This window comes from Xylanibacter brevis P6B11 (assembly GCF_000621825.1).
Classification (GTDB): Bacteria; Bacteroidota; Bacteroidia; order Bacteroidales; family Bacteroidaceae; genus Prevotella; species Prevotella brevis.
This window is the reverse complement of sequence record NZ_JHXG01000009.1, coordinates 184,263-240,215: the sequence shown is the minus strand read 5'-3', so window position 1 is coordinate 240,215 and position 55,953 is coordinate 184,263. Positions and strand designations below refer to the sequence as shown.

The following is a 55,953-nucleotide window of genomic DNA, read 5'->3' as shown; positions in this document are numbered from 1 at the left end:
TCAATCATCATCCGATATGAAGGAGCAAGCACTTAGAGGCTTGCTCTTTTTTTTGTTGTTTCGGCCTCACCCCCAGCCCCTCTCTGAAAGACGAATAGACCAGTGAGAGCAGTACAAGCTCCGTAGAAAGGCCGAAACGACTGCCCATTACTTCCCTTTTGAAGGTCAAGAGTGGCACTCTCACGTGCTCATAGTGGCACTCTCACGTTCCAATAGTTACGCTTTTACGTGCCAATAGTGGCACTTTTGCATCCATTCTAGAGTCTAGAAACACCATTTCTAGAGTCTAGAATGGGTTGTTTTAAAGTCTAGAAGTGGCAGTTCTAGAGTCTAGAAACGACCGTTCTAAAGTCTAGAACCAAAGCAATAGTTTTTGTTCTAGCCCCTGGAACTGCCACTTCTAGCCCCTGAATCAACCACATCCAGGGGCTGAAACGACCGCATCTAGCCCCTGGAATGGCGCTGGCCAGGGGCTAGATGCGGAGCAAAACTTACCGAATTGCATCGCAAAACTTACCGAATTGCAACGCAAAACAAAAGGTATTGCATCGTCAAACTGCCACTTTTCCGCTAGAAAGGTGCCAGTTTTCTATTAAGTTGTAGCTGGAGCATGCAGGTATCAAAGTGATTAATTTCAGAGAAAAAATTAGGGAGTAATGTACCATGGTTCGGGAAAATAATGTATCTTTGCAGGTGAACTATTATACCTATTATTTAAAGAATAACATGATCATGAACAAAAAATTATTGAAGCTGACTGCCGGTTTACTGTTCCTGTGCACCATAGCAGTTGTTATTGTGAGCTGTCGGTCGGAAGCTAAAAATGAAGAAGAGGTCGTTTCTCAAGAGTTGATCCGCACCAGTCAGAGTTGGGACGGCGTGGAACTGCCCGACTATCTGCAGGGACGCCCCGAACTGGTGGCTGTGAAATATGTGTTTCCTGCCGGTAAGAAGCTGGGCTGGCACCATCATCCCGTGATGAACTACGGCATTCTGGTGCAGGGCGAACTGACCATTATCGGGCTGGACGGCACCGAAAAGACGGTGCACGAGGGTGAGGCCGTTGTAGAGATGGTGAATACCATACACCATGGCGAGAACCGCGGGTCGAAACCCGTCATCCTCTATATGTTCTACCTCTCGCAGAAAGAGCTGCCGCTAGCGGTGCAGCATCCAGAGATACCACTTTAAGCGAGAACACCTTATATAATATATATGAAAGAAGCTCCGACCTGCATCTGCAGCAGGTCGGAGCTTTAGTGTTATGTAAGCCAGTGGCTCTTACCACGCCTGACTGAGCATCATCAGTGGGCCGCAAGTATGACGAGGGACTGTCCCCTGTCATGCGTGTCGTGCGACTGCCCCTTTTCATGCGTCAAACCGCCACTTTTTCTAAGGCTCTGTGGGCTTTTTAGAATCCCTTGTTGGGAAAACAAAAACCGTGAAAACCCGCTGATATTGTTGTCGATGAGCAGTGAGCTCATCTGTTCGTTGTTTGTACTCCATCAAAGGCAAGCAAGCTTCCCTTTTCTGTAGCACAACCATCAAACAGCCTGACGGCTACAACAACATCATCGAAAAACCAAGAAAACCGCCTACGGCCATGTAAATATATACTGTGGAGTAAGAGGCTTTAGAATCCAGATAGGAAAGAGCAGAATGTCTCCCTCCCTCGGGAGGGTTGGGGTGGGGTTTCCCTTTCTGAGGAGGGTCGGGGAGGGGTTCTTATACATTTTATCCCCCTAAATGATACACTTTACCAGAAATAATTGTATCTTTGCAGTCAGACAAACTATTATTAATCTTAACCAGAAACAAGATGCGAAACCCTGCCCAATGACTATTTTCGACTTTTTTACGCCTTACCATTATAGACTAGAATCGCATGAATAAACGACTTTTCCTTCTGTTGTTGCATCTGTTGATGGTGTCAGTGTTGACAGCACAGACATCGTCTGAGAACTGTGTCCATATTCGGAAGTACCTTTCTTCGGACAGCAGCCGGAGGTATCTGACGCTGGACTGTGGTGAGGTGTCTTTGTGGGGCAGCACGAGTGCTTCGTCCTACTATTTCGACCTGAAGGACTATCAAGGAAATGTGCGCATGGCTGTGAGGTCGGATACTTCCTCACCATTCGTGACAGATTACTATCCTTATGGTGGTGTGATACGCAAAGGCAAGACAGGCACTCACCACCGCCTGTTTATAGGCAAGGAGTTGGACAAGATGCATGCGCTGAACTGGTATGACTTCGGGGCGCGTATGTATGACCCCTCACTTGGGCGTTTCACGACCATGGATCCCCTCTGTGAGAAATACTACAGCATCAGTCCCTATGCTTATTGTGCGAATAATCCGGTGAACGCGGTGGATCCGGATGGGAAGAGGGTAATTGTACAATATAAAAATGATATAAATAAGTATGATTATTATATATTTAGTGGCTTCAATAATACAATGAGTAGCATACCTAATAATTCGTTTGTGAAAGATTTTATTTTGGCTTATTTGTATAATACAAAAAACGGAGGTGGAGATTGTATGAAAAGTGCAGTTTATGACTCAAATAATGATTATTACGTAATTGATGCAATGGATTCCAATCTTTCAGATTCTCCTTCGACTTCTTTTCATTCTCAAGATGGTAAAGCAATCATAACATGGGAATCAAGACGTGGACTAGAGACAACTGATGGCGGACGCCAATCGGCAGCAACTCGTTTGGAACATGAATTTGATCATGCTGTTGATAATGCGAAAAATGGAACAAAACACCGCGAACGAAGAAATACATATAATGAGGATTATTCCAATGAGGAAGAGAAAAGGGTTATTCTTGGAGCCGAGAAGAAAACAGCAGAGAATAATAATGAATCAATAAGAACTAATCATGGTGGATTCGTTTTTGATACCCGTAATTCCATATCAATAAAACCATTATAACAATAATGACGATGAAATACAAAGAGAATATTTTGTTTAGTTTTTTATTTATATATACTATTATGTGTCTTACCTCTTGCTCCGTTATGTACAAGAAGGAAATGAAGGACAATGACACCATATTTGTATCGTACTATCCTTACGTTTACGAAACGAATGTAAAGACAACATGTAAATCTATGGCAAAAATTGCGGAAAACCTTGGCGTGTATGAAACGTTGGAGTGTTCTGCCGAGGAATTTGATAGCATTAGCTCGTTTTTATGTTCCATTACAAGACAGATGCCTAAGAATCAGACTTGTGAAGCTCGTATGTATGTAGAGTGGAAGGATGAAGGATTATGTATTGGTGATTTGAATTGTCTTTGTGACATGGAAGATTACAATTTGGAAAACTTGCCAGAGGTTTTGTATTTATTGCGATGCAGGTCTGGTTATTACAATTGTCTTGATAGTATGGAATTAGCTTCTGATGCATTAATAAAAATCTATGGAATACCTTCAGATTATAAATATTCTTTTGATAATAAATCTTTTGGAAACGAAATAGGCTTAGATATGAATCGGTTAAAGATGAGAAAAGTAGCCTTGGTGAGACTTAATGAAAAATAGTACATCTAACACTCCTGTTGAGAAAGAACTTGAAATTATAATTTATCCTAAGAGAACAAAATGAATAAAAGATATTTTACTTTTTTTTTATTGATGAACGTAATTATACTTCATGTCTACAGTGTAAATACTTTTAAAATAGATAGTATAGTGGTTAAACATGCTCCTTGGCATTTAGAAACTCCAGCGAACGTGACATGTAGAGATTTTGAAAATGAAATTTCTTATGAGGAATACCATATTTCTGATAGTGCTGTAATTTCAGACATCGTTAAAGAATTCTATAGTCTAAAAGAGTCCCATGCGAAGACGTTAGATGTGAGATGCAAATTATACTTGTATTCGCAAGGAGTTGTCTTAATGTCTGCTTGCATGGATCCTTATCATATTTTATATGATGGGGTTTTATATAATTTGCCTCCGTCATTGAAAAACAAGATTGATCGAATGCATAAAAATAGTACGCCAAAGATATCTATGAAGAAAGATTTATCTAGCGAAAGAGGTTTTCCTTTTCCAAATGGGCGTGATAGCTTATTCTCTTATTTATCATCGGAATTAAACGGAATAACCAGGATGATAGAGAAAACGGTTTCGTTGACAGTAAACTGCCAAATAGATAGTCATGGTAATACAATAAAGGTCGTCGTAAGAAACAATGACCATAATAATTGTGATAATGTAAAGAAGTTAGTGACGAAATTAAAAGAAATCTTCGTGAATGATATTAAGTGGATTCCCGACAAAGAAAGATTCCCATTTGAAGTTGTAAATATTCCTTTAAAGTTTATAGCGGATGATTAGCCAGAATCGCGGTGACAGAGAAAAAGAATGTAGCACGGAATAATGATAGGCGGTTTTACCAGGCTCTAAATGCTGTAATGTCAGTCAAAAACTATTTTTTAAGAGAGGCAAAACGAAATGTGGAAAAGGTTGGATGAGGTCAGGGACTTATGACAAGTCGCTCTATCCTCAGTTTGTGGAGTTCTTGCGCACTATCAGCAGTACTTATGGCAAAGCCGTTGTATTAAAGCAAAAAGACTAAGGCGTGTGTCAGACACCAGTCCCTTGGTACATCATTTACTTACATTTACTTCTCTACCACGAGGATGCTGTTGGCAATGATGCAGCTGAAGCGACTTACCAGTATTGCGCAACTGGCAGTGTTAGTAATACCACAAAAGCCGCCCTTACTGCCGATGTTATGGCTGCTGCCGTACCTGGACTAACCGGTACAGGATTAGCTGTCAGAATGGGAGCAAAAGCAGCAGAAACTAGTATAAAGGTTAATACTGTAAGTAAAGTTGTTAAGGCTTCAGTACATGGAAATTCAAAAGCAAGTACAAAGGCCCAGCATGCATATGACATTATAAATAAAAAAACTAATAAGGTAATTAAAACAGGAATTAATGGTGGACAGATAAAAAATGGGAAGTCGGTTCGAGCTGAAACTCAAGTTAAGAAATGGAATAAGGAATCAGGTGATGGCACTTATAAATCAGAAATAACCCATCATGAGCCTGCTGGTGAAGGGTTACGAACCCGTATTCTGGATTACGAAAAAGAACGTGCTAATGTTCTACGAGAAGAATTGAAGGCAGAAAACAAACATAAACGCCCCTAATATGAATTTAAGGTATATAAATTTGAGAGTTGATTATTTTTCATATGAAGATGCTTTTTGCAACATTTTCATGGATAATGTGTTTTTCGTGTCTCATTTCCTTTCTAAAAGGATAAGAATGTATAAAATTCCTACGGATGGCACATATAATGAACTGAGTGTTTGTCTTACGAAATCAAAAGAGCATTGTCTGATAGTGTCAGAAAAATGCTTACTTGCAAAAATAACTTTTAGTGACGAGAATTTGAAGTCCTATTTGACAATGACTAATGAGCAACAACGTTTCGAATATTATTTGTCTTTACTGGAAAGAGGCTATAATTTAGCTAGTAAATTTAAAGGTATACCAATTGACGTCTTGGATAATCTGCATAATGAATTTCGGCTTAATGGCTATAAAAATGAATGGCTGTTTAAAAAGAAAATAATTAAAACATTTGATATAAAGATTGTGTTAATGCATGAGTTAACATCGTATGACTATAAACTAATGTTGTTCGTATATGATATAGGAACAAATAAAGTTATATGTAAAGGGTGTATATATCAGACTTTTCCAGACAGTATACTTTTTGATAAGAACGTCAGGCATTTGGTCATTGAAGACGGAAAACTGATTATTACCGACTTTCTTGATCATCCTCAGTTTGTCTGTGAGTTGAGTGATTTAAGTAAGGGAATAATTAATTCTGTCTGCGTTGATGCTAATACTCGGAAATATTTGCCCAATGATAAAAATAGAGAAAAGTTTGAAAGACTTAAATGGTAAAGGTAAATCACAGTTACTATGTTTTCTATTTGAACCTGTGAATAATATCGACGTGCGGCTATTGTGGTTGTAGTGTCGTGTCTGGAGTCTCTTGGCACATTGGCTCTTTTCTGTAAAAAATATAGAGAAAAGCTTATGCAAAAAATGGGAAAAGGACTGAAACACTTTTCTATAATCCAAACGACAAAAAATATTTAAAAGATTCACCAACATATATAGGACCCTATAATAAATATGAAATTGACAAAGGCAAAATTGGAAAAAATATTAACTCCTTCGTTGGAAAGTATGGGTTATATACACTTTAAGGATACAATATCTGGATTTCAAGGTTTATTCGTAAAGAAAGTATATCCAGATTTATTTCTGACTTTGGGGTTGACCATATCACGATATTATGAAGACTCTTTCACAGGCAGTTTTTATTTATCTAAAACAACTCGTATTGGAAGTGTATGGGGAGATATTCCTGAGAAATGCTATGAAAGAGTTGGCTTCTTACTGACTGAAGAAGAAATGAAGAATTACAGAGATGGAGACTCTTGCATAAAGGATATCTGGTGGAGAGGGCTAGTTGCCGCTTCTGTTGATGATTTTTTATTTTGTGTCAAACAATGCGAACCGAGAATGTGCAACGATATGATATTAAGAAAACAAATTGAAGAAAGTATAGAAATTAAAAAACTACATGATTATTCTGTAAAAGTTGTGGAGATTGTTGATAATTTACCTAAGAGCAAGAAATACGAATTCCTTCCACAAAAAGAAATAGACGATATTCCTATAAAATGGTTTATGGCTGCGGAAGAGGTTTTATATTCTACTGATGCCATTCTTAATAAGAATACAGTAAAGGATTTAGCATCAGACTCCTTTATTAGGTATAAAATGAGATGATATACTTTTCTATATGGAAAATAACGTTGAATCAAATGATAGGTTTAATCACGGTGTCAGATTATGATTGAATGAAAAAATGTAAACAATGAACAGTCTGTCGGCTACAACATCATCATCGAAAAACCAAGAAAACCGCCTACGGCCATGTAAATATATACTGTGGAGTGAGAGGCTTTAGAATCCAGATAGGAAAGAGCAGAAAAACTATAGTAGAAAGCATATAAAGATGTTAAATATTACACTTTTTATATCAGAAAGCATGTAATTTGCAAATAATATTGTAATTTCGCATACGAAAGAATATAATTTATATGGAAAAGACAAAGTTATCAAAGGTGGTAAAGGATTTGCGCAAGGAATATGGTCTTACGCAAGAAGACCTTGCAATGAAGTCTGGCGTAGGCTTGTGCTTTGTACGCAATCTGGAACAGGGGAAACCGACGCTAAGAATGGATAAGGTCAACCAGCTACTTGATTTGTTTAACTACGAACTTACAGCAACCAAAAAATGACAGAGCAGCGAGATCAAAAAGAATTGATATGACAAAGAAGCAAGCAATACAACTGTTTGAAGAACGCAAGGTACGAACAGTGTGGGACGATAAGGAAGAGAAGTGGTACTTCTCTGTAGTAGATGTGTGTGGAGTCCTTACCGACAGTAAGGATCCGACAGCATATTGGCGTAAGTTAAAGCAACGATTAAAGGAAGAAGGAAATGAAACCGTGACAAATTGTCACGCTTTGAAAATGCGTGCTGCAGACGGTAAGATGCGCCTAACCGATGTGGCTGATACAGAACAGCTTTTCCGCATCATCCAATCCATTCCTTCGCCCAAGGCTGAGCCGTTCAAGCAATGGATGGCACAGGTTGCCAGTCAGCGCATTGACCAAATGCAAGACCCCGAACTGAGCATCGATCAGGCCATCATTGACTACAAACGTTTAGGTTACAGCGATGCTTGGATTAACCAGCGTATCAAAAGTATTGAGGTTCGAAAAGAGCTGACCGACGAATGGAAGCGCACAGGCGTGCAGGAAGGATTGGAATACGCCTCACTCACCGACATCATCACTCGCGAGTGGAGCGGTTTCACCACCAAGCAATACAAGCACTACAAAGGTTTGAAGAAAGAGAACTTGCGCGACAATATGACTAATCTGGAGATAGCCCTTAATATCCTCGCGGAAGCATCAGCCACAGAAATCTCTAAAGACCGTAATCCCAAGGGCTACAATGCTCAGACGCAGGTGGCAAAAGAGGGTGGCAGTGTAGCCAAGGCTGCACGCAAGCAACTGGAGAGCAAGTTAGGCCGTAGCGTTATCACTAAGGATAAGGCAAGTGACTATCTGTTGCCGGAAAGTACTGATAATGACAATTAAATTCTTATTTATGGAAGAGAACAAAATAATAGCAAATAACGAACAAAAGTTGGAATCCTTATATGCGGGTGCCAGAACTGATGGGTGATTTGTTTCAGTGGGTCAAGACCTATATCTCCAAACTGAAGCAAGTGGGACTTCTTGTACGTGTAGGCAGTAACAAGACAGGATATTGGATAGTAATGATAGCCCGATAGAGTACGAATATGACGAAAACGGTAATATGACAAAAGTATGACGAGGGTTCTGGTTATACAACTGCTTTGTACAGAAAGGAGATAGACTAATAAGTAAAGAATTGACGGCACTATCCAAGGAGGATAATGCCGTCAAGTTAATCGATGGAGCTATATCTTATAGTTTCTCTAGTTTAAGTGTACCATCTGCGCCAACTAAGGTTACAGTGGCCTGTGAGCCTGTTGTCCAACCATTGGTTTCAACAGTGGCCTGGATGTCGCCATCTTCAGTAAGATGAATCACCAGTTCCTTTGTTGTAGCATTCCAATCATAAGTGTCTGCATGAGCGTCACCCTCTGTGTAGAACTCGTTATTGTTGGCAAATACCAATACGCCACCGATTCTTGGACCATTGAAGTTTACATCAGTTACCTTCCAACGACCGAGGATGCCCTCTGAAGGAATCGTGTAGTCTTTCCTCATCATCGTAACACCTGCGAAGTCAACACCATCTTGCATCATGCGACCTTCTCCGTTCAGCACATTGCCGCCTTGTACGGCTATCGCTTTCAGCTCGGCCTTTGATCCATTTACTTGGTATGTCCATTCTGCACGGATACGTCCCTTGCTGTCGTAACTCGATGTGAAGGTAATGTTTTCTCTTTGAGATCGCTCATCGTAGTAGTAACCTGTTCCATCCTCGTTGAATACTATTGTAATACCTTCGCTGTTGTTAACGTTTCCTTCATCATAAAGAAATATCCAAGTACCAATAATCTCTCGAGCTTGTACTTCTCCTGGGTCACCGCCTCCACCTTCACCACTCTGGATGATGTCATTACTAGACTTCTTCTCGAGGATAAGGGTGTAGTTATTATCGGATTCAGATACCAGCATGCTGATTTTACCATCTGAGCGCATGCTCAATACAGCGGTACCTGATTTTACTCCTTCGAAAGAGGGAGTTAAAAGACCTGTGGCTGGAATGTAGGAATATCTGCCAGTATTCACTTCACCTATACCACCCAGCTGCATCTTCATCACACCATTGCTGGCCATGTAGAATAATGTGCCTTTGGTGGGACCATTATTAGTAACAGGTGACGAAACTACTTCCCAAGTGCCCACAATTGATGAAGAAGAGGGCGCATTGGGATTAGTGGGTTCATCACTGTCATCACCACATGCAGTAAACACATAAGTACTCATCACAACTACTATGATAGCACACATCCATTTAAACATTATTTTCATAATTTAAGAGTATTGGTTAGTAATTAAAAATATTGCGCTGTTTGGGAACAAATGTAGTAATTATTTTCTTTGTAGTGAAAATAATATTAAAAAAATCTCGCTTGCTTCCTCTATTTTTAACGTTTGTTTACTAAAAACGGGTGGTAGGGTGTGAATATTTACTTCCAAACAAGAATATTTTGTAGATAACTGGAAAAACTTGCGTGGCTTTTCCATGCGGTTTATACGTAAAAAAGTGGGTTGTTTTGCATTGTAATTAAAATAAATTATATATCTTTGCAAAAATTAACTAGTGAATACGATATTTATACCTTTCTTACTATGACTACAAAATATCAATCCGCTTTTGTGCAACAGTGGCAGATGTTGCTGGTGGCACTATTCGTATGGTTGGTGCCAAAGCAGGCTATGGCTACTTACGTTGATGAAACCTATAATTATAGTGTTACACTCAACGGTACGAACATGGTTAAGATTCAAGTGCCCGTATATGATCAAGAAAGTGCCGACTGCTGGGTGAACGATGGTTATCTGAAGGTGTCGTGGGATGGACAGACGAAAACCCTGTTCCACTGGTATCGTAATGGTGATACCGATAGTGACAGCAAGGACATCTGGGTTCATTTCTCAACCGGAGTTGGGGGCGAAATCGATGTTACTCAGGGTAATTCGGCCAACCACTTCACTTTGACGTCGGCAAATGGGGATATAGAACGTCTTATCTATAGAAACTCTGACGGAAAGACCTATGCCATCTATGCCGTGTGGCGCCTGCCTTACGACATGCTTGGTAAGAAACTGACGTTTACGTGGGATGTGAAACGCGACGGAAACGGTCGTAGTGAAGAGCATGTGAAGGGACTCAACGACGTAACGATTACCATGCCAAAAGCTGCCGATGTGGTTTTTCCGCAAGTCACTGAGGCTACCTTGGCCTATAGTGAACAGGGAAAATTGGAGATTCCTTGGTTCATTGCATCTACGAACATTACGTCGGCACGCTATGAATTTACCGGCGACAATGGTCAGGTGGTGAGCGAGTCTCTGCCCACCAATATGAATAGTGGAACTATTTATCTTGATGCGACAAAACCTCATAACAATTTCCGTATCATAGTATCTTATAGGGACAATAATAATTACCTGATTGAGAACATACCATCAAAGACGCAGAATCTGAAGATGATTCATGCGCCTATTGGTTTCACTGCCACACCGATGGGCGACCACAAGGCAAAGGTAAAGCTGATGTGGAACATCTTGTATCCCAACGCAAACGACTTGATGGATGTGGACTTCTTTGAGGTGCAGCGTTCGCTGACGGGTAAAGAAAGCGATTTTACCACTATCGGAACAGTTGAATTTGCCGCCGACGAACAAAACTATACCTATATCGACAGCACCCTTGTGGATGCCATTGCCGAAGGACATCTGACGGGAGGGGGCACGTTGGAACATCTGACCTATCGCATACGTCGCACTGCTACCCAGACATGGGGATGGAATGGCAATCCTGCTTCTGCTTCAGCTTCGTGTGTAGTCGATGATATACACCTGTTGACCATTGCCAACTATACCGCTAAATGGGAAGATGAGCGAGCCTATACTGTGCGTGTAGGTTGGGAGTATGGCGATGAGTACAATGCAGTATGGGACAAACGTGCGGAGATGAAGTTGCGCGTAACATCGGTCAACCGAAAGAAAGAACCCGTGGATACTGCCGTCTATGTGCTTACAGCCGATGAACGCGACAATCGCTACAAGGTGATCAGTCTCTCGCGTCCATGTGTGGACTATCATATTGAGATGTTTGTGGACCGTGGTACCTCGCCCCTGTGTACATGGGACAAGCTGGAACCCTACTATTTCCCTATTCGCAGTGCTGCCGACTGGCAGACCTTCGATGAGAAGATAGCCAGTGCCAAGGGTGAGCGCGACATCAACGCGCGCCTGTATGCCGACATCACAATCACGTCCAGTGTGGGCTTTAGTACGGCTCCCTTCCGCGGACACTTTGATGGCAACGGCCATACGCTGACCGTGAATATGTCTGGTTTTGCAGACTATTGTGCACCGTTCCGCTATGTTAAGGATGCCACTATCAAGAATCTGAAAGTCAAAGGCAATCTCTCCTCGTCGAGTAAGTTCACCGCGAGCATCGTTGCCGGCGTTATTGGTGGCACGAACGTCATTGAGAATTGTGCATCAACAGCAACCGTCCATAGCAGCATCACTGGTGATGCCACCAATGGTGGTCTTGTTGCTTATCTGACCTCTGGTACGCTGTCCATTACCAATAGTTATTTTGGTGGTAAGTTTACAGGTGATAATTGCTATGCCAACGGTGGTCTCATAGGTTATATGAATCCGAACACCACTGCCACAGTGTCTAATTGCTATTTTGCACCTACCGAGATATCTACGCAGAAACAGAACTGCGCAACCTATGCCCGATATGGAGGCAATGCAAAGTTGACCGTGATTAACAGCTATTGCTCCATGGCTTACGAACCAGATAAGAGTACGGTCACCATTGATGGCGCGGAGTATATGGTGCTTCGTACAAGTAGTGACTGGGATGCATTCAGAGCCAAAGTGGAAGCTGCTAAGGGAAATAGCGATGTTAATGCCATCATGGATGCAGACTTCAGTACCGTCTATAGCTGTGCCATGAACTATCCGTTCCGTGGTGTGTTCAATGGAAATGGCCATACTCTCACAGCGAAAATAGAAGGAGGTAGCGAGGCTTATATTGCACCATTCCGCTATGCCAAGGACTGTACTATCAAGAACTTGGTTGTAGATGGAGAGGTGAAAGGTGGTAATCATTCAGCTGGTCTCGTGGGCTCATTAGAAGGTTCTCCAACGGTTAGACTTGAAAATCTATATCTGAAAAACAGAGTTGTGACCGTCCAGAACTATGTTGGCGGTGTTGTGGGACATACGCATGGTGCTAATATCGTCATGGAAGACTGTAAGTCGTATGGCTATGTTTATGCTGTTGGAAGTGATTCTTACGGTGGCGCTGTGTTTGGATGGGGACATGGTGGAAGTTGGACCTTGCATCGTGTTTATGAGTATGTTAGTTTCAGTGGTATAATTCATGCTGCATTCAGTTTTTGGTATAATCAAAGTAACAACACAATACATAAGTGGGGGTACAACGACGCCTCTACTACTTGTGTCTCATACCATGATTTTGATGAGGTTAAGGCTGAGTATCGTAGCACCTATGACTCTGACGCACTCGTTATTTTTAATCGTGAGCTAAGCGGTTCATGGGATAATAAAAGTGGTGCTATCCTACCTGTCATGGATGTCCTGAATATAGGTGCAGATAATGATATGAATGCCGATGCTTTGCTTAACGCCTTTGGTGGCGGATGGAAGAAGGAAAACAAAACTGTTGTTCCTGTTGTTACGACTTTCTATGCATACTCGGCTACGTCTGCGTCAACATGTCCTACGTTCTACCATGAAAGCATGGGTAAGATAGAGAAGACACTTAAGACCGAGACTCGTCAGAGCAGTGTGCTACTGACTTGGGAAACCGATGAAAATCCTGTGGACTACTTCATGGTGTTGCGTCGTGAGAAAGGTGCCGGCGACAACGACTGGACAACGGTGGAGAGCAACATCGACCAGAAAAGCTATGAGGATAAAAGCGTTTCTCCGTTGATGGACTATGAATATAAGGTACGTGCGATCAATGACTGCGAGGGCATAAGCTATACGGAGACTGAAGTGGAAGAGGGTGCCTGCAAGCACACCGGACTCTTGGAGGGTTATGTGCGTTTCAATGATGGCACGGGTGTGGATGGTATTGTTGTGGAAATAGTCCCCACGTCGGAGGAAGACCGTGCGCAACCAGATGCCATCAGAAAGGTGAAGACCGACGAAAGTGGTTACTTCGTGGCCGACGACCTGTCTTACTTCGGAAAGACGAGTGTCTCTTACGAAGTGACTCCTGTTTCCACGGGTAATATCAGGTTGGAAAACGGTCAGTCTTCCGTGACTTTCAATAACACGTCTAATCATGAAACGGTAAAAGATTTTACGATCACGAATGGTCTTCAGTTCAATGCCTATGTGATGTACGATGGTACGAGCATTCCTGTGAAGGGCGTACGCTTCCGTGTGAATGGAAAACTGCTTCACAATGCTAAGGGCGACTATGTAGAAACCGACTTCGAGGGACACGTTCAGTTCCAGGTGCTTAATAACACGCTTAGCAAGATTCAGGCCGTGATGGATCATCACACTTTCACCAACGGCGGCTGGTATAAGAGTGCGGATGGCGTGGTGCTGACCGATAAGGTGGGAAAGACCTATTTCTACGACTCTACGTTGGTGAAACTCACAGGTCGTGTGGTTGGCGGTAAGGACCAAGGCAACTTGCCTTTGGACAATAACTTGTCGCGCAACAACCTTGGAGATGACTTGTCAATGGTACTCACCTTGGAGGGCGATAATACATCATGGTTGGTCTATGACAACCAGAACACCGGCGTCACGAAGCGTAACATCACGTTCGATCATCCCGCTGGTGGCGGACATAAGACCACCGTTGAGATGCAGCGCAAACGTATGGTTGTAAAGCCCGACTCCTTGACTGGCGAGTATGTGCTCATGTTGCCACCTGTGCGATGGAAGGTGCAGCAGGTGTATTGCGAGGGCTACTCCACACTGTTCCAGGATGGCCAGGTGAGCGAGGTTATCGACCTCACGGAATGTCTTATCCCCGACACCATCAAGTATGAAGGCTCTTTCATCGATGTTGATGGACACGGCGTTTATCAGCCTACTGAAATCTACAACTATCGCTATAACCGCATCTATCATGCTCCTGTAGAGATTACTTACCGTCAGTTGGGGTATGATACGTTCGACTATTTCGGCGATAAGAGCTATATGGCCCAGACACTTGGCGGTGATAAGATAGAGGTTCCGCTAGCTGGTCAGAAGTATGACGGCTATTCGAATTACACAAACCCATTCGACATTTATACTCACACAGCTAAACTGAATGGACAACAGGCAAGCCATGCGGGAATAGGAACGGATATATATGCTAACCTGTTTGATGGAGATTCAAACACCAAGTGGTGTGTTGTCTCCAACTCTAGTAACTGGTGGGTCAACTTCAAAGCTGATAAACCTGTCAGCGTAAGCTCGCTCGACCTGACTACCGGCAATGATAGTCAAAAATACGATGGACGCAATCCCAAGGGTATGCGATTGCTGGCTCGTGCTGCAGAGACTGATGAGTGGACAACACTGTATGAAACCAACGATGCTGGCATAGAGGCCTACAATCTCAAAACCTATAGTTATAAGATTGCCAACCGCAATTTCTATCAATTCTTCCGCTTGGAAATTCTTACGACCAACTGGGGTAATATCGGCACCTATGAGGGCTATGAGGTACAGTTGGGTGAGCTGGCGCTGACCTGTAGGGGAGATGCCGACAATAAGCCGGAAGAAGACCATGGGCCAGAACCCTTGTTGAGCAGCAGTGCATACTATACCTTCGGCTATCCCGTATTCAGCCTGGAACGTAAGTATCCTATTCAGATTTCTGTTGTGGAGCGCTATCCGTGGAACGGCGTGAAGGGTAGTAAGAAGGAAGATTTGGTAAGAATTGGCGGTGGAAAGGTGATTGTTCACAACGGCATGAAGAACGGTCTTCATCAAGACTTTGTGACGCTTGATAGCCTAGGCCAGGGCGTGTTCCTGCTGGAAGCAGAACAAACCACGCGCCTATTGACTAAGGATGATGCCCTGCGTACTGTGACCATGACACTGGAACAAGACGGTACCACCTATGAGGCAGAACCTTTGAAGGGCTATATCCTGAACATGTTTGCCACCGGTGGTTCAAAGGATGCCATCTCTACAGACGAACCACTCCTGATCGATATCTTGCGTGACCCGCCAGGCGGCAGTTCCACTGCAACATTGTCGAAGGGATCAAAACTGAAGTACAACTATACCGTAGATATGAAGTTCAAGGCTGGTGTGGAACTGACGTTTGGTACGGGTACCGCACTGGATAACTATTCGGGCGTTATAGCCGGTGTAGCCGAGTATGGTCTGATAAACTCAGGCTCGTCGCAGAACTGGATAGACCTTGATATTATCTTCAGTGGCACGGGTAAGAAGGGCTATTCCTATACGATGAACGTGGCCGAGGATATCACCACCAGTAGTGCTCCTACGATGGTGGGTGCTGATGCCGACGTGTATATCGGCGTGGTACAGAACATGATTGTTACTCCGATGTCCACAATTCGTGCTATTCCCGACAGTATCTACAAACACATGTTAGGACGACTGGGTGGCAGTACCTTGGCAACTGGTAATACGCTGAAGTACGGCTCTCTGGTACATATTGCTGAAGGACGTGACGCTTACGACTCTGTATATCACTTGGTACGCGACGAATCGCTGGCCTATGGTCCACAAGTGACATCGCAGTTTGCACACTCGCAGAAGTACATCGTGTCAGAGCTGCTGCCTAAGTTGGCAAACGAAATCCACGCAATGCTATTCACCGGTACAAAGGATGAGGCGCAAAAGTTGGCTGATGCTACGGGCAAGGCCGTCTATTGGTCAAAGGTGGAACCCACACACGAGGACTTTGGCGTGGAATACGACGTTGTTCGTCCAACGGGCGTGACAGGAGGAATCGACGAACTGGCGCAGAAACAGAATGTGTTCTTGGCGTGGGTGAAGATGATAGGTGAGAACGAATATGAGAAGTTGAGCGCCTATGATCTTGTTGCCAACTACGACGTGGACGGTGGTTCCAAGGTGACGTATAATGAAACGTTCGAGAGCGAATATAGCGTAGCACAGAATATCAACTATCCGTTTACTACGGCCGACTACTTTGGCGATGATGGAACTGACAGTTCCGACAGACTTGCAGCGGCAGGCGCTACCTTGTTGTCGCAACCCGCACTGGCATCTGTCTTTAAAATGCTGTCAAAGCAACTGGGCTTTGGCGAGGTTGTTAAGGATGGCGTAAAGGAGAATAACAAGGCTGGCATTGGCAGTGTAGAGATGAAATTTGCTGGAGTGGCATTCAAGTTTGGTATCGTACCTGTGATCGACTACTCAAGTATCGGCACTTATGGGACAACCCATAACTTCACTCGTAAGGAGAGCTTTACAATATCAATGGATCCCAAGAGCCATCTGAACCTGGATGTGTTCCGTGTAAGAACGCTGGCTAACGATACTTTGAAGTCAGAGAATGCAGATAACTTTGACGTGTTCCACAATGCTAATTTCGATGACTGGATGGAGTGTGTCAACCACCACGTGAGTGGGGGCGTTGACTATAGAGATGCGATATATCCACGCAGCTTCATCTATCGCACACGTAGTGGCGCAACCTGTAATCCATGGGAAGACGAGCGACGCACGCTGGCCTATCGTCCGGGAACGCTGCTCGATGAACGTACAAAGAAAATCAGTAATCCAAAGATTACGCTTGACCGACAGAGTTTGAGTGGTATAGCCATTAATGACCCAGCTCGCTTCAAGGTATATCTGACCAACGAGAGCGAGCAACCGGAAGCGGCTACTGGTGGCCTGACATTGTTCTCCTTCTTCCTTGATGAAACGTCGAACCCCAATGGCGCAAAGATTTACGTGGATGGTACACCGCTCAACGGCAATGGCGTAACCATTGTTCTTTATCCAAACAAAGTGGTGGAGAAAACCATGGAGGTATATGCTGGTAGTGAGTTTGACTATGAGGGTATCACTCTTGGCGTAGCCTCCAACTCTGACTTCGCTAATACACAGAATAAGGTGAAGTTCGATGTACACTATCTGCGTCAGGCTGGGTCTGTGAATATCTCATCGCCAGGCGATAAGTGGGTCATGAATACCGATGCGCCATGGAACGAGAAGCGTGGCTGGTTCATTCCTATCACCATTGACGGATTCAACAAGCACCAGAAGAATTTTGACCACATCGAGTTCCAGTATAAAGAATCGATGCGCGGCGAAAACAGTTGGACGAACCTGTGTTCGTACTATGCCGACTCAACGCTGATGGCTCAAGCTAATGGCGTACGTGAGATGATTCCAGAGAATGGCAACATCATTACACAGTTCTATGGTGAAGGAACGGTGATGGAAAAAGCCTACGACCTTAGGGCCGTGCTCTATTGTCGTGATGGTAACTCGTTCCTGACTACGCCTTCGCGAATCATCAGCGGTGTGAAGGATACACGTCGGCCACAGTTGTTTGGAATGCCAGAGCCTAAGGATGGTACCATAACAAATAAAGACAATATTGTGTTCAACTTCTCTGAGGATATAGAATACAACTATCTGAACGACATCACCAATTTCGAGGTAAAGGGTGAGGTGAACAACGATAATATAACTGAGACGGTAAGTCTGGAGTTTAGCAATAATGCCAGCGTGGAGAGTGAGGCTCAACGCAATTTCAATGGTAAGAACCTGACCATTGACATGATGATTAAACCAAATGAAAGTGGCAGGGAAATGCCGTTGTTCTCGCATGGCACCAATGGCAAGAAACTTCAACTGTGGCTGACAGGGGATTATCATCTGAAGGCTGTTGTTGACGACCAGACATACACTTCGACCAAGGCCATCGCCAAGGGTGGTTTCACACAGGTTGCCATGACCATTAGTCAAGATAGTGTGCTGACATTCTACAATGGTGGAGAAGAAATCGGTACCTCTAAGATGACGACGCTTTATACCGGCACAGGACCACTTATCTTTGGTAGAACAAATGAGACAGACCGCACAAAGAGTCAATACTACGAAGGACGTATGATGGAGGCTCGCTTGTGGTATCGCGCCCTTACTGGCGGATTGCTGGGCTCGACCTATGGTAGTCGTCGACTGACAGGATACGAAGTTGGTCTTGTGGATTATTACCCGATGAACGAAGGACACGGCGACTATGCTATGGACCACACGCAAGGCGCTAATGCACAGTTGAAGGGTGCATCGTGGGCCATGCCACACGGATTCTCGCTCTACCTGGACTGGGAAGATCGCGGACTGGCACTCAATCAGAATACCTTGAACCGAACAGCTGAACAAGACTATACGTTGATGTTCTGGTTCAAGACTGACTCAAAAGGCCGAGGCGTATTGCTAAGTAATGGTGCTGGAAGTGCTGACGAAGACAATGCAAGGAACCAGTTCAATATTGCTTTTGAGGCAGAGAAACTGATGTATAGAACTCATGGAATGGGTGTTGAAGTGCCTGGCGATTGGAGCGATAATCAGTGGCACCACTTTGCCATGACGGTGAAACGCTCTCATGGCGTGGCAAACATCTATGTGGATGCAGTTCTGCGCGCCAGCTTTGCTGCCGACTCTTTGGGAGGCATCAGTGGCGGACATCCTCTTGTTGGTGCAGCGCTCTCTGACAAGAAGAATGAACAGGGAAAGATTGAAACAGTCGATACTCGCAATTGGCTGAGAGGTTATATAGATGAGCTGTGCCTCTTCGAGCAGGCTCTGCCAGCAACAATGATCAAGAACTACTCGTCGAAGAGTCCTTGTGGTGATGAGATCGGACTGTTGACCTACCTGTCGTTCGACCACCAGGAACGTCAGTCGAATAATGACATCGAACTTGTACCTTATCCATATAGCAGAAAGATATATAAGGATGAGAAGGGCGACACTCGTTATGAGTTAGACCCGCAGACAAAGGAACCGACGTCCATTCCAGTGCGCGACTATCCGTTTGCCGACGAGGTGAGCATCGAGACAGTCAAGGCACATATTGATGGTACGACGGCTGCACCTGTGGTGCCATACGAGGAACTGAAGAACCTGACCTACAGTTATGTGGGAAAAGACAATCAGGTACTTGTGAGCATCGACGAACAGACTTCGCGCATCAATCGTTGTAACATCTATGTTACTCTGCGTGATATCGAGGATAAGAACGGCAATGCAATGGCATCGCCTCAGACAGCTTGCTATTACGTGAACAACAGTAATTTGGAATGGTGGCCTAACCGCGAGACAAAGACAATCTCTACACAAGAAAATAGCTTTAATGATGTTTACCTGAGCATTAGGAATAACAGTGCTGCGAGTCACACTTATACGATAGAGAATTGTCCGAAGTGGTTGCAACTGGAAAAATACAGCGATATCGTCGGTCCGAATGACTTTGCGCTTATAACTGGTACGGTGAGCAGAAATCTGAATGTTGGTACGTATGATGAGATTATCTATTTCTCCGACGAGGAGGGTGTCAGGGAACCACTCTATCTGAACGTTACCATTGAGGCAGAGAAACCTAACTGGGCACTCGATATTCCTGGCGACCTGCTTCAGTACTCTATGAATATCACAGGTCAAGTGTACCTCAACGACGAGATTGATATTGACACGCGTGACATCATTGGCGCATTCGATTATGAGGGGCAGTGCCACGGCTTTGCTCATATCGGACATTCGGCTCAGACTGATGATAATGGTCTCTATCTGACTGTCTATGACAACATCCCTAATGGTCGTAAGCTGCTTTTCAAGTTATGGCAGTATTCTACTGGCAGGGAGCAGATGTTGAGAGCCGATGGTCAGGAATGGTTGGAGTTTAAGAAATCTACTGTCCTTGGCATCGACAAGCCTGTGCGCTTCGAGGGTACTAAGAGCTTCATCCAAACCTTCAACTTGAAGAAAGGTTGGAACTGGGTATCGTTCAACGTGTCTAGTGAGAAACTATTCAATCTGAACAATCTCCTCGACGGACTGCCATGGTGCGAGGGCGACGTGCTGACCGATATGAATACTGATCTGACGCTGCTTTATACTAACGGACACTGGTTGTCGTCAGGTGGTTTGAATAATGTCATGCTCTCTACACGTAAGGCTTACGCTATCAAGGTGCAGAATGATATCTCCTTCCCTGTTTCAGGAAGTATCATTAAGGCAGCCGACCAGCGAACCATTGAGGTGAAGAACGGGTGGAACGGTATTGGATATACGCCGATGATGAACCTGAGTGTTGAGACTGCCTTGAGTGACTATTACGACAAAGCTGAGGTGGGTGATGTTGTGAAGAGCCACAATGAGTTTGCTTACTTCGCACTAACCGGTGGCACAGGGCGCTGGCGTGGTAGTCTGCAGTATATGAAACCTGGCGAGGGCTATATGCTACTTCGCAAGAACAGTACACCCATAACCTTCCGCTATCCGTTCTTCGAGGTTGGAAGCACGTTTGTTGATGAGTGGAACTACACCACAACGTTCAGGGCGCCTTCTGCTCAGCTTCGTTCTACGATGAATGTATCGGCTGTAGTCGATGGCTTCAGTCTTGAGGAAGGCGATCGTCTGGTGGCTTACGCTAATGGAGAAAAGGTTGGAGAGGCCAAGGCAGCACAGTTGCTTGCAAAGGACCACACGGATGCTCCTATCTTCTATCTCAGCATCAGTGGTGAAGCGCAGACGGGCATATGGTTCGCTATTGAACGCGATGATGAGATTGTAGCAAGCACGATGGAGCAGATGTCTTTCCGTGCTAATGCTGTGGTGGGCTCTCCTGACCAGCCTACAACAATCAGCTTTGCACGTAGTGACAATGCCGACGGCAAGTGGTATAGCATGAATGGTGTACAGTTGCCAAAGCGTCCTACGAAGAAAGGTATATATATATATAATGGTAATAAAGTCGTAATCAAATAAGTTATGAAATATCGTATCTTTTCCTTTGTCGCAATTCTGCTGGCAGGACTCACAATGGGAGCCTGCGATAGTGATGACGATAGCAACAATTCCCTGAGCTATACGTTGGAGAACACAACGATGGCGCCCGCGTGGCAGATGGATTGGAACTTCAATCAAGAAACTCCCAATTGGCAGAAGCCACAATCGCAAAGCTTCGAGAACTGGGTCGTTATACTGGTGAAGATTGAGCAAGAGCTGCAAGAATATACCAGTAAGGATGACTTGATGGCTCTTTTCGTGGAAGACGAATTGCGTGGGCTGGCCAGTCCTGCTATCAGTGTCGATGACCCCGGCTCCAGTTGCGATTATTATCTTATGAAGGTTTTCGGTAATGAAACGGACGAGGAGTGGATGGACGTCACATTGAAGTATTATAATAGTCAATTAAAGCACGTGTTCTCACGTTCTGCGTCTTTCCAGTATAGGACAGATCAGGTGATAGGTATTGATGAGGATTTTGTTCCAAAGTTCACGTTAGGACCCGCTAAGTATCCTATTGTCATGAACCTGTCGCTCGACTCAACCCCTTTGGCCAATGTAGATATGGAAACTTCCAGTGATGACATGATGGGTGCCTTCGTTGGCGGTGAGTGCCGCGGTGTGGCGCATGCCAACGGACGTATGGTTGTCTATGGTCGTGAGGAAGGCGAGAAGGTGACCTTGAAGTACTATGAAGCTGTAAATCATCGCGTATATACCTTCAATGATGCGGTGAGGATAAAACAATTACCAACAAATACCATAACAATCAATTAATGTGATGAAACTATTGAAATTATTCTCTTTGATGCTGGTAGCAACCACGATGGCTGCCTGTTCCAGCGATGACAACGACGCCACACCGCAGCGCCCTGAAGTGCGTGCGCTGTCTTTCGAGGTGTCGGAAACTCCCTATGAGAAACCTGGCGAAAGTCGTCGTATCACAAGGGCTGCTATTGCTAGTTCGCTTGATAAGTTCTATCTGAACTATATATACGGTTCAGAGCTGCTAACAAACGGCTCTTCTATAGAGACAACGAAAGATGGTGAGAAGGGCTGGAAGGTCAGCGGTGGTGCTATAGGATGGCCAGGAACGGAAAATACAGTGGATTGGTATGCCTGTTCGGAGAAAGTGACTTTTAATACGAGTGGACCATACATCAACTTCTCCGTCGTTGAATCAGCCTCACACCAGAAAGACCTGTTGGTGGCTACTGCCAGCGGAACGTATGCTGAAACGGGTGGCAAACTCTCTTTTACCTTTGATCACGTATGCAGTGCTTTGCGCTTCAATGTGAAGAAAGCCAAGAATTTGGCTGACTATACGCTGACGGTGCGCGAGGTGAAGCTCTGCAATGTGGCGAGTGAGGGCGACTATTATTTCAAAACCTTGTCGTGGACGCTGGATACTACTAAGTCCAACTATACTCTCTATTCAAGTGCGGGCTTGACTCCAGGTGCGGGCTTGATTCTGGGAATAGAATCCTATGTACCTTTGGGTGATTCCAAAGCTCCTTATCTCTTCCTGCTTCCTCAAACGCTCACGGCGTGGGGTCGTTCGGGGGCGCCTGCCAATACCTATCTTGAACTGACTTGCGTTATCAGCAGCAACGGTAGCGAGGTGCACAATGGCAAGGCCTATATTCCTTTTGGCGCCGTGCTGGAGAAAGGCTATGAGTATGATGTGAATATTAACATAGGCAAGAATTCGCTTTATAAGCTTGATAACGGTAATGTAACTAGAATTATACCCTCATGAAACAGAAATATATAAAACCCACTTCGCGCATCTTCCAGCTTCAAGGACCAGTGCTGATGGTCTCTGGTTCTGTTGAGGTAACAGATTATAAGCGTGATACGATCAGCATTGGAGATGTTGATTCTGAATGATAGATAGTACAGAAAACAATAAGCTCCGACCCGGACGAGTGCCAGGTCGGAGCTTGTTGTTATGAGTGGTCTGCGACTGTTACCACACCTTTTTCGAACGGAAAAACACCTTAAATTCATTTATTTTTCACAAAAACTTCATTTTTAACATATAAAATAAACGTATTTTAAGAAAAACTGTTAACTTTGCAAAAAATCTATAAATTACAATCTGATGAATACAATAAGACAATGGATGATTGCCGCCATCCTGATTATCTGCGGCACAATAGATATACAAGCAGAGACTCTGCGTGGTACCGTGAAAGACGCAATTACTGGCGAGACTCTGATAGGAGCGACTGTGAAAGTTGTGGAGTTAGCTGATGCGGTCGCCGTGACTGACATTGATGGTAACTATACGATCAATGTCAAGCAGGGCGGCCGCTATACCATTGAGACTAACTATATCGGTTATGAGCCCAGCATCATGAAGGAAATCCTGATTTCGGGTGTCAAGGAGGTGGTGCTCGACGTAGCACTGCGCGAGAACAGCACCGAACTGAAAGAGGTGGTGGTGCGCCCACGCGTGAACAAGGAAGCCACCGTGAACCCTGCCGTGCTGACTGGCGGTGTGATGCTGTCGATGGAAGAGGCCAGCCGTTTTGCTGGTGGCTACAACGACCCGGCCCGTCTGGTGACGGCCTTTGCCGGTGTGTCGGGCGAGGCCGATGGTAGCGGACTGTCTATCCACGGTAACGCCCCCGAGCGCATGAAGTATCGCATCGAGGGTGTGGAGGTGTTCACCCCCAACCACTTTAATGACCTGTGGAGTGCGGGCTACGGTCTGGTGAGCGCACTGAACTCTAACGTGATTGGCAACTCAGACTTCTTCACTTCTACCTTCAACGCCAACTACAACAATGCCCTGAGTGGCGTGTTCGATGTGAAGATGCGTGCCGGCAACAACAACAAACATGAGAATATCCTGCAGATAGGTACCGTGTCTGAGGAGTTGACACTCGAAGGTCCTATCTCGCGCAAGAACAACAGCAGCTATATCGTGAACTACCGATATGGCTTCACGTCGCTGGTAGATAAGTTGGGACTGGTTGACATGGACGGTTCGCACATGGGCTTCCAGGATTTCTCTGTCAAGCTGAACTTCCCCACCAAGCGCGCGGGCACGTTCTCGCTCTTTGGACTGGCGTCTCACGACAGCACCTACGATGACCCGTTGGATCTGGAAGACGTGAACGCCGTCTATGACACCTCGGATAACGAGGGTAAGCTGACGCAGATTCTGGCTGGCGCGTCACACAAGATTCACTTTGGCAATAAGTGGACCTGGCGCACCACGGCGGCCTACAACATGCAGCACCTGAAGAGCGATATGTTCTACTTCGGACTGAGGCGTGACGCTAATGGCGTTCCTGTATCTCCATTGGCTTTTGAAGATCCCGATAATCCCAAGAGCAAGAAGTACCCCTTCAGTCAGCAGCAGATGAACGAAGACCGACTGATGATCAACACCGAACTGTCGAAACAGCTGACGGCCAAGTGGCTGACACAGTTTGGCGCCGAATATTCACACCGCTTCTTCAACCTCTACTATCGCTCTCACGACCAGCTCTACGACACGCTGAACCCGATGGTAGAATATACCAAGATGAAGGATAACACGGGCCTGGCAAACATGTTCTGGCAGAACCTGTTCACGCTGAGCGACGAGCTGAGCCTGTCGGCTGGTGTGGCCGCCAACTACTTCCTGCTCTCGAAGGACTTCTCGGTGGAGCCGCGCGTCAGCATGAAGTGGGATCCCACCGAAAAGCATAGCATCTCGCTGGGCTATGGTCTGCACTCTATGATCGAGAAACTGGACACCTACTTCTATCGTGACGAACTTGGTCGTATGCCCAACAAGGATCTGGACCTGTCGAAGGCGCACCACCTGCATGCCACCTATATGTATAAGTTAAACCCCAACCTGACGCTGCGCCTGAATGCGTTCTATGAGTATGGCTTCGACACCCCCGTGGGAGCGGCACCTGGCAGCACCTACTGTGTGACCAACCGCCTGTTCTCTTATACAGAAGAGGCATTGGTGGGCAAGGGTAATACGCGTAACTATGGTGGCGATATCACCTTGGAACACTATATGTATCACGGTTTCTTCGGACAGGCTAACGTCTCTGTGTATAAGTCGCAGTACAAGGGACAGGACAAGGTTTGGCGCAATCAGCTCTACGACCGCGGCTTCATGATGAAGGTGCTGGGCGGTAAGGAGTGGATGATAGGCAAGAACGTACTGAACGTCAGTGCTAAGTATAGCATCCAGGGTGGTCTGCGCTACACGCCTGTTGACATCGACGCGATGCGCGCCAGAGTGGCCGAAGGTAAGATAGACGATAACCCCATCTATAAGGATGATGAGGCTTTCACCAAGCGCTTTGACCCAACGGGCATCGTTGACCTCACCGTGAGCTATAAGATCAACAAGCGTCGCGTGAGTCACACCATCGCCTTCGAGGGACTGAACGTCTTAGGCACCAAGACTCCCATATACCAGCGCTATGATCTGGGTACCAACGACGTGCGCATAGACAAGAGCTCTATCTCGCTGCCCAACATCTTCTACCGCCTAGACTTCTAAGACAGAACAACAGACGAACATACTTTTTGCGAGCATACTCATGAATTTAAAAATTTTTGAGAAAAAAGTGTGATGGAAGAAAAATATTGTGTATATTTGCCAATGATTATACATCCTAATGAAAAGCGGTGTTAATCTGACGCAGCTAAAAGCTAAATTATATAGGCCTAATGATGAAGATAGAAACCTACATACCAGAAGAGGACGAGGAGGCGCTGGACTTTGTGCACCGCGTCATAGACCTGCAGCCAGACAGGGTACCACTGCGCATCATTGAGCAGCTGGTGGAGATCGTGTTGGGCGAACTGAAGGGTCGCGACTGTCTGATGAGCGCCGAAGGATCGGAGAAGTTCCTGACGGTGACCATGCGCCACGGTGGACGTGCTATCGACGATCGACTGGTGTGGGTGATGGGCGACCATACAGACCGCATAGAGTATCACCCCGAGGGTGATGAGTGGGTACTAAGCATCCGCCGTGACGTGCCTCCTCCATTTGTGAGCCGACGATAAACAGCTGATATAGAGGCACTATTCCGAAAGAATAGTGCCTCTTTTCGCCTAAAAATATGGGATGAAGACTATCAGCCAGGGAAAACAACTATCAGTAACAATGAAACACTAAAACAATATGCCAAATAAGCCAATGAACACGGATCTTCTCGACCGCGCCATCGTGTTTGCCGTACGGGCTCATGCTGGCACTGAGCGGCGTGGCAAGGGTTTCCCCTACGTCGTACATCCGTTGGAGGCCATGGCTATTGTGGCCACGATGACGCCCGACCAGGAGCTGTTGGCTGCTGCCGCGCTGCACGACACGGTGGAAGATACCGACGTGACCACCGAGCAGATACGGCTGGAGTTTGGCGAGCGTGTGGCAGCATTGGTGGCTGCCGAAACCGACATACGCATGGATGGCATGAAGCGAGAAGACAGTTGGCACGCCCGCAAGCAGGCAGCCATCGACCGGTTGGCGCAGGCCTCTACGGATGCTAAGATGGTGGCGCTGGGCGATAAACTCTCGAACATGCGAGCCATTGCACGCGACTATGCCGCACAGAACGACCGCCTGTGGCAGCTGTTCCGCACGGCCGACCCTCAGGAACATGCCTGGCACTACCGCGGACTGGCCGATGCCCTCCGCGAGTTGGATGGCACGACCGCCTATCAAGAATTTGAACAACTCATCAAACAAGTCTTTGGATGAAGAAACAGATACAATACCTCATGCTGGCGGTGGCCCTGTTGTTGCCCCAGATGGCCAGTGCCCAGGACGAAACCATCGTGTTTACGCCCCAATGGACGGCACAGGCACAGTTTGCCGGTTATTATGTGGCCGAGGCAAAAGGATTCTATCGTAAGGCCGGGGTCAACGTGCGCATTGAACATCCCACCTCTACACAGCCGGCCATGAGCCGTCTGCGCAAGAACGTGTGCCAGGCCACTACGCTGCAGCTGTGTCAGGCTCTGGAGATTATTGATGCCGGAACACCACTGGTGAATATCCTGCAGACCTCGATGAACAATGCCATGGTCATCGTCTCGGCACGCAATCGTAACCCGCTGAAGCATAAAGGTGCACGTGTGGGTATCTGGAGTGTGGGCTTCGGTCAGCTGGCCATCTGCATGAGTCAGAAGGAACACCTGGACTATGAATGGATACGCTTTGCGCAGAATATCAACCTTTTTGTGGCAGGTGCCCTCGATGCCATGCTGGCCATGAGCTATAACGAGTATTACCAGCTGGTGCAGGCCGGCGTGGTGATGACCGAAGATAATGTGTACCGCTTCTGTGACCACGGCTATAACGTGCAGGAAGACGGTCTCTATATGTTGCGTGATTTCTACGAGGAGCATCCCGCTCTGGCAAAGAAGTTTGCCCAAGCCAGTCGGCAAGGGTGGGAGTGGGCTGCCCGTCATCCGAAGGAGACACTCGACATCGTGATGCAGTATGTGGAAAAGAACCGCATACCTACCAACCGCGTGATTCAGGAGCTGATGCTCAAGGATGTGCTGCGCATGCAGGTGGACCGCGAGTCCAAACGTCGTGAGTTCCGACTGCGCCCCGACATGGTGCGCAAGGCTTGCAAGTTGATGCGAGAGAACCACATGCTGAAACGTGAGGTGACATACAATGAGTTAATCAGTGAAAAGTGAATAGGGCTATGGATGGAATCATATCGTATATACGCCGAAAGCTCTCTGTCAGGGTCAGTCTGTGGGTGGTGATGTTTGCTGCCCTGATCTTCATCACGGCCTTGGGCTTCCTGTTCTATCAGTCGCGCGAGGCTATCCGTCAAGAGGCTATCAACCGTGCCACACAGATACTGGACAAGACCTCGCTGCGCGTGGAGGGCATCATGAACCGTGTGGAGGTGGCTTCGAAGATGACTGAATGGCTGGTGCAGCGCCATCCTGACAAGGCCGACTCGATGTTTGTGTACAGTAGGGCCATGCTGCTGAACAACCCAGACTTCTACAACTGTTCTATCGCTTTCGAGCCTGACTTCTTCAAAGACCGCGGCCGCTATTTCTCGGCCTACTCCCGCCGCGACACACCCAAGAACAACAAAATGGGTGAGACCATACGCACCTCGCTGGGCGGCAGCGACAGCTTCCAGTATTTCTATATGGACTGGTATCTGATGGCTAAGCTCTTTAAGCATGCCTGCTGGACCGAACCTTATGTAGATGTTGATATGTCAACGAACACCGGTGAGATGGTGTCCAGCTATTGCTACCCAATCATGGACAACGAGGGAAAGGTGATCTGTGTCATCAACACCAGCTTATCGCTGAACTGGCTCTCGCAGACCATCTCGGCAGTGAAACCATACCCCAACTCCTACAGCATCATGATAGGGCGTGGCGGTACCTATTTCGTGCATCCTGACAGTACTAAGATTACGCGCGAGACCATCTTTACAAAGACGTTGTTGGAGCCAGATACCGCCCTGACGGCGCTGGGACATGCTATGCAGCGTGGTGAGGAAGGCATGAAGCAGATGATCATCGACGGACAGGATTGTTATGTGTTCTATAAACCGTTGGCAGATACGGGATGGAGCATGGGTATCGTGTGTCCGGAGAGCGATATCTTCGGTGGATTCGACCGTGTGCGTCACGCCGTGATGGGCATCGTGGTGGTGGGCTTGTTGCTCATGCTCTACATCTTTATCAAAGTGATTACCCGCGAGCTCAGTCCGCTGCGTCGTCTGGCTGATGAGGCAGAGACCATTGCTTCGGGCAATTTTGAGACGCAGTTGCCAGACATCCAACGTACCGACGAGATAGGACAGCTGAGCCAGTCGTTTGCTGGTATGCAGAAATCACTGGTGAAATACATCGACGAGCTGAAGAACACCACGGCACAGAAGACCTCCATTGAGCGCGATCTTCACATTGCCAGCGCTATACAGAGGGGCATGTTGCCTAAGAACTTCCCCACCAAGGACGACCGCGACGATGTGCAGATCTATGCCTCGCTGACACCAGCGAAGGATGTGGGTGGCGACCTGTTCGACTTCTATATCCGCGACGAGAAGCTGTTCTTCTGCATTGGCGACGTGTCGGGTAAGGGTATTCCTGCCTCACTCGTCATGGCCGTGACGCGTTCCATCTTCCGAACGGTGTCGGCACGCGAGGCGATGCCAGACCGCATCGTGTCGAACATGAACGAGATTATTGCTGATGCCAACGATACCAACATGTTTGTGACACTCTTTGTGGGTGTGCTCGACCTGCCTACAGGGCGTATGCGCTATTGCAATGCCGGACACGACGCTCCGCTATTGGCTGGCGCCGGCTTGGGCTCGTTGACGTGCGATGCTAATATACCTATCGGTGTGATGCAAGACTGGAAGTACTCGCTGCAGGAAACACAGATCTTCACGGGTACCACCATATTCCTGTTTACAGACGGACTGACCGAGGCCGAGAATGCCAATCACGATCTGTTCCGTATGGAACGTGTCAAAGAGGTGGCCTCACAGGCTCTGGCCCATCAGCAGCACGAGCCGAAGCAGTTGATAGACATGATGACCAATGCCGTCCATCAGTTTGTGGACAAAGCCGAGCAGAGCGATGACCTGACAATGATGGCGATACAATACACCAAGCTGGAGAGAGACGTGAGATTCAGTAAGCGCATCGTCTTGCTCAATGACATACAGGAGGTTTCAAAGCTGACAGCCTTTGTCGATGAGGTCTGCGAGGTGGTGGGCTTCAGCCCCGCCATGACGATGCAAATGAACCTGGCATTGGAAGAGGCCGTGGTCAATGTGATGAACTATGCCTATCCGGAAGGAACGCATGGCGATGTCACTATTGAAGCTAAGACAAACGATGTGCGTCTGAAGTTCACCATCATAGACAGCGGCACTCCCTTCGATCCTACAGCCATGGAGGATGTGGACATCCATCAGGATGCAGAAGACCGCCCCATAGGTGGACTGGGCATCCATCTGGTGCGTGAAATCATGGACTCGGTGAACTACGAGCGCGTGGACAATCTCAATGTGCTGACGCTGAGAAAGAAACTGAGAAAAAATAATTAAAAGTATAAAAACAATGAAGACAACAATTCAAAAACAAGATGGTAATTTGATTGCCATTCTGGAGGGACGCCTCGATACTGCGGCTTCCCAAGAGGTGGAAAAGGCCATACAGCCTCTTTATGACTGCGATGGACAGGACGTCATTATCGACTGCACGAATATGGAATATATATCATCGAGTGGCCTGCGTATATTCCTTGGAATTCTGAAAAATACCAAGGCAAAGGGAGGCCATGTATATATTAAAGGTATCTCAGACAACATTCGTGCTGTCTTCGCCATGACTGGCTTTATTAATCTGTTTGAGTTTAAGTAAATCATCATGCAATGGGAAAGAATGTGACATTAGATTCGCATGGCGAGGCACTGATGCAGCAGTATCGCGAACGGCGTCCCTCGCTTGAGCTTTTGGCAAAAGAGGCCTACGAAGTTTTGAGTAGTGCGCTTCGTGAGCAGGGCATCTATGTCACTGCCATTGAATATCGAGTGAAGGCTGAGAATTCGCTGGCTGGTAAGCTGGAGCTGAAAGGGGCGAAGTATAAGAGTATTGATGATATCACCGATCTGGTAGGCATGCGCGTCATCACTTTCTATACTGATGATGTGGATAAGGTGGCAGCTATAGCCAAGAGTGTCTTTGACATTGACTGGAAAGAGAGTGTTGACAAACGTAAACTGCACCAACTGGATTCTTTTGGATATAACTCGCTGCACTATATCTGCAGAATGAAGAGTGGCGGACCGCGTTTCGAACTGCAGATGCGCACAGGATTGCAGCATGTGTGGTCGACCATCGAACACGATATACGTTATAAGGGCGATGTAAAGATTCCCCGTGAGTATGCGCGGCAGTTTAGTCGTTTGGCAGGCATGTTGGAACTCATTGACGATGAGTTCAGTCGTCTGCGTACGGTGCTCACCGACTATAGGCGTCAGATTCGTTCGCTGGTAAAGGATGGACAGCTTGATGAGGTTCCTTTGTCGGTTGACTCGTTTCGCAGTTATCTCGACTTGGCTCCCTTCGACAGGCTGAATAAACGCATTGCTGCTGTTAATCAGGCAGAGATTTATCCCGTCTCTTTGATGCCGTTCCTGCCGGTTCTTGAGTCTTTCGGACTTGTAACGCTCAGTGATGTGCAACGTTTCATAGAAGAGAATTCTGATGAGGCCTATCAATTGGCTCTTTCACAACTGGCTGTTACCGACTTGGACATTCTCTCCTCGAGTGCTGCCTTGCAGTATCTTTGTTTGGTCCATGTGTTGAAGCACGATGGAGGGCGTGAAGGTCTGAAAGCTATTTTTGATACCATCAATGGTGAGAGTGCGGCAAATGCTGCGTTGGCAGATATGATGTTGGAACAGGCTCAGACACTGCCATTCATGCAGAGAATTGGTAATTGAAAAGCTTAACTTTTGCGGGCGAAAAGCATAACTTTTATATAGCAAAAGCATAACTTTTATATAGCAAAAGCATAACTTTTATACTGCAAAAGTGTAACTATTGATTCGCGTCTAGAGTCTAGAAAGCATCATTCTAGAGTCTAGACGTTGCAGTTCTAAAGTCTAGAATTGGTAGATCTAAAGTCTAGAAACGGCATTTCTAGAGTCTAGAATCGATGCAATAGCATAAGAATAACACCGTCAAAGTAAAAGTTTAGCGGCACTATTCGGTGTGAATAGTGCCGCTAAACGTATAGAATAGTGTCGCTTTTATCTAAGTCCCATGCGGGCCTCTACCACGTTAACCACATAGTCGCCAAGTTTCTCGCACTCGTTGATGAGGTCGATATAGATGGTACCCTCGGCATAGGTATAAGCGTGGTTGTTGACATCGATGATGTTCTGAGCCTTCAGCTGGTTGCGGTAGTTGTTGATCTCGTTCTCGATGTTGAACGTGCGGTTCACGTCGTAGGCTTCCTTGCGACCGCTCATCAGCTGGTTCATCTGCGTCAGCGCCTGATCGGTGAGACCCATCATCTGGTGCAGGTGATTGTATTGGTTCTCGATAAAGTGGTCTTTCTTGTCGCTGAACTTGCGGTTGATGGTGCGAGCCATGTTGAAGCACGAGTCGCCGATAGACTCCAGCTCGCTGACCTCGCGAAGCATGGCGCGAATCTTTGCCTTGGTCTCGTCAGAGAGGTGAGCATCGCTGACGCTCTCCAGGTACTTGGCAATCTCGAGCTCCATGTTGTCTGAGATGCTCTCGTATTTCTCGATGCGCGTGAACAACTTATTGAAATCGCTCTCGTTGTTTTTCTTGTCTTTGTTGGTGGTGCTAGACGACATGTTGAGCAGGTCTTGTACCATGCCAAACATGCGCTGCATGCGCTGACCGAAGGCACGAATCTCTTTCTGGGCTTCAAGCACGGAGAGCTCGGGAGTCTTCATGAAACCAGCGGTGATAAAGTGCAGACGGAAGTCTTCTTCCTCGTCCACCTTCTTGGGTTTGATAACCCAGCAAACGAACTTCTCAATCTGTGGGATAAACCAGATAAGGATGCTAGCGTTGATAATGTTGAAACCCGAGTGGAAGGCTGCCAGCGTGAACGTGAGCTTCTTGTCGGTTGCCATGTTGACCATATCCTGATGCAGGGCGTTGGTGCCAATATAATCTACGGCCCATACAACGCCGTCAACAAACCAATAGAACACGGCAAGTATCCAGATGACGCCAAACACGTTGAAGAACATGTGGGCCAAGGCGGCACGACGGGCCTGCGTGTTGGCCGAGAGTGCAGCCAGGTTTGACGTGATGGTGGTGCCGATATTCTCGCCCAGCACCAAGGCAATACCCATGTAGATAGGCATGGCACCACTGCCGCAGAGCAACATGGTGATGGCCATGACGGCTGCCGACGACTGTACGCAGAAGGTCAGCACGCCACCTAAGAGCAGGAACACCAGGATGGTGAGATAAGAATCGGTGGGAAACGACTCGAAGAAGTTGAGCACGTCGGGGTTGTGGCCCAAGTCCATGGCCTGGCCGGTGAGACGCAGCGTGGTGAGTCCTAACAGCAGAAGGCCCAATCCAAAGAGGAAGTCACCGATGTAACGGTGCTTCTTCATGTAGATCATGATGATGCCAAGGAAGAAACCGATGTAGCTGACAATGCTGATGTCGAACGATGAACCCAGCGCCATAATCCATGCGGTAAACGTGGTTCCGATGTTTGCACCCATGATGACCGAGATGGCTTGTGCCAATGTGAGAAGGCCAGCATTAACAAACGATACAGTCATCACAGTGGTGGCTGTTGATGACTGTACAGAGGCCGTTACGACAGAACCTGTAAGAAGACCAGTAAGACGATTGGAAGTCATAGCTCCCAGAGCGTGACGCAACTGAGGGCCGGCCATCTTCTGCAAGGCTTCACTCATGGACTTCATACCAAACATGAGAAGTGCCAGTGAGCCGAGCATCGTGAATAGTGTAATCACCATAAACGTTGAAATGTTTTTTTTGATTATGAATTTGGGGACAAATTTAATAAATAAATTTTAATTATGTGGTAATATGACTTTTTTTTTGTAATTTTGAAGCGTATTTTCCACTACTAATCAAAACGGGAAAGATATGGAGAAAAAGATAAACGTGTTCTGTAAGAACATAGGAAAAATGCTTGAAGTGCCCATGGGATGCAACCTGCTGGACATCTTTAAGATTTCAGGACTGACGATGGAGTATGGTCCTGTGTGTGCACGTGTCAACAATAAAATAGAGGGCATCCACTTTCGTGTGTATAAGCCCAAGGAAGTGGAGTTTCTGGATATGTACTCGCCCACGGCCATACGTACATATACGCGTACCTTATTTTTTGTATTATGTAAGGCTTGTCACGACCTCTACAACCCATGCAGGGTGAGCATCGACATTCCGGTGTCGAATGGCTATTATGTGGATCTGGACCTGGGACGCCCCGTCACGGTAGAGGATGCCGGCAAGATACGCCGCCGCATGCAGGAGATTGTGGATGCGGGCTATCCTATCCATCGCCATGAAACCAGCACCGAAGAGGCCATCCGCCTGTTCACCGACTTGGGCTCTATGTCGAAGGTGAAGTTGCTGAAGAGTCGTGGCGAGATCTTTACCACCCTTTACGACATAGATGGTTACTATGATTACTACTACGGCTCGCTGCTGACCACCACGTCAAATCTATACCTCTTTGGCGTAGAGAAATACTACGATGGCTTGTTGCTGCGCATACCGCAGCCCCAACACCCTAATGAGCTGGGCGAGCTGGTGATGCAAGACAAGATGTTTGGTATCTTCAAGGAGAGCCACCGCTGGCAGCAGCTGATGGGCATGAGAACCGTGGGCGACCTGAACGAGGCTATCCAGAATGGCTACAGCAACCTGCTGATACAGGTGAGCGAGGCCCTACAGGAAAAGAAGATTGCTAAGATCGCTGATGATATAGCCAACAGAAAGGGAGTGAGACTGGTGCTGATTGCCGGTCCGTCGTCGAGCGGTAAGACCACTACCTGCAAACGTCTGTCGGTGCAGCTCATAACGAATGGTATCAAACCGGTACCTATCTCCTTGGACGACTATTTTCTGGACCGCGACCTAACTCCGAGAGATGAGACTGGCGACTATGATTTCGAGAACCTTCATGCCCTGAACCTGCCCTTGCTGAACGAACAGATGAATGCTCTCTTCAGGGGCGAAGAGGTGGAACTGCCTCGTTATGACTTCCCGACAGGAAAGAGCGTGAAAAGTGGCAAGAAACTGCGCCTGGCAGACGACCAGGTGCTGGTGATGGAGGGTATTCATGCCCTCAACCCAGAACTGACTGCAGGTGTGCCACAAGAACAGATCTATCGTGTTTATGCATCGGCACTTACCACCCTGCTGCTGGATAGTCATAACTACATTGCTACCACCGACAACCGACTGTTGCGCCGCATCGTGCGCGACCATAAGTACCGTGGCGTATCGGCACAGGAGACCATTCGCCGTTGGCCTTCGGTGCGCAGAGGCGAGAACACGTGGATATTTCCATTCCAGGAACATGCCGACCAGATGTTCAACTCGGCCATGCTCTTCGAGTTGGCCGTCATAAAAAGTCAGGCGGAGCCGTTGTTGGAACAGGTGCCCGAGAACTGTCCGGAGTACTCGGAGGCCTACCGATTGCATAAGTTATTGAAATATATTAAGCCAATACCAGAAGACCAAATTCCGCCAACGTCGCTGCTGCGCGAGTTCCTGGGCGGGTCGTCTTTTGAATATTGATGACTAAAACATTTTTTAACTAGAAATTAGTTCTCTGCAAAGTACGGATTATAGAAAGAATTTGTTATCTTTGCAGAGAATTTTTTTGATAACCATAAAACACTTTTTTCGAAGGTATTATGATACAGACAGTTGTGAAGCGCGACGGACGAATCGTCGGGTTTAACGAGCAGAAAATCATTGCTGCCATCCGTAAGGCGATGATGACCACCGATAAAGGTGAGGATGACAACCTGCTCAATCAGATAACAGATCATGTGGCCCAGCGTGGTGAGACACAGATGACGGTGGAGCAAATCCAGGATATGGTGGAACTGGAGCTGATGAAGTCAAGTCGTAAGGACGTGGCTCAGAAGTATATCGCCTATCGTAACCAGCGTTCTATTGCCCGTAAGGCAAAGACCCGCGACGTGTTCCTGGATATCGTGAATATTAAGAATAATGATATCACGCGCGAGAATGCCAACATGAATGCCGACACACCTGCTGGCATGATGATGAAGTTCGCTTCAGAGACCACCAAGCCCTTTGTCGATGACTATCTGTTGTCGGCCGAGAGTCGTGATGCCGTGACACACAACTATCTGCATATCCACGATAAAGACTATTATCCCACGAAGTCGTTCACCTGTGTACAGCACCCGCTGGACCACATCCTGAACTGTGGCTTCATTGCCGGACACGGTGCATCGCGCCCCGCCAAGCGTATTGAGACAGCTTCGGTGCTGGCTTGTATCTCGCTGGAGTGTGCGCAGAACGAGATGCACGGAGGTCAGGCTATCCCTGCATTCGACTTCTATCTGGCACCCTTTGTACGCCTGTCGTATATCGAGGAGCTGAAATATCTGGAGGATTTGAACGGCGAGGACTACTCAGCCATCTATCAGGAACCACTGCTCGACTATGTGAAGCAGCCTCTGGACGGCTTGAAAGGACTGGACCGCGTGCGCCAGCATGCCATCAACAAAACGGTGGGACGCGTGCATCAGGCCATGGAGGCCTTTATCCACAATATGAACACCATCCACTCACGAGGTGGTAATCAGGTGGTGTTCTCGTCTATCAACTACGGTACAGACACCTCGGCAGAGGGTCGATGCGTGATGCGCGAGCTATTGCTCTCTACCTACGAGGGCGTAGGCGGTGGCGAAACGGCCATCTTCCCCATTCAGATATGGAAGAAAAAGCGTGGTGTGAACTACCTGCCCGAGGATCGTAACTTCGATCTCTATCAGTTGGCATGTAAGGTGACGGCCCGTCGTTTCTTCCCGAACTTCCTGAACCTCGATGCCACGTTCAACCAGAGCGAGGAGTGGCGTGCCGACGATCCTGAACGCTACCTGCACGAGGTGGCAACGATGGGATGCCGTACGCGTGTGTTTGAGAACCGTTTCGGACCGAAAACCAGTGTGGGAAGAGGTAACATCTCGTTCTCGACAATGAATATCGTACGTCTGGCGCTGGAGTGCCGCGATATCAAAGACAAGGAACAGCGCATCGGTCAGTTCTTTGCCAAGCTCGACGACCTGTTGGAAATCACGGCCAAGCAGTTGGACGACCGCTTCCAGTTCCAAAAGACCGCCTTCACCCGACAGTTCCCCTTGCTGATGAAGAGCTTGTGGATTGGTGCTGATAAGTTGGGCCCCAACGACACGGTAGAGAGTGTGATTAACCAGGGTACACTGGGCATCGGTTTCATTGGCCTGGCAGAGTGCTTGGTGGCTTTGATTGGAAAACATCACGGCGAAAGTGAGGAGGCTCAGGAACTGGGACTGAAGATTGTGACCTACATGCGCGACCGTGTCAACGGATTCTGTGAACAGTATCATCACAACTATTCTGTACTGGCAACACCTGCAGAGGGACTGGCCGGACGCTTCACAAAGAAAGACCGTCGCGACTTTGGTAGCATTCCAGGTGTGACAGACCGCGACTACTATACCAACTCAAACCATGTGCCTGTGTACTACAAGTGCTCGGCTCGTCATAAGGCAGAGGTTGAGGCTCCCTATCACGACTTGACTCGTGGTGGACACATCTTCTATGTGGAGATTGATGGTGACGCTACACACAACCCACAGGTGATTATGAGCGTGGTTGACATGATGGACCGCCTGAATATGGGCTACGGCTCGGTGAACCACAACCGTAATCGCTGTATGGACTGTGGCTACGAGAATGCACAGAGCGACCTGAAGGCTTGTCCAAAGTGCGGTTCAACCAATATCGACCGCCTTCAGCGTATCACTGGCTATCTGGTGGGCACAACCGACCGATGGAACAGCGGTAAGTTGGCTGAGCTCAACGACCGCGTGACACATATTGACGATGGTGATCAGAAACTGTTTTCATGATTAGCGTATTAAGCATTATAGAAGATACAATGGTGGATGGTCCGGGATTCCGGACCTCCATTTATTGTGCTGGTTGCAGACATCAATGTGCTGGCTGTCATAACCCGCAGTCGTGGGATTTTGAAGGCGGTCATACTATGACGACCGACGAGATTATGAGCGTCATAGAGGCTGACCCCTTTGCTAACGTGACCTTCTCGGGTGGTGATCCGATGTATCAGCCCGAGGGCTTTACCGAGTTGGCAAAGGCCATCAAGTCACGTACAGACAAGGATATATGGTGCTACACCGGCTTTACCTTTGAGTCGCTGGTGAGCAATCCGCGCCAGAAGGCACTGCTTGAAAAGATTGACGTGTTGGTGGACGGTCCGTTTGTGAAGTCACAACGCGACGAAACACTTCACTTTCGCGGCTCTCGCAACCAGCGCCTGATAGACGTGCCTGCCTCGCTACGCGAAGGTAAAGTGTGTCTTTATAAAGAATAAGTTACGGATTATTCTATCTTCTTGGGGTTTTTGCTGCGCACCTTAAAGCGGTCGAAGCCCTCTCCGTAAACACCAATAACAGCACTTTGAGAAACAAAAGCGTTGGGGTCTATCTCGTTGATGATGCGGAAGATCACATCGCTCTGTCGGCGCTTGGCCAGAACAAAGAGCATCTTGACCTCTTTGCCAGAATAGAAGCCATGGGCATCAACGACGGTACATCCACGATGAGGCTCGCGATTGATGCGCTGGCCAATCTCCTCGTACTTGTCGCTGATGATGAAAAACTGCACCGAACGGCGCATGGAGTTCACGACCTGGTCTATACAGAAAGAGGTGACATAGAGAACCACATAGCCATAGATCACGCGTTCGATATCGCCTAGTACGAAGTAGCTGCTGGAGATGATGACGACGTCGCAAATCAAGATGACGCGTCCCAGTGAGATATCACGGTATTTGTTGATGATAGCCGCAATGATGTCGGTGCCACCGGTAGAGCCATTAGCAGCCAACCCCAAGCCCACGCCACTGCCACAGAAAACGGCACCGATGATGGCGGCCATGAATGGCTGGTCGCGGAGCAGATGAACCGTGATGTATTGCGGCATGATGGTCAGTGCGGTGGTCAGCACAGAGACGGCAAAGATGGTCTTCAAGCAGAATTTAAATCCCAGGATACGCAGGGCGATGAGCAACAATACAGCGTTGATGAGGAAGTAGCTGACGTTGATGGGAATGCCTGTGGCCCAGAACAATATAGATGACACACCCGCAACACCGCCCGTAGTGATGTTGTTGGGCAAGAGAAATACGGTCCATCCAATGCTATAGCTGATCATGGCGATAGCCAAAAGTGTGTAATCACGTATTTCGGTCCAGATGTTAACTTTAGAAAAACTCATCTTTTGTTGTTATTGTGTAATTCAACTGCAAAGGTACGAATATTTACTAATTATATATGTATAAAGGTGAAATTATTTTTATTAAAGTCTGTAATTCATAATTATTTCTTAATTTTGCAGTCGAAATTGAGAAATTAGCTAATGAAGAAACTTTTTATTGAGACTTACGGCTGCCAGATGAATGTGGCAGACTCGGAAGTGGTGGCATCGGTCATGAAGATGGCAGGCTATGAGAACTGCGAGAATATTGATGAGGCCGATGCGGTATTCCTGAACACCTGTTCGGTGCGTGATAATGCCGAGCAGAAGATCTATCATAGATTGGAAGCGCTGAATGCTGTGAAGCGTAAGCGTAGTTTGGTGGTTGGCGTGCTGGGTTGCATGGCAGAGCGTGTGAAAGACGACCTGCTGCAGAACCATGGTGCCGACCTCGTAGCAGGTCCTGATGCCTATCTGTCGTTGCCCGATCTGGTAGCGCAGGCAGAGTTAGGACACAAGGCTATCAATATTGAACTTTCTACAACCGAGACCTACCGCGATGTAGTACCCCAGCGTATTGGTTTGGGACACAAGATTGGCGGTTTTGTGAGCATCATGCGCGGTTGTAACAACTTCTGTCATTACTGTATCGTGCCTTACACTCGTGGTCGTGAGCGCAGTCGTGATGTGGAGAGCATTCTGCGTGAGGTACGCGACCTGCGCGATCGCGGTTTTAAGGAGGTAACCCTGCTGGGCCAGAATGTCAATAGCTATAACTTCGAGGGCATAGGCTTTCCTAAGCTACTGAGAGCTGTGGCAGAAGAGGCACCAGAGTTGCGTATCCGCTTCACCACCTCGCATCCCAAGGATATGAGCGACGAGACCCTCCAGGTGATTGCTGAGATGCCCAATGTCTGCAAGCATATCCACCTGCCAGTGCAGAGTGGTAGCGACCGTATTCTGAAGTTGATGAACCGTAAATACACGCGTGAATGGTATTTGGACCGTGTGGCTGCCATCCGTCGAGTCATCCCTGACTGTGGCTTGTCAACAGATATCTTCGTGGGTTATCACGACGAGACCGAGGAAGATCATCAGTTGTCACTGTCGTTGATGCGTGAGGTGGGTTATGATTCTGCCTTTATGTTCAAGTACTCAGAGCGTCCTGGCACGTTTGCCTCAAAGCATTTACCTGATAATGTGCCAGAGGAAGAGAAGATTCGTCGATTGAACGAGATGATTGCACTGCAGACAGAGATTTCTGCCCAACAGAACAAGAAGGATGAGGGCAAGGAGTTTGATGTGCTGGTAGAAGGCTTCTCAAAGCGTTCGCGCGAGCAGTTGTGCGGCAGAACAGAACAAAATAAAATGGTGGTCTTCGATAAGAAAAACCACCATATAGGCGAAACAGTCCGCGTGCGTATCACGGGTAGCACCAGTGCTACTTTGTTGGGCGAAGCCCTTTGATGCGTTCGGGATGACGTTTTCTATACGCTTCGATGCGTTCGGCATACGCCCGGTCTTTCTTTCGAGAGAGGTCGGGCGTAAATTTTGTATATTCGGGAATGGCTCTGCCATAATCTAGGATGCGGGTGTCTGCTCCGTTCTTGATGACGCAGATGGAGTCGTAGAGCGTATGCTTATACACCTCATAAGCAGCCATAGACAGCGTGTCGCCAGAGATGTTCACGGTCTGATAGTAACGGCTAGAGATGCCAAACTTGTCGAAACGGTCGTCAAACTGTATGTAGTAGTTCTTTGGTGAACAGTGGCTGACGGTATAGATAGGCGTGGTGGCTTGGCCCTCGTCGGTGTGGCGAGTCATACGTCCGTAGGCATGTTCGTGGCCTTGCAGCACGAGGTCAACGCCATACTCCTCGATGAGGTCGTTGAACATCCAGCGCTGAATCAGGTTGTTGTTGCCTTTCAGAGAAAAAAGAGGGTGGTGAAGCACCACAATCTTCCAGCGGGCGGTGCTGCGCTTGAGCTGTTCTTCCAGCCATTGGCGCTGAGTGAAGAGGTAAGGAAACTCGCGGTTGCTGTCTAACAAAAAGAACTGCGCGGGACCGTAGTGAAACGTAAACACTTGATTGTCGCCAACCTTCGAGTCGAGATAGTAAGAGTGGATGAGCGAGAAGCGGCGCTCCAGCGATACGATAACCCCTTTCAGGTAATCGTGATTGCCCGTGACACACACCAAAGGCAGGTGCTGAGCCACGCTGTCGAGGTCGCGAAAGGTCTCTGTCCAGTGCTGGTTGGTGGGACGTTCCGTCAGGTCTCCGCCACAAACCAGAAACTCACTCTGTGGGTGTCGGTGGAGAGCCTCACGGAGGAAACGGTTGGCCTCGCCGTAAAGGGTGTCTTGAACATCTCCTACGTAGAGGAACGAGAGGTCGTCGTGCGTCTGTTTGCTGGTAGTGAAATGATACCACTCAGAGGCCTTGCCGTCTGTCACTGCCCGATAGGCATAGCAGGCGTTGGGTTGCAGGTTGCGCAGTCGGGCCACGTAATAAGCAGCCTTTCCGGCACGAGACTCGAAGACTTCGCCATTGGCAGGAATCTGGATGGTGTCGCCATCGGGCAACTGTGCCAGTTCCAGGTGCGACGGGCGCACCATGCTGTCGCCTTGCCAACTCACGTTGCGTGCCCATTCTGTGGAGTCGCCAAAGGTCAGTAGCACCCAGTGAGGTGTGCTGCTGGCGGTATAAGGCTCTTCGTCAGGGTTGTGGAACCATACGTTCCAACGGCTATAGATCCAAGACCCGAGACCCACCAATAGAAGGGTGGCGATGGTCCAGGTTACTTTCCTCTTCATTCTTTTCTGTTTCATTGGTCGCAAAATTACTACTTTTTCTTTGAAAAGTGCCATATTATATCCACTTTTTTGTAACTTTGCACTCGCTTTTAAAGACGAATATTATGAGAAGAACATTCTTTAGATATCCCGTTGTGGGCTTGGTTAGCAATTTATTTGTCATATTCTTACTGTTCACGTTTTGCAGATTGGTTTTCTTGTTGGTAAACTGGTCGCTTTATGCTGATACAATGACGTGGGGCCATGCTGCCAGTCTTTTTGCTGCGGGTCTCATCTTTGATACCACTGCCATTCTTTATACCAATGCGTTGGTTATCTTGCTGATGCTGTTTCCCTTGCATTGGAAAGAGCGGAAAGGATATTACCAAGTGGTGAAATGGATTTACGTGGTTTGCAACTCTGTGGCCATATGGGCAAACCTGTGCGACTGCGTCTATTTCCCATATACGGGAAAGCGAACCACCACCTCTGTATTCTACGAGTTTAGTCATGAGGGTGTAGGCGGAATGACAAAGATTATGGGCGAACAGTTCTTGGCAAACTGGTATCTGGTATTGTTGGCCTTTGCCCTGTCGTGGCTGTTGTGGAAGGTGTTCCGTCCGCAGCAGGTGTCGGCAGTGAAAGCATCATGGCGCTATTACGTCACCCAGACCGTGATACTCGTGGCAGCTGTTCCGTTGGTCATTGCCGGTATGCGCGGAGGCTTCTCGCATGCCGTCCGCCCCATTACCATCAGTAATGCCAATCAGTTTGTGGATCGTCCGGCAGAGACAGGCATTGTGCTGAACACACCTTTCAGCATCTACCGTACGCTCAGCAAGAAACCCCTTGTGACTCCCAGTTATATGAGCGAGGAAGAGGCACTGTCTTTCTATACGCCCATCCATGTGCCCAACGACTCGGTGGCCTTTCAGCCCAAGAACGTAGTGGTGCTTATACTCGAGAGCTGGGGCAAACAGCACATGGGCTACTACAACCAGACCTTGCGTGGCGGTGCTTACAAGGGCTTTACTCCTTTCGTAGATTCGCTGATTGCTCATGGCGCTATCACTTGGAGATATTCTTATTCGAATGGCCGAAAGAGTATCGAAGGAATGCCTTCCACGCTGTCGTCGCTGCCAAACTACGTAGAGCCGTTGTTCCTGACGCCTGCCTCCCTGAACCATATGTCAGGTCTGGCGCGTGAGTTAGGCGAGAAGAAAGGTTATACCACCGCCTTCTTCCACGGCGCTCAGAACAACTCGATGGGCTTCCAGGCTTTTGCCCGTGCCACCGGTTTCCAGCGCTATTATGGCAGAACAGAGTATAACGAGGATCCGCATTTCAATGGCGATAAAGACTTCGATGGCACCTGGGCTATTTGGGATGAAGAGTTTATGCAGTTCTATGTCGCTCAGATGAACAAGATGAAGCAACCCTTTATGACTGCTTTGTTCTCGGCAACCTCGCATACGCCTTTCAACCTGCCCGCACGCTACAAGAACGTGTTCCCAAAAGGCGAGATTCCCCTGCAAGAGTGTGTGGCATATACAGACCACGCCTTGAGACAGTTCTTCAAGGAAGCCAGCAAACAGCCTTGGTTCAAGAATACCCTCTTTGTGTTGACGGCAGACCATAGCAGTTCGCCCATAGACCCCTTCTACAAGACAACATTAGGACTGTTCAACGTGCCTATCATCCTGTATGCGCCAGGCGACGAGTCGTTGCGTGGCTATGACACCCAACGTGTGGTGGAACAGATAGACATCATGCCTACGGTGCTGGCTTATCTTCATTACGACCAGCCTTATCTGGCCTTTGGAAAAGATATGCTGCATACGCCGGCAGAAGAGACGCATGCCCTGCACTGGGTGCCAGAGAGCAATGGCTATGAGTTTGTGAAAGGTCCATACGTGCTGGAGTTCGACGGACAAGAAGTGACGGCAGCTTACCGTTATCGCACTGACTCAGTCTTTAGTAAGAACATACTCATGGAGGTGCCTGCTGACACGCTGCAGCACATGACCAGTCAGATGAAATCCATTATCCAGCAGTACATGTATCGTATGAATAACGATAAGTTGGTGATAGCTCCATCTGCGAAACATCAATAGGATAGGGTGTTTTCCTATTTTTACACGTTATCGTACCTGTTATTCGGATTAATATTCGTATCTTTGCAAACAAATAATATAATTAGAAAAAGAAGATGAAAGAATTCCTGCAAGTATTACGTAGGTTTGTTCCTCCATATAATCGATATCTTGCTGCGTCGGTATTTTTCAATATCATGTCGGCCGTTCTCAATATATTCTCGTTTGCGGCACTGATTCCCATCTTACAAATCCTGTTCCAGACAGGTGAGGCCGATGCTGCGAGTGGCTATATGGCGTGGGATTGGAGCGATGTGCAGACCGTACTGATGAATAACCTGAATTATTTTGTGAATTGCCTGATTCGCGATTACGGTCAGACCACCACACTGTTGTTTATCGGTCTTTTCCTGGCCGTCACCACATTGTTGAAAACGGGCGCCTATTTCCTCACGTCGGCATGTATCGTACCTATCCGTACCGGTGTGGTGCGCGACATCCGCAATCAGCTCTATCAAAAGATAACCTCTCTGCCTCTGGGCTTCTTCTCCGAAGAGCGCAAAGGTGATATCATTGCTCGCATGAGTGGTGATGTGCAGGAAGTAGAGAGCTCTATCATGTCTTCACTCGACATGCTGTTTAAGAATCCCGTGCTGATTATCGCCTATTTCTGCACCATGCTGTTCGTGTCATGGCAGTTGACTCTGTTCACCCTGGTGATTGTTCCTGTGATGGGCTGGGTGATGGGTGTCGTTGGCAGAAAGCTGAAGCGCAAGAGTATCGAGGCCCAGGCCCTGTGGAGCGATACGATGAGTCAGGTAGAAGAGACCTTAGGTGGTCTGCGCATCATCAAGGCCTTCTGTGCCGAAGATAAGATGAACCAGCGTTTCGACCGCATCAATTCGCAGTACCGCGACAATCTGATGCGTGTCAACATCCGTCAGTCGTCTGCCCATCCTATGAGTGAGTTCCTGGGCACCGTGATGATTGTTATCGTGCTTTGGTTTGGTGGCATCCTGGTGCTCAACAACCAAACCATCACCGGTCCTACGTTCATCTACTACATGGTCATCCTCTATTCAATCATCAACCCGTTGAAGGAGTTCTCTAAGGCAGGCTATAATATCCCCAAAGGTCTGGCTTCCATGGAACGTATCGATAAGATCTTGATGGCAGAGAACACCATCGTAGAACCTAAGAACCCCAAGCATATCACGTCGTTTGAACACGAGATAGAGTTCCGCAACGTGTCGTTTAAGTATGCCGACCAGTGGGTACTGAGAAACATTAACCTCGTTATTCCGAAGGGCAAAACCATTGCACTAGTAGGACAGAGCGGTGGTGGCAAGTCCACGTTGGTCGATTTGATCCCCCGTTACTATGATGTGCAGGAAGGTGAGGTGCTGATTGATGGCATCAACGTTAAAGACCTTGGCATTCACGACCTGAGACAGCTGATAGGTAATGTCAACCAAGAGGCCATTCTCTTCAACGACACTTTCCGCAACAACATCTCGTTTGGTGTTGACAATGCCACCGATGAACAGATTGCCGAGGCCGCTAAGATTGCCAATGCCTACGACTTTATCATGCAGAGCGAACAAGGCTTCAATACCAACATCGGCGATCGTGGCGGACGCCTGTCGGGTGGCCAGCGTCAGCGCGTCAGCATTGCCCGCGCCATTCTGAAGAATCCCCCCATCTTGATTCTCGACGAGGCTACCTCTGCTCTCGATACAGAGAGCGAGCGTTTGGTGCAGGATGCCTTAGAGCGACTGATGAAAACACGCACAACGGTGGCTATTGCTCACCGCCTGTCAACCATTAAGAATGCCGATGAGATTTGTGTGCTCCACGAAGGACGTATCGTAGAACGCGGTACACACGATGAGCTTCTTAATATGGATGGCTATTATAAGAAACTGAATGATATGCAATCGCTGTGAAAAATAGACTGAGATATCTGTGCGGATACTATCTTACAACACTTTTCGTATTCTTTGTTGCTAAGATGGTCTTTATGCTTTGCAATGGCGCAGGGCACGATGTTCATGTTGTCGATTACTTCGCCGTTGTCTGGCATGGCTTGACGCTGGATGCCTCAACGGTGCTCTATTTTCTCATCGTTCCCTATCTCTTATCCATGATATCCATTTGGCACATTCTGCCCAAATGGCTTTTCCGTGTTTATAGTGGTGTTGTTGCGTTGGCATTCTCCTTGGCATTCGTAGCAGACACGAGCTTGTATCCGTTTTGGAATTTCAAGCTCGATGCCGTATGCCTGACCTATCTCTCAACGCCCACCGAAGCGATGGCGAGCGTGTCTGTTGGTTATCTGGTGTGGCGTTTCCTCTTGTTGGTCGTCACGGCCATCATCATTTATTGCCTTTACGACAGAATAGCCAAACAACCAACAAAGGTCATCAAGAAAGGCCGTTTTGAGAAGACCATCTTCTCTTTGTTGCTGATACCCGTCATGGTGATAGGCATCCGTGGCGGCGTCAGAGAGTCAACCACCAATATCGGTCAGGTTTATTATTCCGAGAATCAGTTTCTGAACCATTCGGCCGTCAACCCCGTATTCAGCTTCCTCTACTCTTTGAGCCATCAGCTCGACGACCTGTCGCAATACACCTTTTTCGATGAGGCGCAGTGCCAGCAGTTGGTTCAGGATGTCTATACCACTGAGAGCGTATTGACAGATACCCTGCTTAACACCACACGTCCCCATGTCGTGGTCATCTTGATGGAGAGCGCCAGCGAACTGTTTGCCGACGCGATGCCCCATCTGCAGCAACTCAAAAACGAGGGTATCTATTTCGAGCGTTGCTATGGCAACAGCTGGCGCACAGATCGTGGCACGGTCTGCGCCTTGAGTGGCTATCCCTCTTTCCCCTCGTTCTCGGTGATGAAGATTCCCGAGAAGAGTCGCACGCTTCCCAGCATCGCACGTACGCTGAAGGCCGAGGGCTATGCCACCAGTTACCTCTATGGTGGAGACATCAACTTTACCAACATGCGTTCTTATCTGATCTCTACCGGATGGGATAAGATCACCAGCATGGACGACTATTCCCGTGAGCAACAGAACACGTCTCAGTGGGGCGTGCAAGACGAGATTACCTTCGAGACCCTTTATTCGCAAATCACCTCCACGCCAGATCATGCACAGCCACATCTTTGGGGCTATAGCACGTTGAGTAGTCATGAGCCGTGGGATGTACCTACGAAGGTGTTAGACGATGAGGTCAAGAATGCCTTCCATTATTTGGATGCCTGCTTGTTCCAGTTCGTTGAGAAGCTGAAACGTACCCCCCAGTGGGACAACCTTCTGATTGTGCTGGTCGCAGATCATGGCATCAACTATCAGCAGGTCACCCCGTCAACGCCTCTTCAGAAGAACCACATCCCCTTGCTTTGGCTGGGCGGTGCCGTGAAAGAAGCCCGTCGCGTAGAGACACTCTGTAACCAGAGCGATCTGCCTGCCACCTTGTTAGGACAACTGCAACTGTCACATGCCGACTATCCTTTCAGTCGCGATGTGCTGTCAGCCACCTATCAGCATCCCACTGCTGTTCATAACTTCAATAATGCCCAGTGGCTCTATGATGCTTCGGGCGAGATATTGTACGATTTCGATGCCGAACGTGCTCTCATCAGTAACAGCACCGACGCAGCCCATCTTCTCAATGTGAACAAGGCCATCTTGCAAACCACCTCCAAAGACCTGTTAAGCCGATGAAACGATTGTTATATCATATCCTCTATGCCGTTAGCTACGCCATATCGCTGTTGCCGTTATGGTTTCTCTATGGCGTGTCCGACTGCTTCTTCGTGTTGGTTTACCATCTGATAGGCTATCGCAGGAAGTTGGTACGCCGACAGCTCACATCATCATTCCCCGAAAAAGGCGAGGCAGAAATCAAACAGATAGAGCGCCAGTTCTATCATTGGCTTTGCGACTATTTCGTCGAGACCATCAAACTGTTGAGCATCAGCAACGAGACGCTGCTAAAGCATATCGAGTATCGTGGCGTGGAAGAACTCGAGAAAGCTTTCGACAACGGACAGAACTGTGCTGCCATCCTTGGCCACTATTGCAATTGGGAGTGGCTCTCTGCCGTAGGCCTGGCATTCCAACGCTATCCCAACGCGGTGATGGGTCTTATCTACCATCCGTTGTACAACGATGCTTTCAATCAGCTCTTCATTGACCTTCGTTCTGCCCACGGTGGTCTTTGTGTGCCCAAGCAAGATATCTTGCGTCATCTCATCACGCTGAAACGCGAGCAGCGTCGTTCGCTTTTCGGATATATCAGCGACCAAAGTCCTAAATGGGAGAATATGCACCTCTGGGTTGATTTCCTCAACCACGATACCCCTGTGTTTACAGGCGCCGAACGAATCATGCAGAAGATGAACGATGCCGTGTTCTATGTAGATATGCAGCGTCCGCGTCGTGGACAGTATATCTGCACCTTCCGTTTGGTGTCAAGCGAAGCAGCTAAAGAAGAAGAGTTCGCTATCACCCGTCGCTTCTATCAGATGCTCGAGGAAAGCATCCGTCGCCAGCCGCCTTTCTATCTGTGGACACACAACCGTTGGAAGCGCGGCCGTGAGGAGTTCAATCGGAAATACGACGTGATAGACGGTAGAATCATCCGCAAGGAGGCATATAAATAGAAAGGAGGTGGAGGCATGATTAAGTTTCTGGATTTACAGGCTGTCACCCAACTACATGGCACGGAGATACGCGAGGCGGTCAACCGCGTCGTGGAGTCTGGCTATTATCTGCAAGGCAAGGAAAATGCTCGTTTCGAGTCCGACTATGCCCGCTTTATCGGCACACAGTATTGTGTGGGTTGCGGCAATGGTCTCGATGCGCTCATCTGGATCTATCGTGCTTATATCGAGATGGGGGTGATGCAGCCCGGCGATGAAGTCATCGTGCCAGCCAACACCTATATTGCTTCTATCCTCGCACTGACAGAAAATAATCTGGTGCCCGTCTTGGTGGAGCCGCGTCTCGACACGTTGGAAATAGACGATAGTGCCATCGAAGCACGCATCACACCACGTACCCGTTCCGTTCTGTTGGTTCATTTGTATGGGCGCTGTGCCTATACAGAGCAGATAGGACAACTGTGCCAGAAGTATCATTTAAAACTGGTTGAAGACAATGCCCAGGCGCATGGCTGCCGCTTTTCCGACGGACGTCGTACGGGCTCTCTTGGCGATGCTGCCGGTCATAGCTTCTATCCGGGTAAGAACCTCGGGGCGTTGGGCGATGGTGGTGCCGTGACCAGCAACGACCGCCAGCTTGTTGACACCGTCAGGGCGCTTGCCAACTATGGAAGCCAGCGTAAGTATGTCTTTAAATATACCGGGCGCAACAGTCGTTTGGATGAGCTCCAGGCCGCTGTTCTTGCCGTCAAGCTGCACTATCTCGATGAAGATAATGCCCGCCGACAGACCATTGCCGACATCTACAATGCCGAGATCTGCAACCCGCTCATCTCCTTGCCTGTCGCAATGCCCAAAGAGCAGAACGTCTATCACATCTATCCTGTGCTATGCCCGAACAGGGACCAGCTTCAGGCGTATCTGGCTCAGCACGAGATACAGACACTCATCCATTATCCCATTCCACCACATCAACAAGAGTGCTATCGCCAGTGGAAGCACCTGTCACTGCCTGTCACCGAACAGATTCATCGTCAGGAGCTGAGCCTGCCGATCAGTCCGGTGATGACGCCGGCAGACGCTCGTCGTGTTGTTGAGGTGGTAAACCGTTTCAGCGTTTAAGAACCAGTCCCCCGTGTCTGGCAACATCGTGAAAATCAATAAAGCCCATGAGAATAATAGTTAGTCCTGACTACCAGCAACTGAATGAATGGATTCAGCAAGTGCCAAGTCTGTTTGCAGCAGACAAGGGCGAACTGCTGTACAAAGGGCGTAATCAGGTCCGCTTATTTGAGGTCGGTGGCGAGAAACTGGTGGTGAAGCGCTTTAAGCGCAACGACATCATCAAGTCGATTGCCTATACGTTCTTCCGCGATAGCAAGGCGCGCCGTTCCTATGAGAATGCCGTAGCCCTGCGCCAGCGAGGCTTCCAAACACCTCACGAGGTGGCCTATATCGAGCAGCACTTCATGGGCTTCACGACGCAGGTGTATTACATCTGCGCCTATACCGACAGCCAACCCATCCGTCCGCGCCTGATAGAGCAAGACCCCTTCGACGAAACGCTGGCCGTTGCCTATGCTCGCTTTGTAGCCTCCCTCCACGAGGCAGGCGTGTTGCACCGCGACCTGAATCCCACCAATGTGCTGGTCGATAGCCATCTCCGTTTCGAACTGATAGACATCAACCGCATGCAGTTCTTCCACGGTGCTGTTCCCAAAGCCGAGTGTATGGAGAACCTCACCTTGTTCTATTGGCTCACCCCCGCCTATCGCTTCATCCTCGACGAGTATGCCCGTCAGCGCGGGTGGACGCCAGACGATGTGGCCGAGGCTATCCGCGTCAAGGAGCGGCACGACAAACGGTGGATACGTAGAAAAAAGATAACTCATTTTGGCAGATATGAAGTATTACATTGAAGTAGGCACCAACAACAAGGCCAAGCAGGATATCGACGAGATCTGTCGTCGGGAAGGCTTCTGCAACCTCACCCGCCACAACTTCGGCGAGGGTGGGGTAGGGCGATTCCTCACCAAACTGGTCAGCGTGACTAGCATCCTCTGGCGTCTGAAGAAAGATGATATGCTCTTCTTGCAATATCCAGTCAAGAAGTTCTATTTCATGGCATGCACCTTTGCCAAGTGGAAAGGCGCAAAGGTGGTCACCGTCATCCACGACCTAGGCGCCTTCCGTCGTCATAAGCTGACAGCCAGTCAGGAGAACAGTCGTCTGTCAAAGACCGATTTTCTCATTGTCCACAACCCCACCATGCGCGATTATCTCATTGAGCACGGCTTTAAGGGTGGCATCCATTGCCTACAGATTTTCGATTATCTCTCCGACAGTCAGAACCACCAGCAGGCTCAGACCACCCCAACCGTCGTCTATGCCGGTAACCTGGGCCGTTGGCGCAATGCCTTCCTCTATCTCTTAGAGCCCGTTATGAAGGGATGGCAAATGGAACTCTATGGCAAGGGATTCGATGACCAGGCCAACACCAATGCCTCTTTGCACTATCATGGTTTCATGGCCAGCGACGATTTCATCGCCACTGCTCAGGCCGACTTCGGTCTGGTGTGGGATGGCGACTCGCTCGACGAGTGTACAGGCGATTGGGGCACCTACCTGCGCATCAACGACCCCCACAAGACCTCCTTCTATCTGCGTGCCGGCATCCCCGTTATCGTGTGGAGTCAAGCCGCTATGGCACCTTTTATCGAAGCTCAGAAAGTAGGCATCAGCGTTGACTCCCTGTCTCAGATCAGTGACCGACTTGCGCAGCTCAGTCCTTCAGACTACGAAACGATGCGACGCCATGCTGCCGAGATGAGCCGTCGTCTGAACGAAGGCTATTATATCAAACAAGGATTAGCTGCTGCCAACGAATACCTCAAGCAACATGTATAAAGTAAGATTCATGCCCTATCGCGATGGTCTCGCCACCATCATGCACCGTCAGACCCCCGGTCACAACCTGCGTTCTCAGGACGGACGCTATGAGTTCTGTCTTGACGACTCCTTAGACGAAGCCGATTTCTGGGTGGTTCAGGGAAAAGGCGTGCGCGACCAGCAGACCTGTCGTGTGGCGCCCGAGAACACCATCCTGCTCACCACCGAGCCCCGTTCTGTGCTTGTCTATCCCCAGCGCTATATCGACCAGTTCGGTCTGGTCATCTCTTGTCAGGAGCAGATGCACCATCGCCATGTGCAGTATGGTCCTGCCATTCTGCCTTGGTTTGTGGGCTATCAGCCGGCACCGCCTTCGGCAGGCATCCCCTATACTTATTCGCAGGACTATGACTCTCTCTCACAACCGTCAGATCCCGCCGAGAAGACCAAGCTCATCTCGGTGATCACCAGCAACAAGGCCTTCACCCGTGGCCACCTGGATCGCATCAAGTTTGTAGAGAAGCTCAAAGCCCGTTTTGGCGATCAGCTAGACATCTTCGGTCGCGGATTCCGTTCCTTCGACGATAAGTGGGATGTGCTGCGTCCTTATAAGTATCACATCGCTATCGAGAACTCGTCAGAGCGCTATTACTGGACCGAGAAAATCAGCGACTGCTACCTCACAGGCACCTTCCCTATCTATCACGGTTGTACCAATCTGGCCGACTATTTCAGTCGTGATGCTTTCGAACCCATAGATATCCGTAAGCCCGAACAGGCCATACGCATCATCGAGCAGCAGCTTCAGGCACAGCGCTACGAGCAGTCCGTGGCAGCGCTCGACGCCATGAAGCAGCGCGTGCTGGGCGAGTACAACATGTTCGAGTACGTGGCACGCCTCTGCGACCAGATGAATCCTGATGCGCCCAAGCAGACGGTCACCATTCATCCCTGCAAGTCGGGCATGGACTGGCGCAACATGGTGCATTATGCCTTTAGCCAGAACTACTATAAGCTACAAACAAAATTGCATTTTTTAAGATATGGAAACCAGTTACAATCCAAATGAGCAGGCTCTGGCGCTGCACGGTGACCGTGTTGACGAAGAGACCCGTCTGGTGCAAGCCCGCCTGTTGAACATACTGAAAGCGATAGACAAAGTCTGCCGCGAACATCATCTCACCTACTATCTGCTGTGTGGCACCATGTTGGGTGCCGTGCGTCATGGTGGATTCATTCCCTGGGACGACGATGCCGACGTCGGTATGCCTCGCGAGGACTACGACACCCTGTTGGCGCATGCCGACGAGTGGATGCCCGAGGGCTACGAAGTGGTAAGCGGTGGCCGCACCGAGGGCTATCCTTATCCTTTTGCACGCGTGCAGGAAGCCGGTTCCACTTATCGCATGCACCGCAGTTATGATTTTGTAGGCGGCCTTCCTATCGACTTGTTTCCCCTTGATGGTATGATAGAAGATTGCGGTGCCCGTCGCCGTCATTATGCGCGTTATAAGATGTGGTGGAAACTGTTGTATTTCACCCACACCGATCCCTATAAGCACGGTCGTGGTTTCCGCAGCATGATTACTTTGCTGCTGCGCCGTTTGTTCAAGCCCGACTATGTGCATGCCAAGCTCGACAAGGTGCGCCGTCAGTGGCGTATAGCCGACAGTCCGTTGCTGGCCGATCACGACTATCGTCCGGAAAAGGGTGCCATGCCCAAGGAGTGGTATGGCGAGCCCGTCCCTGTTAAGTTCGAAGATTGTATGCTGATGGGCGTGTCAAAGCCCGATGAGTATCTCACGCATCTCTATGGCAACTACATGGAGATTCCCAGCGAGATACCCCCACGCAACTATCGCTTCCTCGACTTAAACAAGCCATGGAGGGAATATGTTGCAGAACAAAAGAAATAGTGTTTCGTGCGAAGTGCAACTACGCTACTTCACACGTCCGAAAGTTTTAATGCTCACATACTTGCGCCACAGGTTCAGCTTGCGCTTAGCAGGCACACCGTGGCGCTTGATGTATTCTGCCACGCCTTGCAGCATGCGTTCAGCACAGTGACCGTCGGTGTAAGGGTCGTAGTTGGCAATGATCCATTGGCGCTTCTCTGTCAGCATCTGACTGTTGAACACTTCGTCGTAGGCGGCTGTCAACAGACCGACGTCGTGGATGTCTTTCCAGTAGGGGTCCTGACTCACGGTGTCCACCGTGATGACGGGCTTGTCCAGCAGCAGCATCTCGTAGATGGTCGAAGACGTGTCGCTCACCATGGCGTCGGCCATCAGCATATACTTGCTCACGGCGAAGTCATCCTCAAAGACGATGTTCTGATGACTGGCAGCCAACTGCCTGTATTCCTCCACCCATTCCTGGCGGGTCAGCGGATGAAGCTTTATCAGCAGCAGCACCCTCTTCTCGTCAACCAGTTTTACCAGTGCCTCTTTAATCTTTGGCAGCGATGTCAGGCGGGGCGAGAACGTCGGCGCATACAGCACGATGCGTTCACACTGATGCCTCTTTAGCAGCTCCTCTCGCTCCTGGTCGAAGTCATGCCGATGGCTCGCTATCCAGTCTTGGCGTGTCCAGCCCGTCTCCAGCACCTCAAAATCGCGGTACTTCTTCTGCAGTTTCAGAAACTCCTCGGTGAAGTAGCGGCCCTGCGTCATGTAGATGTCGAAGTAGTTACGGATATGAAACTGGTCGCGCTTCTCGGCTGCATAGCCATGAAAGATGCTGCACTTCACGCCGCTCAGGTAGTAAGGCACAATGTTGCCCGGTGCAAAGACAGCATCGGGATGGAAATCATAAGCCTCCTGCATGGAATGCGTCCAGCGCACCTCGTCCTTCAGTGGAAAGACAGGTATCTTCTTCTGGTGCACATACCACAACACCTCGTGTCCACCTTGGCGGTCAGCTTCTGCTTGCAGTGGTCTGACGATATCCACGGCATATTTGTTCTCACAGAATAGCAGTATCTTCATGTTCAATAGCTATTTGATGATTTTCTTCCAGAGTCGTTGGAATACCGATTTGCTGTATTCCTTCTGAATCTCGGGCAGCACGTCGCGATAGTCGCGATGCGCGTCGATAATCAGTTGTCCATGCATTGTGGGGTCTTTGAGCGGTATCATATAGTCTTCACCGTATTGAATGGTGAGATAGGTGTCCCATCCCACGGGCACAGGCACTTTGATATCCTCAAAGTCCAGCCAGAGTGTCTTGTCGTAAATCTCCTTAGGATAGACCAGCGATTTGCCGGTGAACGACAGCTCGCCAACGTATTTGTTCGATTCCACGGGGAACTGGCGGTACTGGTCTTCTGCTTCACGGAAGATGGTACTCCAGCCACGTTTCTTGACTGCATGGCGGGCGCGCCACTTACGTCCAATCAGTCCGATGCGTCCCGATGCCCAGATACGTGTGTTCTTCGCTTTCAGAAAGCGCAGGATGCGACGGCTCCGTTTCAGCGCATTGTCAACGCTTGCGTCGTCCATGGGAATACCATCGATGGGAAACACATCGATAAAGATGCCTTGGTGGAATGGCTGAAAGCAGTCGCTGGGACGAATGGCCGTTGTGCCATCCATTCGCAGTTGCGCATGACTGCGATAATAGTCGGTGTCGCTATATGCTGTCTGATAGAAATAGGGATGCTCGAACTCCTGTGCCGCAATCTCGTTCAGGCGGTCGTAGTCCTCTCGCATCATCGCTACGTCGATATCATCATCCCAGGGTATAAAACCCTTGTGGCGAACAGCGCCCAGCATGGTGCCTCCGTCCACCCAGCAACGCAGGTTATGACGGTTGCACACATCTATCAGCTTCTGCAGCAGGTCAAGCTGTACCTGCCAGAGTTCTTTCAATGTCTCGTCAAGTTCGTAACCCGGTTTTTCTATTATTTCGTGCATGGCTAACCTTAATTTTGCTGCAAAGTTAATCATTTTTTCATAGATATGGTCCAGTGTTCAAAAAAGTTTTGTATTTTTGCAGTGAACTTTTCGTAAAACGAAAGCAGAGATGAATAATAACAATACAGACCCCACCCCCTGCCCCTCCCCTACAAGGG

The 55,953-nt window shown here is 48.2% G+C and carries 39 protein-coding genes; 33 read left to right on the top strand and 6 right to left on the bottom strand.

The features are described 5' to 3' along the window. Positions 1-732 precede the first annotated feature (732 nt). The 9 genes from T496_RS0106300 to T496_RS0106255 all read left to right on the top strand — a co-directional run bounded on the left by T496_RS0106300 (position 733) and on the right by T496_RS0106255 (position 8,228). The gene (locus tag T496_RS0106300; protein ID WP_231478016.1) at positions 733-1,191 is read left to right on the top strand and encodes a cupin domain-containing protein; all 459 of its coding nucleotides are present in this window, start codon (positions 733-735) and stop codon (positions 1,189-1,191) included. A gap of 694 nt (positions 1,192-1,885) precedes the next feature. Further along, entirely contained in the window at positions 1,886-2,944 is a 1,059-nt protein-coding gene (locus T496_RS0106290; protein ID WP_027449993.1) for an RHS repeat-associated core domain-containing protein, read from the top strand. Between the two features lie 179 nt (positions 2,945-3,123). Further along, a complete protein-coding gene (locus T496_RS0106285) occupies positions 3,124-3,555 on the top strand; it encodes a hypothetical protein (protein ID WP_155808722.1) in 432 nt (143 codons plus the stop codon). A 60-nt stretch (positions 3,556-3,615) separates the two neighbouring features. Next, complete coding sequence (locus T496_RS0106280; RefSeq protein WP_155808720.1) at positions 3,616-4,359, top strand: hypothetical protein; 744 nt, start codon at positions 3,616-3,618, stop codon at positions 4,357-4,359. A 244-nt stretch (positions 4,360-4,603) separates the two neighbouring features. Beyond that, positions 4,604-5,179, top strand: a complete 576-nt coding sequence (locus tag T496_RS0106275) for a hypothetical protein (RefSeq protein ID WP_027449990.1) — start codon at positions 4,604-4,606, stop codon at positions 5,177-5,179. 118 nt (positions 5,180-5,297) lie between these two features. Next, a complete protein-coding gene (locus T496_RS14410) occupies positions 5,298-5,948 on the top strand; it encodes a hypothetical protein (RefSeq protein ID WP_155808717.1) in 651 nt (216 codons plus the stop codon). A gap of 234 nt (positions 5,949-6,182) precedes the next feature. Next, the gene (locus T496_RS0106265) at positions 6,183-6,845 is read left to right on the top strand and encodes a hypothetical protein (RefSeq protein WP_027449988.1); all 663 of its coding nucleotides are present in this window, start codon (positions 6,183-6,185) and stop codon (positions 6,843-6,845) included. Positions 6,846-7,159: 314 nt separating this feature from the next. Further along, complete coding sequence (locus tag T496_RS0106260) at positions 7,160-7,360, top strand: helix-turn-helix transcriptional regulator (RefSeq protein WP_027449987.1); 201 nt, start codon at positions 7,160-7,162, stop codon at positions 7,358-7,360. Positions 7,361-7,388: 28 nt separating this feature from the next. After that, positions 7,389-8,228, top strand: coding sequence for a BRO-N domain-containing protein (locus tag T496_RS0106255; RefSeq protein WP_027449986.1), 840 nt, complete (start codon positions 7,389-7,391; stop codon positions 8,226-8,228). Positions 8,229-8,582: 354 nt separating this feature from the next. Here the strand turns inward: T496_RS0106255 and T496_RS0106245 are convergent, their stop codons facing one another. After that, a complete protein-coding gene (locus T496_RS0106245; protein WP_155808714.1) occupies positions 8,583-9,659 on the bottom strand; it encodes a hypothetical protein in 1,077 nt (358 codons plus the stop codon). A 321-nt stretch (positions 9,660-9,980) separates the two neighbouring features. Here T496_RS0106245 and T496_RS0106240 point away from each other — a divergent pair, with 321 nt between their 5' ends. The 11 genes from T496_RS0106240 (at position 9,981) to T496_RS0106190 (ending at position 31,864) form a co-directional block, all read left to right on the top strand. Next, on the top strand, positions 9,981-21,365 hold the full coding sequence (locus T496_RS0106240) for a LamG-like jellyroll fold domain-containing protein (protein WP_155808712.1): 11,385 nt from the start codon (positions 9,981-9,983) through the stop codon (positions 21,363-21,365). Positions 21,366-21,368: 3 nt separating this feature from the next. Further along, a complete protein-coding gene (locus T496_RS0106235) occupies positions 21,369-22,163 on the top strand; it encodes a hypothetical protein (RefSeq protein ID WP_155808709.1) in 795 nt (264 codons plus the stop codon). Positions 22,164-22,167: 4 nt separating this feature from the next. Further along, positions 22,168-23,145, top strand: coding sequence for a fimbrillin family protein (locus tag T496_RS0106230; RefSeq protein ID WP_081783574.1), 978 nt, complete (start codon positions 22,168-22,170; stop codon positions 23,143-23,145). Further along, positions 23,142-23,276, top strand: a complete 135-nt coding sequence (locus T496_RS15310; RefSeq protein ID WP_262499094.1) for a hypothetical protein — start codon at positions 23,142-23,144, stop codon at positions 23,274-23,276. The genes T496_RS0106230 and T496_RS15310 overlap by 4 nt, the downstream gene beginning before the upstream one ends. Before the next feature lie 214 nt (positions 23,277-23,490). After that, positions 23,491-25,908 (top strand): TonB-dependent receptor, encoded by a 2,418-nt coding sequence (locus T496_RS0106220; protein WP_027449981.1) that lies wholly within the window; start codon positions 23,491-23,493, stop codon positions 25,906-25,908. 170 nt (positions 25,909-26,078) lie between these two features. Next, positions 26,079-26,420 carry a hypothetical protein gene (locus tag T496_RS0106215; RefSeq protein ID WP_027449980.1) on the top strand — a complete coding sequence of 114 codons (342 nt, stop codon included), beginning with the start codon at positions 26,079-26,081 and terminating at the stop codon, positions 26,418-26,420. A 118-nt stretch (positions 26,421-26,538) separates the two neighbouring features. After that, the gene (locus T496_RS0106210) at positions 26,539-27,114 is read left to right on the top strand and encodes an HD domain-containing protein (RefSeq protein WP_231478015.1); all 576 of its coding nucleotides are present in this window, start codon (positions 26,539-26,541) and stop codon (positions 27,112-27,114) included. Continuing rightward, a complete protein-coding gene (locus T496_RS0106205) occupies positions 27,111-28,064 on the top strand; it encodes an ABC transporter substrate-binding protein (RefSeq protein WP_027449978.1) in 954 nt (317 codons plus the stop codon). The genes T496_RS0106210 and T496_RS0106205 overlap by 4 nt, the downstream gene beginning before the upstream one ends. 8 nt (positions 28,065-28,072) lie before the next feature. Then, positions 28,073-30,463, top strand: coding sequence for a SpoIIE family protein phosphatase (locus tag T496_RS0106200; RefSeq protein WP_081783573.1), 2,391 nt, complete (start codon positions 28,073-28,075; stop codon positions 30,461-30,463). A gap of 13 nt (positions 30,464-30,476) precedes the next feature. Continuing rightward, positions 30,477-30,779: an STAS domain-containing protein gene (locus T496_RS0106195; RefSeq protein ID WP_027449976.1), complete on the top strand. Its 303-nt coding sequence runs from the start codon at positions 30,477-30,479 to the stop codon at positions 30,777-30,779. Between the two features lie 11 nt (positions 30,780-30,790). Next, positions 30,791-31,864, top strand: a complete 1,074-nt coding sequence (locus T496_RS0106190) for a GTP pyrophosphokinase (protein WP_027449975.1) — start codon at positions 30,791-30,793, stop codon at positions 31,862-31,864. Positions 31,865-32,173: 309 nt separating this feature from the next. Here the strand turns inward: T496_RS0106190 and T496_RS0106185 are convergent, their stop codons facing one another. Further along, positions 32,174-33,904, bottom strand: coding sequence for a Na/Pi cotransporter family protein (locus T496_RS0106185; protein WP_044110736.1), 1,731 nt, complete (start codon positions 33,902-33,904; stop codon positions 32,174-32,176). 133 nt (positions 33,905-34,037) lie between these two features. Here T496_RS0106185 and T496_RS0106180 point away from each other — a divergent pair, with 133 nt between their 5' ends. The 3 genes from T496_RS0106180 to nrdG all read left to right on the top strand — a co-directional run bounded on the left by T496_RS0106180 (position 34,038) and on the right by nrdG (position 38,538). Then, a complete protein-coding gene (locus T496_RS0106180) occupies positions 34,038-35,699 on the top strand; it encodes a nucleoside kinase (RefSeq protein WP_027449973.1) in 1,662 nt (553 codons plus the stop codon). A 119-nt stretch (positions 35,700-35,818) separates the two neighbouring features. After that, entirely contained in the window at positions 35,819-38,053 is a 2,235-nt protein-coding gene (locus T496_RS0106175; protein WP_027449972.1) for an anaerobic ribonucleoside triphosphate reductase, read from the top strand. Beyond that, a complete protein-coding gene (gene nrdG / locus T496_RS0106170) occupies positions 38,050-38,538 on the top strand; it encodes an anaerobic ribonucleoside-triphosphate reductase activating protein (RefSeq protein WP_027449971.1) in 489 nt (162 codons plus the stop codon). The genes T496_RS0106175 and nrdG overlap by 4 nt, the downstream gene beginning before the upstream one ends. Before the next feature lie 8 nt (positions 38,539-38,546). Here nrdG and T496_RS0106165 read toward each other — a convergent pair whose 3' ends face one another. Next, the gene (locus tag T496_RS0106165; protein ID WP_027449970.1) at positions 38,547-39,443 is read right to left on the bottom strand and encodes a YitT family protein; all 897 of its coding nucleotides are present in this window, start codon (positions 39,441-39,443) and stop codon (positions 38,547-38,549) included. A gap of 141 nt (positions 39,444-39,584) precedes the next feature. On the opposite strand from T496_RS0106165, the gene miaB reads away from it, so the two are divergent. After that, on the top strand, positions 39,585-40,889 hold the full coding sequence (gene miaB / locus T496_RS0106160) for a tRNA (N6-isopentenyl adenosine(37)-C2)-methylthiotransferase MiaB (protein WP_027449969.1): 1,305 nt from the start codon (positions 39,585-39,587) through the stop codon (positions 40,887-40,889). On the opposite strand, the gene T496_RS0106155 is transcribed toward miaB, so the two are convergent. Beyond that, a complete protein-coding gene (locus T496_RS0106155) occupies positions 40,864-42,237 on the bottom strand; it encodes a purple acid phosphatase family protein (RefSeq protein WP_027449968.1) in 1,374 nt (457 codons plus the stop codon). The genes miaB and T496_RS0106155 overlap by 26 nt on opposite strands. Before the next feature lie 104 nt (positions 42,238-42,341). Between T496_RS0106155 and T496_RS0106150 the strand changes: the two genes are divergently transcribed. The 9 genes from T496_RS0106150 (at position 42,342) to T496_RS0106110 (ending at position 53,797) form a co-directional block, all read left to right on the top strand. Beyond that, positions 42,342-44,330, top strand: coding sequence for an LTA synthase family protein (locus T496_RS0106150; RefSeq protein ID WP_027449967.1), 1,989 nt, complete (start codon positions 42,342-42,344; stop codon positions 44,328-44,330). A 95-nt stretch (positions 44,331-44,425) separates the two neighbouring features. Next, positions 44,426-46,255, top strand: coding sequence for an ABC transporter ATP-binding protein (locus tag T496_RS0106145; RefSeq protein ID WP_027449966.1), 1,830 nt, complete (start codon positions 44,426-44,428; stop codon positions 46,253-46,255). Continuing rightward, positions 46,252-48,051: an LTA synthase family protein gene (locus T496_RS0106140; protein ID WP_027449965.1), complete on the top strand. Its 1,800-nt coding sequence runs from the start codon at positions 46,252-46,254 to the stop codon at positions 48,049-48,051. The genes T496_RS0106145 and T496_RS0106140 overlap by 4 nt, the downstream gene beginning before the upstream one ends. After that, on the top strand, positions 48,048-48,992 hold the full coding sequence (locus T496_RS0106135; RefSeq protein WP_044110734.1) for a lysophospholipid acyltransferase family protein: 945 nt from the start codon (positions 48,048-48,050) through the stop codon (positions 48,990-48,992). Before T496_RS0106140 ends, T496_RS0106135 begins: the two co-directional genes overlap by 4 nt. Before the next feature lie 15 nt (positions 48,993-49,007). Further along, entirely contained in the window at positions 49,008-50,114 is a 1,107-nt protein-coding gene (locus T496_RS0106130; RefSeq protein ID WP_027449963.1) for a DegT/DnrJ/EryC1/StrS family aminotransferase, read from the top strand. A gap of 47 nt (positions 50,115-50,161) precedes the next feature. Continuing rightward, complete coding sequence (locus T496_RS13630; RefSeq protein ID WP_052342109.1) at positions 50,162-50,911, top strand: lipopolysaccharide kinase InaA family protein; 750 nt, start codon at positions 50,162-50,164, stop codon at positions 50,909-50,911. After that, positions 50,895-51,899 (top strand): galactofuranosyltransferase, encoded by a 1,005-nt coding sequence (locus T496_RS0106120; RefSeq protein WP_027449962.1) that lies wholly within the window; start codon positions 50,895-50,897, stop codon positions 51,897-51,899. Before T496_RS13630 ends, T496_RS0106120 begins: the two co-directional genes overlap by 17 nt. After that, positions 51,892-52,950, top strand: coding sequence for a glycosyltransferase family 10 domain-containing protein (locus T496_RS14405; protein ID WP_027449961.1), 1,059 nt, complete (start codon positions 51,892-51,894; stop codon positions 52,948-52,950). The genes T496_RS0106120 and T496_RS14405 overlap by 8 nt, the downstream gene beginning before the upstream one ends. Then, complete coding sequence (locus tag T496_RS0106110; RefSeq protein WP_044110732.1) at positions 52,925-53,797, top strand: LicD family protein; 873 nt, start codon at positions 52,925-52,927, stop codon at positions 53,795-53,797. The genes T496_RS14405 and T496_RS0106110 overlap by 26 nt, the downstream gene beginning before the upstream one ends. Before the next feature lie 24 nt (positions 53,798-53,821). On the opposite strand, the gene T496_RS0106105 is transcribed toward T496_RS0106110, so the two are convergent. Both T496_RS0106105 and T496_RS14400 read right to left on the bottom strand, forming a co-directional pair. Further along, positions 53,822-54,868, bottom strand: a complete 1,047-nt coding sequence (locus T496_RS0106105) for a CDP-glycerol glycerophosphotransferase family protein (RefSeq protein WP_027449959.1) — start codon at positions 54,866-54,868, stop codon at positions 53,822-53,824. A gap of 9 nt (positions 54,869-54,877) precedes the next feature. Next, entirely contained in the window at positions 54,878-55,828 is a 951-nt protein-coding gene (locus T496_RS14400) for a LicD family protein (RefSeq protein ID WP_081783572.1), read from the bottom strand. Positions 55,829-55,953: the final 125 nt, after the last annotated feature.

What these genes read in the sequence shown, in the direction of transcription:
- T496_RS13630 (WP_052342109.1), top strand. Translation starts at nt 50,162, where the DNA reads ATGAGAATAATAGTTAGTCCTGACTACCAGCAACTGAATGAATGGATT.
- T496_RS0106230 (WP_081783574.1), top strand. Translation starts at nt 22,168, where the DNA reads ATGAAACTATTGAAATTATTCTCTTTGATGCTGGTAGCAACCACGATG.
- T496_RS0106235 (WP_155808709.1), top strand. Translation starts at nt 21,369, where the DNA reads ATGAAATATCGTATCTTTTCCTTTGTCGCAATTCTGCTGGCAGGACTC.
- T496_RS0106240 (WP_155808712.1), top strand. Translation starts at nt 9,981, where the DNA reads ATGACTACAAAATATCAATCCGCTTTTGTGCAACAGTGGCAGATGTTG.
- T496_RS0106265 (WP_027449988.1), top strand. Translation starts at nt 6,183, where the DNA reads ATGAAATTGACAAAGGCAAAATTGGAAAAAATATTAACTCCTTCGTTG.
- T496_RS0106190 (WP_027449975.1), top strand. Translation starts at nt 30,791, where the DNA reads ATGGGAAAGAATGTGACATTAGATTCGCATGGCGAGGCACTGATGCAG.
- T496_RS0106220 (WP_027449981.1), top strand. Translation starts at nt 23,491, where the DNA reads ATGAATACAATAAGACAATGGATGATTGCCGCCATCCTGATTATCTGC.
- T496_RS0106175 (WP_027449972.1), top strand. Translation starts at nt 35,819, where the DNA reads ATGATACAGACAGTTGTGAAGCGCGACGGACGAATCGTCGGGTTTAAC.
- T496_RS0106300 (WP_231478016.1), top strand. Translation starts at nt 733, where the DNA reads ATGAACAAAAAATTATTGAAGCTGACTGCCGGTTTACTGTTCCTGTGC.
- T496_RS15310 (WP_262499094.1), top strand. Translation starts at nt 23,142, where the DNA reads ATGAAACAGAAATATATAAAACCCACTTCGCGCATCTTCCAGCTTCAA.
- nrdG (WP_027449971.1), top strand. Translation starts at nt 38,050, where the DNA reads ATGATTAGCGTATTAAGCATTATAGAAGATACAATGGTGGATGGTCCG.
- T496_RS0106165 (WP_027449970.1), bottom strand. Translation starts at nt 39,443, where the DNA reads ATGAGTTTTTCTAAAGTTAACATCTGGACCGAAATACGTGATTACACA.
- T496_RS0106155 (WP_027449968.1), bottom strand. Translation starts at nt 42,237, where the DNA reads ATGAAGAGGAAAGTAACCTGGACCATCGCCACCCTTCTATTGGTGGGT.
- T496_RS0106210 (WP_231478015.1), top strand. Translation starts at nt 26,539, where the DNA reads ATGCCAAATAAGCCAATGAACACGGATCTTCTCGACCGCGCCATCGTG.
- T496_RS0106260 (WP_027449987.1), top strand. Translation starts at nt 7,160, where the DNA reads ATGGAAAAGACAAAGTTATCAAAGGTGGTAAAGGATTTGCGCAAGGAA.
- T496_RS0106120 (WP_027449962.1), top strand. Translation starts at nt 50,895, where the DNA reads ATGAAGTATTACATTGAAGTAGGCACCAACAACAAGGCCAAGCAGGAT.
- T496_RS0106205 (WP_027449978.1), top strand. Translation starts at nt 27,111, where the DNA reads ATGAAGAAACAGATACAATACCTCATGCTGGCGGTGGCCCTGTTGTTG.
- T496_RS0106150 (WP_027449967.1), top strand. Translation starts at nt 42,342, where the DNA reads ATGAGAAGAACATTCTTTAGATATCCCGTTGTGGGCTTGGTTAGCAAT.
- T496_RS0106290 (WP_027449993.1), top strand. Translation starts at nt 1,886, where the DNA reads ATGAATAAACGACTTTTCCTTCTGTTGTTGCATCTGTTGATGGTGTCA.
- T496_RS14410 (WP_155808717.1), top strand. Translation starts at nt 5,298, where the DNA reads ATGTATAAAATTCCTACGGATGGCACATATAATGAACTGAGTGTTTGT.
- T496_RS0106200 (WP_081783573.1), top strand. Translation starts at nt 28,073, where the DNA reads ATGGATGGAATCATATCGTATATACGCCGAAAGCTCTCTGTCAGGGTC.
- T496_RS0106215 (WP_027449980.1), top strand. Translation starts at nt 26,079, where the DNA reads ATGATGAAGATAGAAACCTACATACCAGAAGAGGACGAGGAGGCGCTG.
- T496_RS0106130 (WP_027449963.1), top strand. Translation starts at nt 49,008, where the DNA reads ATGATTAAGTTTCTGGATTTACAGGCTGTCACCCAACTACATGGCACG.
- T496_RS0106280 (WP_155808720.1), top strand. Translation starts at nt 3,616, where the DNA reads ATGAATAAAAGATATTTTACTTTTTTTTTATTGATGAACGTAATTATA.
- T496_RS0106180 (WP_027449973.1), top strand. Translation starts at nt 34,038, where the DNA reads ATGGAGAAAAAGATAAACGTGTTCTGTAAGAACATAGGAAAAATGCTT.
- T496_RS0106185 (WP_044110736.1), bottom strand. Translation starts at nt 33,904, where the DNA reads ATGGTGATTACACTATTCACGATGCTCGGCTCACTGGCACTTCTCATG.
- T496_RS0106195 (WP_027449976.1), top strand. Translation starts at nt 30,477, where the DNA reads ATGAAGACAACAATTCAAAAACAAGATGGTAATTTGATTGCCATTCTG.
- T496_RS0106245 (WP_155808714.1), bottom strand. Translation starts at nt 9,659, where the DNA reads ATGAAAATAATGTTTAAATGGATGTGTGCTATCATAGTAGTTGTGATG.
- T496_RS14405 (WP_027449961.1), top strand. Translation starts at nt 51,892, where the DNA reads ATGTATAAAGTAAGATTCATGCCCTATCGCGATGGTCTCGCCACCATC.
- T496_RS0106110 (WP_044110732.1), top strand. Translation starts at nt 52,925, where the DNA reads ATGGAAACCAGTTACAATCCAAATGAGCAGGCTCTGGCGCTGCACGGT.
- T496_RS0106255 (WP_027449986.1), top strand. Translation starts at nt 7,389, where the DNA reads ATGACAAAGAAGCAAGCAATACAACTGTTTGAAGAACGCAAGGTACGA.
- T496_RS0106135 (WP_044110734.1), top strand. Translation starts at nt 48,048, where the DNA reads ATGAAACGATTGTTATATCATATCCTCTATGCCGTTAGCTACGCCATA.
- T496_RS0106105 (WP_027449959.1), bottom strand. Translation starts at nt 54,868, where the DNA reads ATGAAGATACTGCTATTCTGTGAGAACAAATATGCCGTGGATATCGTC.
- miaB (WP_027449969.1), top strand. Translation starts at nt 39,585, where the DNA reads ATGAAGAAACTTTTTATTGAGACTTACGGCTGCCAGATGAATGTGGCA.
- T496_RS0106285 (WP_155808722.1), top strand. Translation starts at nt 3,124, where the DNA reads ATGGCAAAAATTGCGGAAAACCTTGGCGTGTATGAAACGTTGGAGTGT.
- T496_RS14400 (WP_081783572.1), bottom strand. Translation starts at nt 55,828, where the DNA reads ATGATTAACTTTGCAGCAAAATTAAGGTTAGCCATGCACGAAATAATA.
- T496_RS0106145 (WP_027449966.1), top strand. Translation starts at nt 44,426, where the DNA reads ATGAAAGAATTCCTGCAAGTATTACGTAGGTTTGTTCCTCCATATAAT.